The 57,671-nt window shown below is 46.8% G+C and carries 55 protein-coding genes (2 of these 55 only partly in view); 27 read left to right on the top strand and 28 right to left on the bottom strand.

All coding sequences use genetic code 11. From position 1 onward, the window contains the following. The 5 genes from GWO68_RS09965 to GWO68_RS09985 all read right to left on the bottom strand — a co-directional run. Positions 1-175, bottom strand: partial view of a nitroreductase family protein gene (locus tag GWO68_RS09965; RefSeq protein ID WP_162346294.1) — the 5' portion only. It extends 458 nt beyond the left edge of the window; 175 of the gene's 633 nt are visible here — the first part of the coding sequence; its start codon is at positions 173-175; its stop codon lies beyond the left edge, outside the window. Positions 176-398: 223 nt separating this feature from the next. Continuing rightward, entirely contained in the window at positions 399-2,153 is a 1,755-nt protein-coding gene (locus GWO68_RS09970; protein WP_162346295.1) for a M14 family metallopeptidase, read from the bottom strand. Positions 2,154-2,224: 71 nt separating this feature from the next. Then, positions 2,225-2,389 carry a hypothetical protein gene (locus GWO68_RS09975; protein ID WP_162346296.1) on the bottom strand — a complete coding sequence of 55 codons (165 nt, stop codon included), beginning with the start codon at positions 2,387-2,389 and terminating at the stop codon, positions 2,225-2,227. Between the two features lie 445 nt (positions 2,390-2,834). Next, the gene (locus tag GWO68_RS09980; RefSeq protein ID WP_162346297.1) at positions 2,835-3,275 is read right to left on the bottom strand and encodes a DoxX family protein; all 441 of its coding nucleotides are present in this window, start codon (positions 3,273-3,275) and stop codon (positions 2,835-2,837) included. A gap of 39 nt (positions 3,276-3,314) precedes the next feature. Next, the gene (locus tag GWO68_RS09985) at positions 3,315-3,935 is read right to left on the bottom strand and encodes a mechanosensitive ion channel protein MscS (RefSeq protein WP_162346298.1); all 621 of its coding nucleotides are present in this window, start codon (positions 3,933-3,935) and stop codon (positions 3,315-3,317) included. A 122-nt stretch (positions 3,936-4,057) separates the two neighbouring features. Between GWO68_RS09985 and surE the strand changes: the two genes are divergently transcribed. Continuing rightward, on the top strand, positions 4,058-4,831 hold the full coding sequence (surE, locus tag GWO68_RS09990; RefSeq protein ID WP_162346299.1) for a 5'/3'-nucleotidase SurE: 774 nt from the start codon (positions 4,058-4,060) through the stop codon (positions 4,829-4,831). Between the two features lie 82 nt (positions 4,832-4,913). Here the strand turns inward: surE and GWO68_RS09995 are convergent, their stop codons facing one another. The 5 genes from GWO68_RS09995 to GWO68_RS10015 form a co-directional block, all read right to left on the bottom strand. Further along, positions 4,914-5,621: an energy transducer TonB gene (locus tag GWO68_RS09995; protein ID WP_162346300.1), complete on the bottom strand. Its 708-nt coding sequence runs from the start codon at positions 5,619-5,621 to the stop codon at positions 4,914-4,916. 164 nt (positions 5,622-5,785) lie between these two features. Then, positions 5,786-7,147 (bottom strand): RagB/SusD family nutrient uptake outer membrane protein, encoded by a 1,362-nt coding sequence (locus GWO68_RS10000; protein WP_162346301.1) that lies wholly within the window; start codon positions 7,145-7,147, stop codon positions 5,786-5,788. A 23-nt stretch (positions 7,148-7,170) separates the two neighbouring features. Continuing rightward, complete coding sequence (locus tag GWO68_RS10005) at positions 7,171-10,242, bottom strand: SusC/RagA family TonB-linked outer membrane protein (protein ID WP_162346302.1); 3,072 nt, start codon at positions 10,240-10,242, stop codon at positions 7,171-7,173. Positions 10,243-10,368: 126 nt separating this feature from the next. After that, complete coding sequence (locus GWO68_RS10010; RefSeq protein WP_235942011.1) at positions 10,369-10,965, bottom strand: histidine phosphatase family protein; 597 nt, start codon at positions 10,963-10,965, stop codon at positions 10,369-10,371. A gap of 38 nt (positions 10,966-11,003) precedes the next feature. After that, a complete protein-coding gene (locus GWO68_RS10015; RefSeq protein WP_162346303.1) occupies positions 11,004-11,603 on the bottom strand; it encodes a GNAT family N-acetyltransferase in 600 nt (199 codons plus the stop codon). A gap of 438 nt (positions 11,604-12,041) precedes the next feature. On the opposite strand from GWO68_RS10015, the gene GWO68_RS10020 reads away from it, so the two are divergent. The 8 genes from GWO68_RS10020 (at position 12,042) to GWO68_RS10055 (ending at position 20,449) form a co-directional block, all read left to right on the top strand. Further along, entirely contained in the window at positions 12,042-13,145 is a 1,104-nt protein-coding gene (locus GWO68_RS10020; RefSeq protein WP_235942012.1) for a glycosyltransferase family 4 protein, read from the top strand. An 82-nt stretch (positions 13,146-13,227) separates the two neighbouring features. Then, a complete protein-coding gene (locus tag GWO68_RS10025) occupies positions 13,228-13,791 on the top strand; it encodes an NUDIX hydrolase (RefSeq protein ID WP_162346304.1) in 564 nt (187 codons plus the stop codon). Positions 13,792-14,713: 922 nt separating this feature from the next. Beyond that, positions 14,714-15,304 carry a nitroreductase family protein gene (locus tag GWO68_RS10030; protein ID WP_162346305.1) on the top strand — a complete coding sequence of 197 codons (591 nt, stop codon included), beginning with the start codon at positions 14,714-14,716 and terminating at the stop codon, positions 15,302-15,304. 13 nt (positions 15,305-15,317) lie between these two features. After that, complete coding sequence (locus GWO68_RS10035; protein ID WP_162346306.1) at positions 15,318-16,031, top strand: pirin family protein; 714 nt, start codon at positions 15,318-15,320, stop codon at positions 16,029-16,031. Positions 16,032-16,199: 168 nt separating this feature from the next. Beyond that, positions 16,200-16,994: a tellurite resistance TerB family protein gene (locus GWO68_RS10040; protein WP_162346307.1), complete on the top strand. Its 795-nt coding sequence runs from the start codon at positions 16,200-16,202 to the stop codon at positions 16,992-16,994. A 646-nt stretch (positions 16,995-17,640) separates the two neighbouring features. Beyond that, a complete protein-coding gene (locus GWO68_RS10045) occupies positions 17,641-18,432 on the top strand; it encodes a nucleotidyltransferase (RefSeq protein WP_162346308.1) in 792 nt (263 codons plus the stop codon). Between the two features lie 4 nt (positions 18,433-18,436). Further along, entirely contained in the window at positions 18,437-19,177 is a 741-nt protein-coding gene (locus GWO68_RS10050) for a metallophosphoesterase family protein (RefSeq protein WP_162346309.1), read from the top strand. Positions 19,178-19,270: 93 nt separating this feature from the next. Continuing rightward, positions 19,271-20,449 carry a serine hydrolase domain-containing protein gene (locus GWO68_RS10055; RefSeq protein ID WP_162346310.1) on the top strand — a complete coding sequence of 393 codons (1,179 nt, stop codon included), beginning with the start codon at positions 19,271-19,273 and terminating at the stop codon, positions 20,447-20,449. Positions 20,450-20,538: 89 nt separating this feature from the next. On the opposite strand, the gene GWO68_RS10060 is transcribed toward GWO68_RS10055, so the two are convergent. From GWO68_RS10060 to GWO68_RS10075, 4 genes are all read right to left on the bottom strand, one after another. Beyond that, positions 20,539-21,069, bottom strand: coding sequence for an REP-associated tyrosine transposase (locus GWO68_RS10060; RefSeq protein WP_162346311.1), 531 nt, complete (start codon positions 21,067-21,069; stop codon positions 20,539-20,541). Between the two features lie 170 nt (positions 21,070-21,239). Beyond that, positions 21,240-24,539: an amidohydrolase family protein gene (locus GWO68_RS10065; protein ID WP_235942013.1), complete on the bottom strand. Its 3,300-nt coding sequence runs from the start codon at positions 24,537-24,539 to the stop codon at positions 21,240-21,242. Between the two features lie 104 nt (positions 24,540-24,643). Beyond that, complete coding sequence (locus tag GWO68_RS10070) at positions 24,644-26,089, bottom strand: hypothetical protein (RefSeq protein WP_162346312.1); 1,446 nt, start codon at positions 26,087-26,089, stop codon at positions 24,644-24,646. A 246-nt stretch (positions 26,090-26,335) separates the two neighbouring features. Continuing rightward, entirely contained in the window at positions 26,336-27,640 is a 1,305-nt protein-coding gene (locus GWO68_RS10075) for a M20/M25/M40 family metallo-hydrolase (protein ID WP_162346313.1), read from the bottom strand. Between the two features lie 93 nt (positions 27,641-27,733). Between GWO68_RS10075 and GWO68_RS10080 the strand changes: the two genes are divergently transcribed. Beyond that, entirely contained in the window at positions 27,734-28,789 is a 1,056-nt protein-coding gene (locus GWO68_RS10080; protein WP_162346314.1) for an AI-2E family transporter, read from the top strand. Here the strand turns inward: GWO68_RS10080 and GWO68_RS10085 are convergent. From GWO68_RS10085 to GWO68_RS10095, 3 genes are read right to left on the bottom strand one after another with little or no spacing between them, the layout of a single operon-like run. After that, on the bottom strand, positions 28,786-29,346 hold the full coding sequence (locus GWO68_RS10085) for a GNAT family N-acetyltransferase (RefSeq protein WP_162346315.1): 561 nt from the start codon (positions 29,344-29,346) through the stop codon (positions 28,786-28,788). The genes GWO68_RS10080 and GWO68_RS10085 overlap by 4 nt on opposite strands. A gap of 30 nt (positions 29,347-29,376) precedes the next feature. Further along, entirely contained in the window at positions 29,377-29,577 is a 201-nt protein-coding gene (locus tag GWO68_RS10090) for a helix-turn-helix transcriptional regulator (RefSeq protein WP_162346316.1), read from the bottom strand. Further along, positions 29,574-30,047 carry a hypothetical protein gene (locus GWO68_RS10095; protein ID WP_235942014.1) on the bottom strand — a complete coding sequence of 158 codons (474 nt, stop codon included), beginning with the start codon at positions 30,045-30,047 and terminating at the stop codon, positions 29,574-29,576. Before GWO68_RS10095 ends, GWO68_RS10090 begins: the two co-directional genes overlap by 4 nt. A gap of 83 nt (positions 30,048-30,130) precedes the next feature. On the opposite strand from GWO68_RS10095, the gene GWO68_RS17935 reads away from it, so the two are divergent. Both GWO68_RS17935 and GWO68_RS10100 read left to right on the top strand, forming a co-directional pair. Beyond that, on the top strand, positions 30,131-30,265 hold the full coding sequence (locus tag GWO68_RS17935; RefSeq protein ID WP_262887484.1) for a hypothetical protein: 135 nt from the start codon (positions 30,131-30,133) through the stop codon (positions 30,263-30,265). Continuing rightward, the gene (locus GWO68_RS10100; protein WP_162346317.1) at positions 30,266-31,231 is read left to right on the top strand and encodes a YpdA family putative bacillithiol disulfide reductase; all 966 of its coding nucleotides are present in this window, start codon (positions 30,266-30,268) and stop codon (positions 31,229-31,231) included. Between the two features lie 166 nt (positions 31,232-31,397). Here GWO68_RS10100 and GWO68_RS10105 read toward each other — a convergent pair whose 3' ends face one another. From GWO68_RS10105 to GWO68_RS10120, 4 genes are all read right to left on the bottom strand, one after another. After that, complete coding sequence (locus GWO68_RS10105) at positions 31,398-32,078, bottom strand: pseudouridine synthase (RefSeq protein WP_162346318.1); 681 nt, start codon at positions 32,076-32,078, stop codon at positions 31,398-31,400. Between the two features lie 7 nt (positions 32,079-32,085). Further along, positions 32,086-32,694, bottom strand: coding sequence for a GNAT family N-acetyltransferase (locus GWO68_RS10110; protein ID WP_162346319.1), 609 nt, complete (start codon positions 32,692-32,694; stop codon positions 32,086-32,088). A gap of 167 nt (positions 32,695-32,861) precedes the next feature. After that, complete coding sequence (locus GWO68_RS10115; RefSeq protein WP_162346320.1) at positions 32,862-33,506, bottom strand: hypothetical protein; 645 nt, start codon at positions 33,504-33,506, stop codon at positions 32,862-32,864. 32 nt (positions 33,507-33,538) lie between these two features. After that, on the bottom strand, positions 33,539-34,333 hold the full coding sequence (locus GWO68_RS10120) for a M48 family metallopeptidase (protein ID WP_162346321.1): 795 nt from the start codon (positions 34,331-34,333) through the stop codon (positions 33,539-33,541). A gap of 369 nt (positions 34,334-34,702) precedes the next feature. Between GWO68_RS10120 and GWO68_RS10125 the strand changes: the two genes are divergently transcribed. From GWO68_RS10125 to GWO68_RS10165, 9 genes are all read left to right on the top strand, one after another. Continuing rightward, positions 34,703-35,314 carry a fumarylacetoacetate hydrolase family protein gene (locus tag GWO68_RS10125; RefSeq protein WP_162346322.1) on the top strand — a complete coding sequence of 204 codons (612 nt, stop codon included), beginning with the start codon at positions 34,703-34,705 and terminating at the stop codon, positions 35,312-35,314. Next, the gene (locus GWO68_RS17940) at positions 35,301-37,205 is read left to right on the top strand and encodes a M23 family metallopeptidase (RefSeq protein ID WP_317164512.1); all 1,905 of its coding nucleotides are present in this window, start codon (positions 35,301-35,303) and stop codon (positions 37,203-37,205) included. Before GWO68_RS10125 ends, GWO68_RS17940 begins: the two co-directional genes overlap by 14 nt. 93 nt (positions 37,206-37,298) lie before the next feature. Further along, positions 37,299-37,748 carry a thioredoxin-dependent thiol peroxidase gene (bcp, locus tag GWO68_RS10135; RefSeq protein ID WP_162346324.1) on the top strand — a complete coding sequence of 150 codons (450 nt, stop codon included), beginning with the start codon at positions 37,299-37,301 and terminating at the stop codon, positions 37,746-37,748. 135 nt (positions 37,749-37,883) lie between these two features. Then, positions 37,884-38,741, top strand: a complete 858-nt coding sequence (locus GWO68_RS10140) for a transketolase (protein ID WP_162346325.1) — start codon at positions 37,884-37,886, stop codon at positions 38,739-38,741. Positions 38,742-38,786: 45 nt separating this feature from the next. Then, positions 38,787-40,181: a vWA domain-containing protein gene (locus GWO68_RS10145; RefSeq protein ID WP_162346326.1), complete on the top strand. Its 1,395-nt coding sequence runs from the start codon at positions 38,787-38,789 to the stop codon at positions 40,179-40,181. A 63-nt stretch (positions 40,182-40,244) separates the two neighbouring features. Continuing rightward, complete coding sequence (locus GWO68_RS10150; protein WP_162346327.1) at positions 40,245-41,204, top strand: transketolase family protein; 960 nt, start codon at positions 40,245-40,247, stop codon at positions 41,202-41,204. 88 nt (positions 41,205-41,292) lie between these two features. After that, positions 41,293-41,832, top strand: a complete 540-nt coding sequence (locus tag GWO68_RS10155; protein ID WP_162346328.1) for an RNA polymerase sigma factor — start codon at positions 41,293-41,295, stop codon at positions 41,830-41,832. A 34-nt stretch (positions 41,833-41,866) separates the two neighbouring features. Then, a complete protein-coding gene (locus GWO68_RS10160; protein WP_162346329.1) occupies positions 41,867-42,307 on the top strand; it encodes a hypothetical protein in 441 nt (146 codons plus the stop codon). 12 nt (positions 42,308-42,319) lie between these two features. Beyond that, on the top strand, positions 42,320-42,772 hold the full coding sequence (locus GWO68_RS10165; protein ID WP_162346330.1) for a hypothetical protein: 453 nt from the start codon (positions 42,320-42,322) through the stop codon (positions 42,770-42,772). An 862-nt stretch (positions 42,773-43,634) separates the two neighbouring features. Here the strand turns inward: GWO68_RS10165 and GWO68_RS10170 are convergent. Next, complete coding sequence (locus tag GWO68_RS10170; RefSeq protein WP_162346331.1) at positions 43,635-44,447, bottom strand: 3'-5' exonuclease; 813 nt, start codon at positions 44,445-44,447, stop codon at positions 43,635-43,637. Positions 44,448-44,451: 4 nt separating this feature from the next. After that, positions 44,452-45,837: a UDP-N-acetylmuramate--L-alanine ligase gene (locus tag GWO68_RS10175; RefSeq protein WP_162346332.1), complete on the bottom strand. Its 1,386-nt coding sequence runs from the start codon at positions 45,835-45,837 to the stop codon at positions 44,452-44,454. Between the two features lie 159 nt (positions 45,838-45,996). On the opposite strand from GWO68_RS10175, the gene dnaB reads away from it, so the two are divergent. Next, on the top strand, positions 45,997-47,574 hold the full coding sequence (dnaB, locus tag GWO68_RS10180) for a replicative DNA helicase (RefSeq protein ID WP_162346333.1): 1,578 nt from the start codon (positions 45,997-45,999) through the stop codon (positions 47,572-47,574). 894 nt (positions 47,575-48,468) lie between these two features. Here the strand turns inward: dnaB and GWO68_RS10185 are convergent. Beyond that, a complete protein-coding gene (locus GWO68_RS10185) occupies positions 48,469-49,053 on the bottom strand; it encodes a nitroreductase family protein (protein WP_162346334.1) in 585 nt (194 codons plus the stop codon). Between the two features lie 218 nt (positions 49,054-49,271). Here GWO68_RS10185 and GWO68_RS10190 point away from each other — a divergent pair, with 218 nt between their 5' ends. Then, positions 49,272-50,525, top strand: coding sequence for a PAS domain-containing protein (locus tag GWO68_RS10190; protein ID WP_162346335.1), 1,254 nt, complete (start codon positions 49,272-49,274; stop codon positions 50,523-50,525). A gap of 40 nt (positions 50,526-50,565) precedes the next feature. Further along, complete coding sequence (locus tag GWO68_RS10195) at positions 50,566-50,919, top strand: histidine kinase (protein WP_162346336.1); 354 nt, start codon at positions 50,566-50,568, stop codon at positions 50,917-50,919. 81 nt (positions 50,920-51,000) lie between these two features. Here GWO68_RS10195 and GWO68_RS10200 read toward each other — a convergent pair whose 3' ends face one another. The 3 genes from GWO68_RS10200 to hppD form a co-directional block, all read right to left on the bottom strand. Continuing rightward, positions 51,001-51,414, bottom strand: coding sequence for a hypothetical protein (locus GWO68_RS10200; protein WP_162346337.1), 414 nt, complete (start codon positions 51,412-51,414; stop codon positions 51,001-51,003). A gap of 67 nt (positions 51,415-51,481) precedes the next feature. After that, complete coding sequence (locus tag GWO68_RS10205) at positions 51,482-53,215, bottom strand: phospho-sugar mutase (RefSeq protein ID WP_162346368.1); 1,734 nt, start codon at positions 53,213-53,215, stop codon at positions 51,482-51,484. A gap of 440 nt (positions 53,216-53,655) precedes the next feature. After that, on the bottom strand, positions 53,656-54,750 hold the full coding sequence (gene hppD / locus GWO68_RS10210; RefSeq protein ID WP_162346369.1) for a 4-hydroxyphenylpyruvate dioxygenase: 1,095 nt from the start codon (positions 54,748-54,750) through the stop codon (positions 53,656-53,658). Between the two features lie 178 nt (positions 54,751-54,928). On the opposite strand from hppD, the gene GWO68_RS10215 reads away from it, so the two are divergent. The 3 genes from GWO68_RS10215 (at position 54,929) to GWO68_RS10225 (ending at position 56,928) form a co-directional block, all read left to right on the top strand. After that, a complete protein-coding gene (locus GWO68_RS10215) occupies positions 54,929-55,327 on the top strand; it encodes a hypothetical protein (protein WP_162346338.1) in 399 nt (132 codons plus the stop codon). 625 nt (positions 55,328-55,952) lie between these two features. After that, complete coding sequence (locus GWO68_RS10220) at positions 55,953-56,099, top strand: hypothetical protein (protein ID WP_162346339.1); 147 nt, start codon at positions 55,953-55,955, stop codon at positions 56,097-56,099. A 457-nt stretch (positions 56,100-56,556) separates the two neighbouring features. Continuing rightward, positions 56,557-56,928, top strand: a complete 372-nt coding sequence (locus GWO68_RS10225; RefSeq protein ID WP_162346340.1) for a hypothetical protein — start codon at positions 56,557-56,559, stop codon at positions 56,926-56,928. A 369-nt stretch (positions 56,929-57,297) separates the two neighbouring features. Here GWO68_RS10225 and trpS read toward each other — a convergent pair whose 3' ends face one another. Beyond that, on the bottom strand, positions 57,298-57,671 hold the final stretch of the coding sequence (trpS, locus tag GWO68_RS10230) for a tryptophan--tRNA ligase (protein WP_162346341.1). 601 nt of this gene lie beyond the right edge of the window; the window shows 374 of its 975 coding nt (coding positions 602-975); its start codon lies beyond the right edge, outside the window; its stop codon occupies positions 57,298-57,300.

Here is a 57,671-nt window from a genome sequence, read left to right on the forward strand (position 1 = left end):
TCTGTGTGCGTAGTTCCTTGTCTTCTACAACCAGCACGGTGTATGGCTGTAAGCCCATAGAGGAGGCAGATAAGCGGGTTGCTTCCAGGATGTAGTCTATCTTCTCCTGCGGTACCTGCTCTCCGGTCATGCGCTTGGTGGCATAACGCCAGTTCAAATGATTAATAAGTGTCATTTATATGTAAGTAAATTTAATGTATGTACATGCAATATAGGTAAGAACGCTGAGATTCCATGTTTTGGTTCCTAAAAAAAGAATTTTAACTATAACCGGAGTGGGAGGGAGAAGTTTATAAAAGGATATTAAAACCTGTGTAAATACTTCTGATTCAGCAGGCTAGTATAAAACAAAAACAGCTGCCCACCGGCAGCTGTTTTTTATAGTTGGTTGCTATAGTTTATAGCGGAAGTTTTACGTTTTGCATCAGGCGGCCTATCGGGTACATGTTGTGCGTAAACTCGTAATGCGGCGTGTTGCGGTACACAAAATCGAGCTGTGCGCGGGCATTCTTAGCGAACTCCAGGTCAGCTTTTCGGCGGTCTTCCAGTTTTTCGCGCAGCTCCGGGTCCTTCTTCAGGTACTCGGCAGCCAGGTCTTCAAACACATAACTCGAGAAGTACTCTTTCTGCATCAGCATAGAGTCGAAGAAATTCCAGGCAAAGTAAGAATCTACGGCCTGTGGTTCCAGGGTCTCCACTAAAAAGCGGTTGGCTTCCTGGTTCAGGTACACCACGTAATCACCCTTCAGGAACTGGCGCTGCATGGTTCGTTTCTCCACTTTTACATCGGTGTGCAGGTAGTGGCCTTCGTACGCGCGCGGACTGGTTTTGTAGTCGGCAATGTAGTACGTGTCAACGGTTATAGTTGTGTCGCGGGTAAGCTGCTGCATGTCTACCTTGTTGGTTTTCAGGCGGTCAATTACTTCGTGCCAGGCAAAAGGTATAATATACGCTACCGGTTTCTCAACTATAGTTGTCGGGGTAAAGGTGTTGTAGTAGTTTATATTCTTGCTGTAAGGCGCTTTGCGGTCGTAGTACAGGCGTTCCAGGCCGCTCACGTCGCTTGGTTTATACTTAGCCGCATAGCCCAGGAACGGAATCTTGTCAACTTTTGTGGTGTCGAGCTGCCAGTTTAGCGGATATTGCTGTTGCTGCAGGGTTTCCTGTTTGGCTTTGGCGCGCAGTTTCCCGATCTCATCTGCATCGCGGTGCACCGTTTCGATCATGTTCTCCATCAGCTTGTAGGTTGCTTTTACGCGCTGGTCAAAGGGCTTCAGCATGTGGGTTTCCGGCACAAAACCAATGGTGTTATACAAAGCTGTATACCCGGTAGCATAGCGTGGCGACTCCATAAACCCGATAATTCCTTCGTCGGGCGTATCGCCTGCGTGGTTCATGTACGGCACCATCGGAAACTTGTCCTGCTTCATCTGGGTGTAAAGCGTTGGCACCATTTTCTTGTTCAGGTACTCAGCCAGCGTCGGGTTCAGTTTGTTGTGCTGCGTAGCGATCAGCGTCATCACGTGCTGGTAGTCGGCGCCGTTGGAAGTGTGGTTATCCATAAACACATCCGGGTCCCAGTCGCGGAAAATGAGGTGGAACAGTTTGGCGTTGCGCGAATCGGTTTTAATGTAGTCGCGGTTAAGGTCCAGGTTGCGGGCATTGCCCCGGAAACCATATTCTTCCGGACCGTTCTGGTTGGTGCGGGTATGGCTGTTGCGGTTAAGGGCGCCGCCAATGTTATAAACCGGAATAATGGCCAGCACCACGTTATCCAGCTGCTTGCGCTTGCTTTTATCCTGCAGGTAGTCGCGTGCCAGCATCATGGTGGCGTCAATTCCTTCCGGCTCGCCTGGGTGTATGCCATTCTGGATTAGCAGTACGCGCTTGTTTTTCTGTTTGATAGAGGCCGGGTCAAAATCCTTGTCTGTAGAAACGATGACCAAGTGCAGCAAACGGCCGGAGTCGGTGTAGCCGTAAGGCACCATCTTTACTTCGTCGTATGCTTTATCGAAGGTTTTGTACCAGTCGATGGCCTGGTCGTAAGTGGCGGTTACGTTGCCGTTTCCTTTTTCATAGGGCGTCTTCAGGTCCGGTTTTTTATCGGGTGCGCCTGTAGTGAGCAGGGCAGCTAAAAGAAGTGTGGTGAGCATAGGTTGTGTGTAGTTAGCAAGTATTGATGCGGTAATTTAAGCTTTTTCAGAGTAGAAATCCATGGAAGTAACTATAGTTTGATCGCATCTGAAGTATGGTCTTTGATTAGTTGACAACAAAGGACATGCAAACCACGAACAGGCAGGCGCAGGCTGTCCCACGAAACTATAGCCACGCTCAATTTCGAAGCGAGTAAGAACAAACTATAGTTGCAGGTAAATAGTGGAAAGATCACAGTCTTTGGGTTGAGCGCCTTTGACTTGTTGCGTTGGCGTAGCCAATCCGAGGAACGAGGATAGCAAGAAGGCAGCAGCGCGATGCCCAAAGACGAGCCCTCGCGGGCTTGGAGCGAGCCAAGTGAACTATAAAACTATAGTTAAATAAAGCTCACAGGAATAAAAGTAGTTTGAAAGAAAGGCTTGGCTCGGAAAGGGAATACTCTAACTATTGGACACTTAAGATTCCTCGGCTAACGCTCGGAATGACGCTCGGGAAGGTATACTTAAACTATACTATCCAAATTTCTCACAACTACGCTGGCTCTTTTCGACTCTCGTCTCAAGAATGCTCAGGATGACAAATGGGAAACTATAGCAAAGACGAGCGTAGGGCCTTCAGACGTTACAGGTCAGTAAATTCGTGATCTAGAGAAGCAGCAATAAAGAGCTGGAAAAGATGAATTAGTAAATTCTGCGGTCTTTTTTAGACGGGAAAATAACTTTATCTAAACTATACTTGCCCGGGCCTATAAACATCAGCGACAGGAATAAAATGGCTGCTTCCAGGGCATGCGAATATCCGGCGAAACCATCGCCGGCTGTCATGTGGCGCATGCTGGCAACCAGCATGGTAATTACCAAAAGGCCACAGGAGATCCGGAAAAAGAAGCCCAGCATTATGAGGGCACCGCCAACTACTTCGGCAAAGCCGGCCATAAAACCCCAGAAAACCGGTGCAAAATCGATACCCAGCAGTTGCATAGTTGTACCAATCTGTTCCCATTTTTCAGGACCGCCCGTTAGTTTGGGCCAGCCATGTAGCACGAACATAAGACCTATGCCAAAGCGCAGTATCAGCAATCCTAAGTCTTTATACTTATATCGGGAGCGGAAAATAGCCATGCAGCAATAATACAAATTTGCCGCAAATATTACAAACGGCTAATATATAAGTATGGCCTTTACCCGCGTATCAGCCGGAACGGTAGTAGGTGTTAGCCTCCCGCGCTGTGCGGCGGGCACTTGTTCGGCGTTCAATACAAACGTAATCCCGCCTTCTTTGGCCACAGCAACCAAACCGCCATCGGCCAGGGTTACGGTGTTTATTGGGTGTGCTTGCTGCGCCTGGGCATAGGTAGCGCCCACATGTATGCCTTTCGGAGTTTTGTACTCTTCTGATGTAACCTTAAGCCGCCATACCTTACAGTCAGTATCGCATTGCTGCTCTACTAAAAAGCCTTTTGCCTGTTGTTCAGGGCGAATGATGTAGGCCGTTGATTGCATGCCTTCCTGTTGCAGCGTAGTGTCGGTAATAGAAAATCCGGACGGAATGTTTTGGCGCATTTGCTTAATATCCTGGCCAATCGTTACAAAACCGACACGATCAGGGCCTATTTGCAATTGCTCGGGTGAGGGTGCTGTTGGTTGAGCAGGGGTTTCAGTTACAGCTTCTTCTATCACGGATGCGGCCGTTTCACCCTCTTTCTGCTTTTCGTTCTGCGAGAGGCAGGCGGCCATGCCCACCCCCAGCAGTATTGCGTAAAATATATTTTTGAGTAACATCGTCTTGCTTTATAGTTGTATTAAAATATTCTTAAACCTTGATGGGCTGCATCAGGTTGTTGTATATTAGCACGAAAAAGAAATTCGTTTATTTTATTATACCTCAACTAAAAATTATTAAAATGGCTAAACCTCTCATCCTCATATCGAACGACGACGGCATAACAGCCCCGGGCATACGCACCTTAGTAGAAGTAGCCATGCAAATAGGGGAGGTGGTAGTGGTAGCACCAGACGGGCCACAATCGGGTATGGGCCACGCCATAACTATAGGCAACACCCTGCGCCTCGACAAGTCTATCGCTTTCGACGACCTGGGCATTGAAGCCTACGAGTGCTCGGGCACGCCGGCCGACTGCGTAAAACTGGCCAAGCACCATGTACTGAAAGAACGCAAGCCCGACCTAGTTGTAAGTGGCATAAACCATGGTTCCAATTCAAGTATAAGCGTACTGTATTCGGGTACTATGTCGGCGGCTATTGAGGCAGCTATTGAAGGTTTGCCCGCCATTGGTTTCTCGCTTTGCGACTATGGCCACGAAGCTGATTTTTCGCATACCCGGCCTTTTGTAGAGGAGATCATCCGGCAGGCGCTGAAACACCAGATACCAGAACATACCGCCCTGAATGTAAACTTCCCGAAGAAGAGTGAAGAAACTATAAAAGGAATTAAAGTTTGCCGCCAGGCACACGCCAAATGGCAGGAAGAGTTTGATGAGCGCCTGGACCCACGTAACCGCCGCTATTTCTGGATGACGGGCAGCTTTGTGAACTATGATAAAGGGGAGGATACGGATGAGTGGGCAATCGTAAATAACTATGTATCGGTGGTTCCCTGCCAGTTTGATATGACCGCCTACCACGCCATCTCGATGCTGAATGAATGGGATTTTTAAGGTTTGCAGTTGTTTAGAACAGAAACGCCCCGGCCAACTATAGCCGGGGCGTTTCTGTTATGCAGTATAAACTATAGTTAGGTTAGAACACGACAGGCATGGTGTATTGTACTTTTACTTTTTTACCATCCTTTTCCGTTGGCATCCATTTGCCCTCCGTCAGTTTTGCCAACTTTAGCGCTTCTTCATCAAGTATAGGCTCAAGGTGGTTTTTAAGTTTGTAATCAGAAAGGGAGCCATCCTCGTTTATAATGAAAGAGACGTAAACCGTACCGTGTTTTTTAGCGCCGCGTGGGTACTTAACTTTCTGGTACATAAATTTCTCAAACGCTTTACGGCCTCCTATAAACTCCGGCATTGCATCTTTAGGTGTAGCTGACCCCGAACCACTGTTATTAAACTTAACCGGCAATGTATAGCGAACAGGAACTGGTTTGCCATTATTGATACCCGGCGTCCATTGTCCGCTCATATTTCTTACCGACTGCACACAAACCGAATCCAGTTTTGGATCAAGGCCTTTCAGCACTTTTACCTGGTTTACACTTCCGTTGGTATCAACTACAAAACTAACCACTACCATGCCTTGTACCTGCGTATTGGTGTAGGGTATACTACCTGAAAGGTACTTTAGCATCGCCTCCTGGCCACCATTGTAGCTTGGCATCTTTTCTACATATTCATAAATGGTTTTCTGAGGTGTAGCTGCTGCATTGTTCTGGCAAAATGCTTTACCAGGGATGTATAAAAGCAGGCTGAGAGAGAACAGAAGGGTGTAAGTTTGTCTCATAAATAAAACTATAGGTTGGTGTACTGCAATATAAAACTATAATAGGTAATACTAAACATTAATAATCTGCCGTTATACTACATAGATAAGAAAACAAAAAGGCTCCTACACCCAGGAGCCTTTTTTAATTTAAAACACAACTATAGTTGCACTAACTATAGGTATCAATAACCAGGATTTTGATCTAGTTCCGGGTTTACTTCTATCTGCTGCAGTGGTATTGGCCAAAGGTTACGGAAATCCTCGCCGTCAGCTTCGCAGAAACCCAGTCGTTCGCAGGTTAGGTTGTAGCGTTTCAGGTCCATAAAGCGCATGCCTTCGCCTACAAACTCAAAACGGCGCTGTTCCAGTATCTCTTGCAAAGCCTGTGCATTGGTCAGTACTACTACAGGAGTTAAACCAGCGCGTCTTCTGATCATGTTTATATCACTTATCACCTGCGGATCGGCGGGAGCTAGTGCAGCTCCCTGACGGGCACGTGCTTCTGCTCGGATCAGGTACATTTCAGCTAAGCGTATGATAGGTACGTTGTCGGCATTTTCAGATACATCTTCGTACTTCAGCAGGCGGTTGCGGTTGCCCTCAAAACGGGTAGTTTGCTCAAAACGTAAATCGCCCTCGGCTGCTGAGGCGGCAAACTCATCGAAAAATGCCTGACGCAGGTAAAACTTCTGACCACCTGTACGTGGGTCTGATGCACTGCCCAACCCGTTGGCATCGTAAGGAGTAAAGTTCAGTTCAAAGATCGATTCGGCATTGCCTTCCCTCACCCACAGGTCGCTAAAGTTCTCAAGCAGTTCAAATTGACCGCTTTCTATAACAGTATTGGCACTTGCTTCGGCGGCGGCATTGTTGCCTTGCTGCAGGTATACACGTGCCAGCAAGGCTGTGGCAGCCAGCGACGAAGCACGGTACGGGGCATTACTGATCGCATTTCCAAGGTTTTCTTCTGCAAAAAGCAGGTCTGCAATTACGGCATTATATACCTCCGCCTCTGATGACCTTGCTACGTTTTGTATTTCGGGGATGGTGGTGGTAGGAGATGTAATTACCGGAACTCCGCCAAAAACCCGCAACAAATCGAAGTGTGCCAGTGCCCTGATAAAGCGCATTTCGGCAATGTAACGGTTCCGGGTTTCCTCTTCAATGTTATCCAGTTGCTCGGCCCCTCTTATAACAATGTTCGCCCGGTTTATAGTGGTGTAAATACCCGCCCAGGTACTGGCAAGCTGCAGGTTCGATGCCTTTATGTCGCGGGTCGATACTTCAACGTCTGTAGTAAAGGTACCGCGGTGCTGCATATTATCGGCATATACATCCTGGTACAGGAGGTAGCGGAGGCCATAGTAATCAAAATCCTGCAGGGCACTATAGGTACCCAAGGCAGCTCTGTTCAGGCTTACCTCATCAGTAATGGCCTCTTCAATGTCAACCCCGGTGGTCGGGTCAATGTCAAGTGTGTCTTCGCAGCCCGAGAACATGCTCAGGCCAAGAAATAGCATTAATAAGTATGAATATCTTTTCATGGTGATGCTAAGTTAAGTTCTGGTTAAAGCCCGAGGTTAATACCAAATGTAATCGTGCGTGCCTGCGGGAACGTGTAAAAGTCAACTCCCAGGGTTGTATTGGATGTTCCGGCAAAGTTCACTTCAGGGTCAAAGCCAGGATAATCGGTAAAAGTGAACAGGTTCTGTGCCTGTACATACACCCGCAGGCTTCTTACACTAAAGCGTTGCGTTAATTCACTTGCCAGATTATAGCCTAGCATTACGTTTTTAAAGCGCAGGTAAGAACCATCGTAAATAAACCTGGAGGAGTTGCTCCGGTTGTTATCATTCGGGTCATCTACAGTGGCTCTTGGCACGTCTGTTACATCTCCTTCCTGTCTCCAGCGGTTCAGAACTAAATCCAGCATGTTATCATCCAGGAAATCGTTGCCCAGGTGCTGCTGGTACTGGTGGGCTGGGTTAGCAATCTCGTTGCCTTTCGAGAACTGCAGGAATATGTTCAGGTCGAAGCCTTTGTAACGGAACACGTTTGTGAAACCCCCTACAAAATCAGGCTGGGCATCGCCTATTATGGTCAGGTCTTCGTCTGTAATAATGCCGTCGTTGTTAATGTCGCGGAAGTTTACGTCACCGGGCTGGGCGCCCTGCGCTTGCCTGGAGTCCGGAATATCGCCGATAGAACTATACACCCCATCCGTGATAAAACCATAAAAGGTACCGATCGGCTCCCCTTCGCGCAGCACCAGCGAGTTACCCCCAAAACCATAGAAAATATCCTGTCCCTGGTATAGTTCTGTTACTTTGTTCCGGTTAAAAGAGATGTTGAAATCAGATGTCCAGTTAAAGTCGCCGCCGGAGCCATCAAAGTTTATAGTGCTGAGTGCCAGTTCAAAGCCTTTGTTCTCCACAGAACCGATGTTAGAGGCATAGCTCGCGAAACCGGTTTGTGTTGGTATAGGCCGGTTAAACAGCAGGTCGGTTGTTTTTTTGATATAATAATCGAGAGCAAGGTTAACGCGGTTACTCAAAAAGCCGACATCTGCACCAATGTTTAACTGTTGCGTTTCTTCCCACTTCAGGTCCGGGTTCGGAATCTGGGATAAAGCTATACCTGGCCTGTCTATGTAACTGGCGCCTGCCACTACAAGTCCCCGGAAAGCATCGTTTCCGATTTCCTGGTTACCGGTAATACCATAAGATGCCCTCAGTTTTAGTTCGCTCAGCGCATTTATATCAGACATAAAGCTTTCTTCTATCAGCCTCCAGCCTACCGATATAGATGGGAAGTAGCCATACCGGTTATTTTCTGAAAAACGCGATGAACCATCGGCACGGAAGTTAATACCTAATAAATATCTGTCTTTAAAAGAGTAATTGGCCCTACCAAAGAAGGAAACCAGGCCATTGTCGACCAATGTGTTAGAGCCCGCATTTACCCGAACAGCACTGCCTACGAAACGGAAACGCTCATCCGGGAAACCAAGACCTGTTACAAAAGAAGCCTTTATTCTGTTCTGCTCATTAGAAGCCCCGATTACTGTGGAAATATTATGATCTTCGCTTAAAAGCTTATTGAAAGATAGCGTTGTTTCCAGTAGACGTTTAGTAACTGTAGTGGTAGCATTGGTGGCAGATCCCTCTGTAGGTATAGCAAAAGACCCTGGGTAGTTGGTTGCAGTATAGCGTCTTTCATCAATGTTCAGCACATCCATACCGCCTTTTACCTGCCATTGCAAGCCGGGCACAAATTCATAATTAGCAAACAGGTTACCTATGCCCCGCATGTTCTGTGTTTCGTCGTCGTTCTCGGTACCTTCCGCTATCGGGTTTGTGTAAAAGTAGTTGGGCCGGGTATACTCGCCGTTCTCATAATACACCGGGAAAATAGGGGAAGCTGCCAGCGCGTTGGCAAATGGTCCGTAAAGTGTGTTATCACTAACAATACGGTTGTTGTCGGAGCGACTTAGCTGTATACTTGTGCCTAACGATAGTTTGTCGTTCACGTCGTGGTCCAGGTTAAGGCGGGTAGAGTAGCGCTGGTAACGGCTACCGATAACAATGCCTTCCTGGTCGAAGTAAGAGCCGGACAGGTAATAGCGTGTTTTAGGGTCACCGCCATTCAGGGATATCTCATAATTCTGGATAGGAGCCGAGCGGGTTACTTCGTCTATCCAGTCGGTTTTGGTTGGGGTAAAGTCTACGCCGCCATAGTACCAGTCCAGCCAGTCCTCAAAAGTAGAGCCGGGTTCCAGGTAACCATCGTTCACATAGGCTTCCAGCATAATCTCGCTATACTCATCAGCATTCAGGAAATTTGGCTCTTTCCACATTCGCTGGAAACCGGTATAGGCATTCAGGTTTATCTGAGTTTTGCGGGAAGAACCGCGTTTGGTCGTGATCAAAACCACACCATTTGCTGCCCTCGAACCATAAATAGCCGCCGCAGAAGCATCTTTCAGAATGTCAATAGATTCAATGTCGTTCGGGTTAAGGTCGGCGATGGCGTTAACAGACTGGCCACCGTAACCCAGCTGAGAATAGTCGCCGGTTGTGAGTGGCACACCATCTACTACATACAAAGGCTGGTTACTTGCCGAAATAGAAGAAGAACCCCGTACCCGCACGCTGATACCGCCGCCCGGCGTACCTGAGTTCTGGGAGATCTGCACACCAGCTGCGCGGCCCTGCAAGGCCTGGTCTACACCAACCACAGGCAGGTTTTCCAGTTCTTCGGAGGTTACTTTGGCAGTAGCGCCGGTTACTTCGCGGCGTTCCTGGGTACCATAACCTACTACCACCACCTCGCCTAATTGCTGCTCATCGGAGCGGAGCTGTACATTTATAGTTGAGCGGCCATTAACCGGAACTTCCTGGGTAACCATCCCAACAAACCGGAACTGCAGCACGGCATTAGCAGGCACTGATAAACTATAGTTACCAGCGTTGTCTGTTGTGGCGCCGTTGGTGGTACCCCGTTCTAGTACGGTTACGCCGGGCAGCGCCGTGCCATCAGATGCGGAAGTAACCTTGCCGGTCACGACAACAGCCTGTGCCCAGGCGTGGCCCGCAACCACGCAGACGCAGATAATCATTACTAGTATAAGTTTTTTCATGGGTAATTAAGTTTAGGTTGCTCATAGGTAATTGTCTTTCAGGGCGATGTAAATTGGTAGGTATGGGCATAGTAATACTGCTATACGTACAGTACAGGATTATATTAACATTATGACTGGATTTTTTTAAGAGCTACTTTCGTCTGGGTTATATTCAAATGCATTTACACTGATAAAGCCGCTGCCTTCTTTAATGGTTTGCTGCCAGCCAAGCCGTTTGAGCTCTCTCCGGATAAAAAAATTAAGCAGGCCATGCGCTACCAGCACAGCAATTGTTTCGCGGTTTGCTTCCTCGGCCAGTTGTTTGGCGGCAGTGCGGGCACGCTGGCGGGCTTGTTTAAATGTTTCGATGCCACGGCTGTTAAGCCCCAGAAACCAGAGTAGGCGGGCACCAAGTAACCATAGTTTTATAGGCAACTGCAGAAAGGGGAGAGAGAATATTTTGCGTTCAAATTCACGGAAGTTAGCATCGATAACCAGCTGTACGTTTTCTCCAAAAATAGCTTTGGCCGTAAGCTGCGACCGGACCAGTGTGCTGCAGTGTACTTTGGTTATTTGCTTGTAAGGGATAGCTTCGTGGGTAAGTATAAATGCTTCTATGTTGGCCGCATCGTAATCAGAAATGTACTGGCGGGCGCCGGCAGCGCTGAACATACCTTTGCCTGCCACCTGCGGCTTTGCATGCCTGATGAGAAAAATGCGGTTCGGGATTCGGTGTTCCAAAGTATAGCCGGTTGTTGCTGCCCAACTATACGGTATAACTATAGTTGTGTGCCGCTTGTCAGTTCTTTAAACACTGAATTTTTGATATGTTCCCACTCCGGGCGCAGGATGCTATAGTATATAGTGTCGCGGCGGCGGCCGTCGTGCATTAAGGTATGGCTGCGCAAGGTGCCTTCTTCGGTAGCACCTATTTTGCGCATGGCCTGGCGGGAGCGTAGGTTCAGTACATCTGTTTTCAGCTCTACGCGTTCAAAACCCAGTACCTCAAAAACATATTGCAGCAACAGAAACTTGCACTGGCGGTTCAGGCCGGTCCCTCTGAAATCGTTAGCCACCCAGGTCCAGCCAATTTCCAGTCGTTTGTCAACTATAGCTATGTTGCCCAAAGCCGTGCTGCCGGCCAGCCTGCCGGTGGCTTTATCTACTATTACAAAGGTGTAGCGTTGTTGTTTTTGCCTGTCGGTAAGGGCTGCCTGCATCCAGTTATCGAGGTCTTGCTGCGAGGCAATTTTTGTAACAGTCCAGCGCCATGTATCTGCATCAAAAGCTATAGTTTGTAATGCTGCCAGGTCTTGCTCGCGGAGCGGGCGTAACAGTACATGGCCGTTTTGCAGGTGCAGGTCTTGTTCAAAGTTCATGGTGGCGGCGTTTAAAAACAGCGATAGCTTGCAAGCTATAACAAGGCAGTTACTTACACAAGCAGCCCGGCCATAACTATAGCAGCGGCAGGTAGCAGCCACCCGAAATAAAATTTTATAAAAATGGCGCAAACTCCAACAGAAACAGAACGATACCCGTAAGAGTGTTCACGGAAATTAATCGCGCATGCTGGCAGGTACGTCATCCGCATCACCTGCTTTGGCACAAGTTTCCGGAGAAGCCTTACTTAATAATAAACAAACAGCCTTCAGAAGCTTATACGCCACCTGCACAAGGGGCTGCACTTGCTTTTATGGGCTCCGGATAAAACGAAAAACACTGTTGTTAATGATTTAGTCATGCTGCTGTCTAAGGCAGTTAAGCTTTACTACTATCTCGTTAACAGCGACAGGAAACTATAATCAGGAAACACATTTATGGAAACACAGCAACTCTCTAAAATTCTGATGACAGCTGATACGCTTGGTGGCGTGTGGGTATTTTCGCTGGAACTGTCGCGGGCACTGGCACCGGCCGGCATCTCGGTAGCGCTTGCAACCACTGGCGCACCGCTAACTGAGGAACAACGCGCCGATGCAGCCGCTATACCCAACCTGACGGTGTACGAAAGCAACTATAGACCTGAATGGACTGACAGCGCCGGAGAAGATACAGATAAAGCAGGTGAGTGGCTGTTACAGCTCCGCGACGAAATACAGCCTGACCTGATACACCTGAATGGCATGGTGCATGCCAGCCTGCCGTGGGCAAAACCAGTTGTGGTAGTGATACATTCGTGCATTGTGTCGTGGTGGCGTGCCGTAAACCAGGCCGAGGCCCCAAAGGAGTGGAACAGGTACAGAGAGCTGGTAACTAAAGGGTTGAGATCGAGTGATGTAGTAGTGGCAACCACGCAGGCGCTTATGCATGAAGCCGCAGACATATACGGGCCATTTAAGCAAAGCAGTGTGGTGTACAACGGCCGTGCGCAAAAGCATTTTAAATTTGGCAAAAAAGAGCCGTTCGTTTTTAGCATGGGCAGCATCTGGGACGAAGGCAAAAATATCTCGACACTGGCCCATATTGCCGCCGACCTGCCGTGGCCGGTTTACATTGCCGGCGATAATACCCATCCGGAAACAGGCCAGACGATAGAGCTGGAGAATGTGCATTTCCTGGGTAAGCTTACCAACAACGAAATTGCCGACTGGCTTTCAAGGGCTTCGATTTTTGCATTGCCAGCACGTTACGAGCCGTTCGGGCTGTCTATTTTAGAGGCTGCCATGTCGGGGTGTGCGCTGGTAGTTGGCAAAACCGAAAGCTTGGCCGAAGTATGGGGCAATGCTGCCAAATATACCAACCCAAACAGTGCCGACGATGTGCGCGATACTATACTTGGGTTGATAGAAGATGAGTTTTGCCGCAATATCATGGCCTGCCGTGCCGTAAAACGCTCGCATGGCTACACCGCAGAGCAAATGGCCCAGGATTATTCTTTCCTTTACAGCCAGCTTATACGTAACGAAGTACCGGTTTATTAATTCCCTCTGCTTACCAGGATAGCCGGATTTTAGTTAATTTGCCCGCCAAACTGCTACAATCCGGTTATCCGTAAAATACCTTATGCCTGCAACTCCTAACAACTCGCAACCCTGGAAAGTATTAAACTCAGAAATGGTGGTGGACGAAAAGTGGTATAAACTGCGCCGCGACGAAGTAGAACTGCCCAACGGCTTAGTGCTGGATGATTATTATGTAAGTGTGCGCCCCGATGTGGTACTTACTTTTCCGGTAACTGCAGATAACCAGGTGATTTTTGTGCGCCAGTATAAGCACGCCGCAGGAAATGTGTTTATTGAATTGCCGGGAGGCGTGATAGACGACCATGAAACTAACGCACTGGAAGCTGCCCGCCGCGAAATGCTGGAAGAAACCGGCTATACCTCTGATGACATGGAACTGGTGCTGGAAGTAATTGATAACCCCACCAAAGACACCAATAAAATCTATTTTTACCTGGCCCGTAACGCCCGCCACATCGCCACCCAAGACCTAGACGAATCTGAAAGTATAGAAGTGCTGCACGTGCCGCTACATGAAGTGGAAAGTATGGTGATGCGCGGAGAGATAAATGTGTCGGGTTCGGTTGCCCTGTGCTTGTTAGCGCTTAAAAAGCTTGGTTTATAATTTCTCCATTGTCATCCCGAGCGTTAGCCGAGGAAACTTATATGTTCTATAGTTTCCTCTTTCTGTCATTTCGAACAAAGTGAGAAATCTTATTTCTATAGTTCAAGACTATACATGATTTAACTAAGCTATCCTTTTATACTTCCTGTAATCCTGGGAGCTTTACTAGCCTATAGTTTCATCTCAAGCTTTGGTGCCCTCACGGCCGGGAGGCCCCGTCTTCGGGCATCGCGCTGCTGCCTTCTTGCTATCCTCGCTGCGCTCGGATTGGCTCACGCCACCGCAACAAGTCAAAGGCGCTCAACCCAAAGACTGATATCTTTCTACTATTGACCTATAGCTATAGTTTGAAACTACTCGCTTCGACATTGATCGTGGCTATAGTTCCGTAGGGACAGGTCGCGACCTGTCCGCTCAATACCGTAAACTATAGAACTATAAATCCAACTATAACAAAGGCGGAAAGTCCCCCTTTGAAGGGGGCAGGGGGATGTTATTGCAAAATAGGATCCTTTCAGGTTGACAGAAATTATAGGAGGTAAAAAGCTCCCTTCCTCAGACAAGTCACAGTTCCGGGAGAGGGGCTGGGGTGGTTGGATAAAACGAACTATAGAATCATAGCCAGCGTCCTTACCGTACCTGTCCCTGTCGGGCCAGTTGCATCTGGAGATACAACATCATAGTTAGTCACGAGTCTGGAGACTCGCGCCAGCGTATGAATAGCTAAAGAACTCCCTCCCCTGTTTTTAGGAGAGGGCTGGGAAGAGGTGAAAACCTGTCATTCTGATACCAGCCATCACAACAAAGCATACTCCTACCCAACATCAAATAACAGGAACTTCTGAAACAATTCTTATGTTATGTTTGTACATTAAATGTATGTACATTAAATTTGTGACGTAATAGAATTTGATAAGCTGATATGAGCAATTTAGCAGTAGAAAATAAAATAGAAGTAAACGAACTGATAAAGTCGCGCTGGAGTCCGCGTGCATTTGATAGCCAACCAGTAGAGGAGGAGAAACTGGAAGCAATTCTGGAAGCTGCTCGTTGGGCTCCATCCGCCATGAACGAGCAGCCGTGGCGCTTTATTTACGCTACCAAAGATAATCCTGAAGCTTACGAAAAACTGCTGAGCTGCCTGGTAGAAGCAAACCAGGTTTGGGCTAAAAATGCACCCGTACTTTTGCTTTCAGTTGCTAAAACACACTATAGCAGCTTCGATCAGAAAAACGGGCACGCCTGGCACGATGTAGGCATCGCAACAGCCAACATGGCATTGCAGGCTACAGAGCTTGGTCTTTACATGCATATGATGGGTGGTTTCATTGCCGATGCGGCCCGCGAGATGCTTAACATCCCGGATGGGTTTGAGGCTGTAACCATGATTGCTTTAGGCTATAAGGGCGAACCCGAAACACTATCTGCTCCCCTGAAAGAGCGCGAAGAAGCACCGCGCAACCGAAAACCATTACAGGAATTAGTATTTAACGGTACCTGGCAATCTTTATAACTATAACTTAACTATGAGCATGAAAATAATTCATAAAGCAGAAACAAGGGGCCACGCTAACCACGGCTGGCTCGACTCGCACCATACTTTCAGTTTTGCAAGCTACTATAACCCTGAGCGCATGGGCTTCGGGCTGTTGCGTGTACTAAACGATGATATAGTTGCGCCTGGTATGGGGTTTGGCGCACACCCCCACGATAACATGGAGATCGTTTCTATTCCGTTATCAGGCGAATTGGCGCACCAGGACAGTACCGGCAATAAAAAAGTGATCCAGACCAATGACGTGCAGATCATGTCGGCTGGTAGCGGTTTAACGCACTCGGAGTTCAATAACTCTAAAACAGACCAGGTAAACTTCCTGCAGATCTGGGTATTCCCGAAAGAGCAAAACATAAAACCGCGCTACGAGCAGAAAACCTTTAACCCCGCTGACCGCCAGAACAAGCTGCAAACAGTGGTATCGCCGGAGCAAGGAGCCGAGAGTATCTGGATAAACCAGGATGCATGGTTTACGCTGGGCAGTTTAAAAACAGGCTTTACAGAGGACTATAAACTGCACAAGTCCGGCAACGGCGTGTATGCTTTTGTGCTGGAAGGTGACTTAGAGATTGATGGCGAAAAGTTGAACAAACGCGACGGTATGGGCATATCAGATTTCGAAACTATAACTATAAAAGCTACTTCGGATGCAGAGCTCCTGCTGATGGAAGTACCTATGAACTAATAACTCCTTTGGCTACATGTAAATCCCCGGCTATAGTTTATGGCCGGGGATTTTTTATGCTTAAGCCCGCGCTAACTATAACCCTGTCTGTAAATGTGGCAAACTATAGTTTACATTAACCAACCTCTGTAGCAGCCGTTATTACATACCTACACTAATACAAAAGCTATGGAACAGGAACAAACCACCTTATTAAAAGATTATTCACAAGAAGAAAAAGGGGCTTATTTTGGGGCATTGGCCACAATGGCATCGTCTGATGGGAAGGCAAGCGAAGAAGAACTGCAGTTTTTAAAGTTGATGGGCGAAGCCGCTGAACTACCCGAAAACCTGCAGCAGGAAGTAGCTCAGATCGCCAAAAACCCATCACAGATCAGTTTGCAGCAGTGCCTGGATGTGCTGAAGAAAAGCCAGCTGAAATTCTCTTTTGTAACCGATATCATCAGTTTCGCCAAAGCCGACGGGCAGTATACTTCCGATGAGCAGCAGCGCATTCAGGATGTGGCCGACTACCTGGGTGTCGACCAGAAACAGTACAGTATATTAGAGCAGTTCGTGGAAAAAGCCGACGAGGCCAAACAGCAGGGCGAAGACCCAACCTCTCAATCATTTATGAGCAAAAGCGGCTTCGGCGATATGTTTAAAAATGTTGGCATTTCGCCAGGTATGGTAACTGGTATGCTGGGCATACTGGCACCAATTGTACTGTCTGGATTGATGCGACGGCGAGGTGGCACCATGGGCGGCATGGGTGGTGGCCTTTTAGGAGGTTTGCTTGGCGGCGCCATGGGCGGCGGTATGATGGGTGGCGGAATGCGAAGTGGTGGTGGCCTTGGTTCTATTATTTCTATACTTGGCGGCCTTAACGGACGACGCGGATATGGCGGTATGGGTTCTGGCGGGCTGGGATCTATACTTGGCGGTGTGTTAGGTGGTGGTAAGCGGAGAAACTCAGGCTGGTAGGTCAGACTTTTTGAGCGATAAAAAACAGGATAAAGGAGATAAGGTTATACTTTATCTCCTTTTTAATTGTCTGAACCAGGATTTTCGGGCGTTGTTTGGATTGGCAGGATCTTTAGACCTTAAATCGCGCGTAGCTCTTACGTGTAATTTACCTCACTGCAGCACTCTCCTTTAAAGCAAATCCTACTCCCACCTTCTGGGCACCAAAGTAAACTATAAAACAATAGGCAAGTACAGCTCCCAGGATTGGAAGCAACTATAGAAGTATAGCTTGGTTAAAGCAGATATGTACTTCAACTATAGGAATCATAAAATCTCTTGACTGCGGTTAGGATGACAAAATAGTATTAAGACACTAGCAGTAGCTGCGCATGCTGCAAGGTAATACTACCCAGATTCCTCATTGTTTTCGAAATGACATCCTACATAGCTAGCCATCCAGAAGCTATTCAGGGACATACTATTTACCTCCAAGGTAAAAGAACTTTTTTGTACTACTTTCAGCTGAAAATCAACCACCTCCCTGCAATTAAGCAACAACTATTCTTGCATAAATAAGTAAATAAGCTACTCACTTGTTGTGCATCCTGCCTATGGCAAGACCTGAATAGTACAATAAGACTCTAATTTTTTGGATCAAACTTATATGAAGAAAATAAAAGAAGAGAAAGTTGTGGTGAATGGCAACAAAGTATCTACTAAAACTGCTACCAACAACCAGGAAATTGCCAACGACTTTTATAAGCAAACCCTTACCCTGCTGAAAGATAGCCCAACGCCGTATTTGCTGGGTGGCGGCTATGCCATGTATGAGTACACCGGCATTGTGCGCGACATGAAAGACCTGGACATTTTCTGTAAGCCAAGCGAGTACCAGTACCACCTGAAATACCTGAACGACAAAGGCTACCAGACCGAAATTACGGATGCGCGCTGGCTGGCCAAAGTGTTTCAGAACGGTTATTACATCGATATCATTTTTGACACTGTGAACAACATCTGTACTGTGGACGACTCGTGGTACGAGCACGCTGTGAAAGGTAAAGTTTTCGGAATCCCGGTAAAGTTTCTGGCCCCTGAGGAGTTAATCTGGTGTAAGATATATGTGCAGAACCGCGAACGTTATGATGGTGCCGATGTAAATCACCTGTTCCTGAAGTATGGTCATAAACTGGACTGGAAGCGCCTTTTCAGGAGAATGGATCAGCACTGGCAACTGCTTTTCAGCCAGATCATCAACTTCCAGTTTGTGTACCCCGCCGACCGCGACATCATTCCGCGCTGGTTATTTGATGAACTGATGCAGCGCGCCCAGCACCAGTATGAATTACCCGCTTCGGTAGAGAAAGTGTGCCGCGGCCCGATCATCGACCAGACCCAATACAAAACCGATATAACGGAGTGGGAGTATAAAGTGGTTACCATAAAAACCATTTAGGCTGATGGATAAAAAAAAGAAAAAAACCCGTGTAGCGGCTATAGGTGACATACATGTGCGCGAAACGGATAAAGGTAAATGGGTAGAGTTTTTTAAAGGAGCGTCGGCAGATGCGGATGTGCTATTGCTTTGCGGCGACCTGACCGACCACGGCCGTGCCAGCGAAGCCGAAATACTGGCTGAAGAACTGCGTGCCTGCTCTATACCTGTAGTTGCCGTGCTAGGTAACCATGACTATGACCAGAATGAGCAGGAAGAGATAAGAAAATTGCTGGCCCAGACCGGTGTAAATATGCTGGATGGCGATATGATTGTGCTGGAAGGCGTGGGCTTTGCCGGTGTAAAAGGGTTTGGCGGTGGTTTTAATCGTGCTATGCTGGCCATGTTTGGCGAACCCATGATGAAGCAGTTTGTGCAGGAAGCCGTAGACGAATCGCTGAAGCTGGACGGAGCCCTCTCGCGCCTGGAAACAGAACACCCGGAGGTAGAGAAAATCGCAGTTTTACACTATGCTCCCATTGCAGCAACTATAGAAGGCGAACCGGAAGCAATTTATCCTTTCCTGGGATCGTCGAGGTTGGCTGAGCCGCTGGAACGACGACAGGTATTGGCTGCTTTCCATGGACATGCACACGTCGGTACCCTGGAAGGCGCCACAGCTAAAGGCGTAAAAGTTTTTAACGTAGCCAAACCGTTGCTGCAGAAACTCGAAAAGCCTATTCCGTACTTTGTGCTGGAAGTTTAAACTATAAACTGGAGCGGCCACTTGCAAAACAGGTGGCCGCTTTTGCTTTCATCCTACTTGTCCTTATTTTTAGCAGACTTTATCTTAACACCCATGAAATTCAGAAACCAACTCTACCTGCTTTTTATACTTGCGCTCTTCGCGTGCACCGGTCAGCAGAACCAAAGCACTACAAACATAAGTGAATCTGCGACATCAAAAGTATACTATCCGGGCAAAGGCGATAACTGGCAGGTAAAAAAGCCTGATGAGCTTGGGATGGATGCAGTCCTTTTGCAGCAGGCTATTGAGTGGGCAAAAACCCAGGAAACGACCCAGATTGAAAAAGACTTCTCAACCCAGAAAGATATCTTCGGTGAGCCGCTGGGGCCGTTACCAGCTACACGTGCCAACACCAACGGCATCATTATTAAAGACGGTTACATTGTAGCAGAGTGGGGCGATACCAAAGCGGCCGACCCAACCTATAGTGTAGCTAAGAGCTTCCTGTCAACTATACTTGGTTTAACTATAGACCACGGCATGATTAAAAGTATAAATGACCCGGTAGCAAAGTATGTGAAGGATGGCGGCTATAGTTCGGAGCCTAACAGCAAAGTAACCTGGGAGCACCACGCGCGCCAGACCAGTGAGTGGGAAGGAGAAATGTGGGGCAAAAAGTATGACTTTGTAGGCAAAGAAGCCTTTGGCCGTGGAGAGCGCAAACCACGCGAACTACAGGAGCCCGGCAGTTTTTATGAATACAACGATGTGCGCATTAACCGTTTTGCCCTGTCCTTGCTGCGCCTGTGGGAAAAGCCTTTGCCGGAAGTACTGGAAGATGAAATAATGGACCCGATTGATGCTTCTGAAACCTGGAAGTGGGTGCCTTACCGTAATTCTATAGTTGAGATAAACGGCAAACAAATGCCATCGGTAAGCGGCGGCACGCGCTGGGGTGGCGGCCTCTGGATAAGTGCCCGCGACGAAGCCCGCTTCGGTTATTTGTTCCTGCGCAACGGCCGCTGGAAGGACAAACAGCTACTCTCAGAAAAATGGGTAAAAGAAGCAACCACTTCCCGTGGCCCTGTTGGCCCGGATTACGGTTACCTGTGGTGGCTGAACACTGAAGGCAAAGCCTGGCCTGATGCCCCAACCACTAGCTACGCAGCCTTAGGCGCCGGCCAGAACACTGTTTGGATAGACCCTGAGCACGACATAGTTATAGTTTGGCGCTGGCACAACGGCAACCCGAATGAGTTGATCAAGCGAGTGCTGGCTGCAGTGAAATAATTGCTGGTTTTAGGAACATGGCGCGAGCGTCCACGCTCGTGACGTACTATAGCAGGGGCCTCTGGCCCCTTTTTATTTTATCCTACGGCTTATACTTCAGCTAACTTAACTAAACTATCCGGATTCGCGCTGCTAAAAGTATAATAAGCCGCATCTGTTACCAAACCTGCTACAACAGGATTCTGTTCAATATAATCTATCTTTTGCTGGAATATTTTAGCATCAGTTAAGTCTATCGGATGATTATGATGCTGCCAAAATTGGTAGTCTTTGTTGTGCCTTATACTTTGTTTAAAGAACCTGAATAAGTATAACAACCATTCTTTCCTGCTTTCAGTTGGGTTATTCTCAATCATATTTAAGATACGCTTAGCAGAATAGCTTTTAAAATCTCGAAGAACATCGCTCAATTTAAGTTTATCTACCGAACAAATCATATGCAAGTGACTGGGCATAATGCAGTAACTATAAATGTGAAATCCTTTGTGTGCACTGCAATAATTCAGATTGTCTACTAACTCATCAGCATATTCTCTTCTGGTAAATACATCAATCCAGCCCACTACGCTTAGGGTTACAAAGAATGTACCTCCAGGATATGTTTTATACTTTTCAGACATGCTGCTAAGTACGCAGAAGAGTATTATCGGGTACAAAAAGCAAAAGGGGCCAGAGGCCCCTACTATAGTTCGTCACGAGCGAAGACGCTCGCGCCATGATTGCTACCTATAAATCAAAACAGGCTGCTCCAACCGGAGCAGCCTGTTTGCTATAGTATAAAACTTACTTCTTAGTGGCGGCAGGTGCAATGCTCACCAGCTATACCTTCGAAGCGGGTGTCGGTGCCTTCGTGCCAGTCGAATGCGGTGGCGGTACGGCTGTTTTCCCACCAGAACTTGCCTGGCTGCTTGTTATAGTTACCGGTTTCAGCCATAGTTGCGGCATCGTACAGGCGACCATTTACCATGGTGTACTTCACATGCTCTGAGTTCTGGATGTTTTCCAATGGGTTTTTGTCCAGTACAATCAGGTCAGCCAGTTTGCCAGCTTCCAGGGAGCCGATATCTTTGCCCATACCCAGGTACTCAGCACCGTTTAAGGTGGCGGCGCGAAGTGCTTCGTGGTTGGTCATACCGCCTTGCTGCAGCATCCATAGTTCCCAGTGTGCGCCTAAACCTTGTAATTGTCCGTGGGCACCCAGGTTCACTTTTACACCGGCATCAGTTAATGTCTTCGCTGATTCTGAAGTCAGGATGTGGCCATTCTTATACTCGTCGTCTGGCACTAAGGTAACTCGACGTGAGCGACCATCTACTACAGAACGTGGCGTGAATTTCAACAAACGCTCTTTCTCCCAGGCATTGGTTTTCTGGTACCAGTAATATTCACCGGAGCTACCGGCATAGTTCACGATTAAGGTAGGTGTGTAACCTGTTTGCGAAGCTTTCCATACTTCCACTACATCTTTGTAAAGTGGGGCAACCGGTATGTTGTGCTCAATACCCGTGTGGCCATCCAGGATCATGCTCATGTTATGGAAGAACGTAGAACCTCCTTCTGGTACCACGGTCATGTCCAGTTCGCGGGCAGCCTGTATAATTTGCTGGCGTTGCTCACGGCGTGGCTGGTTATAGCTCTTTACCGAGAAACCACCAATCGCTTTCAGGCGGCGCAAGTGCGAACGGGCATCATCCAAGCTATTAACTACAGCTTTAAAGTTACCATCGGCACCGTAAAGGATTGTACCTGTAGAGTAGATACGCGGACCAACCATCGCACCAGCTTTTACGGCTTCCGATTGGCTGAATACCATTTCGGTAGTAGAAGATGGGTCGTGCGTGGTAGTTACACCGTAAGCCAGGTTCGTATAGTATGACCATTGCTTCTGCGGGCTCATACCGTTACGGAACGTGCCTAAGTGCGCGTGTACGTCCACTAAACCAGGCATAATCGTTTTGCCGGCTGCATCAATCACTTTGGCATCTTTAGGTATGGCAACACCTTTACCGACAGCCACAATGCGGTTGCCATCCACAACTATAGTTCCGCCCTCAATCACTTCGTCACCTTTCATGGTAATGATGCGCGCGTTCGTGAAAGCTACTTTACCTTCCGGTGTATCAGTTTTCAGCTCCAGGCCGATCTTCATACCTGTTGTGTCAATAGCAGGTAACTTTTCAGGAGCACCTTCTACAAACGAGAAGCGGTTTTTGATGTCGTTAGAGAAGTATTCATCGCCAAGTACCCAGTTCACTTTTTTGCTGTCGCCAGACCAGTGTATGCTTGTACCGGCATCTCTAGTAAAGCGGGCAACCGGAACTGCTTTGGTTTCAGCGCTCAGGTCTAAACCAGAACCGTTAGTTGAGAATGGAGCCACATAGCCGTTGAACAACTCTACAAATGCGATCCACTTGTTGTCCGGGCTTGGGTAGAACTGGTCGGTATACTTGGAAGTATAGTGTGTCTGCTCTTCTTTGCCTTGCAAGTTTACGCTCTTAAAGGCAGCTTTATCACCGGCATTTGCTGTAAAGAAAATACGGTCAGAAGCAGCGTTGAACAGTGGCGAAGAACCGTTTTTCTGTACGAAAGTAGGGTTTTTGCCTTCAGCAGTCATGTAATAAATACCGCGCTCGTTGCCATGCGCATAACCCATATGGTTGTTACCGCCTTCTTTGTTGTAAACTATAAATTTACCGTTCGGTGAGAACGACGCGTTGGTGTAGAAACCCTTCTCAGATGTAAGCTTAGTTGGTTTGGCATTCTTCTTACGGATGTCCAGCTTCATCAAGGCACTATAGTTATCGTCGTTCCAGGTAGAGTAAACGATATACTTTCCGTCTGGTGAGAACGATGGATAGAACTCAAAATCTGCGTCTTTTGTGATGCGCTCCGGCTTGCCGTTTGGCAACTCTTTTTTGTAGATATGACCAGCCGCGTTAAATACCAGGATCTTACCATCCGGAGATGTTACGGCGTGGCGGATAGCTTTAGCTGTAAACTCTTTTGGAGAAACACCGCCATTCTTGCTGAAATCGTGGCGAACAGCATCTGAAACATAATGCGTAGCGGTGGCTTCGAAAGGAATATTGGTTACTTTCTGGTTCGCAACATCTATTTTATTGATCTTACCATTTGCCCAGTAAACGATGCTCTTGTTATCCGGAGTCCAGGCAAACGAAGGATATACGCCGAAGATAGCCCAGGCCTCCTGCTGGTCTTTGCTCAGGTTATCGGTTAACGGCCATTGCTCGCCGGTTTTCAAATCCTGCACAAACAGCACAGACTTGGTACGCACACGACGCACAAACGCAATGTGCTTACCATCTCTGGAGATAGTCGGGCGAACAGAACCTCCGTTACCGGTAACTATATTCTCGATCTCTCCTGTGTTACGGTCAACTCTGCGGATAACATAAATCTGGCCGTTCGGGTCTTTGTTATACTCAAACGTAGAGCCACCGCTCATGTCTTCAGAGTAATACACATACTTGCCATCTGGTGATACGAATGGCTCACCTGCATCCTGCTGGTCGTTTTTACGCTTGGTGAGCTGTATACCTGCACCGCCTGTGCGGTGGTACATCCACATTTCGCCGGCACCCAACGAACGGGTGTTGGTAAAGTGCTTGCGCGCGATCAGGTACTGGCCATCCGGGGTCCAGACTGCGTTATTTAACAATCTGAAAGTTTCTTTAGTGATCTGCTCTGCACCAGAACCATCGCGCTTCATGATCCAAATGTTGTCGCCGCCGCCTGCATCCGATGTAAAGGAAATGAACTTGCCATCCGGGCTGAAACGTGGCTGCACTTCATAAGCTCGACCGCTACGCAGTAGTTTTGCCTTGCCACCCGAAATTGGCATACTATAGATGTCGCCAAGCATGTCAAACACGATCTCTTTGCCATCCGGACTTACGTCCAGGCTCATCCAGGTACCTTCGTCGGTGGTTACGGTTACTTCTTTTTCGGTGCCGTGGGCTGCGTCCACTTTCCATTTTTTGTCATCTTTTTTGTCCTGTGCCAGGGCAGTGCTGCAAGGTAAAGCAAGCGCGGCCGCCAGGAACATACTCAGATAAGTACGTTTATTCATGGTAGGGTGAAATTGATTGATTAGTTGTTTACCAAAGATAGCGAATTAGCTTAGAAAAGGGAATGGAAGTACAGGAATGGTTTTAGACAACTATAGTTATTACTTCAGAATGTAAGCCTGCCGAATTTGTAGTAGCCTTTGCCCGACCCGAGAACTATAAACTCTGTTTTACTTACCTGGTAAGCCGCCCGCGGAACAAGGTAAAAATCCTGATGGCGGCCGGTCTGGGAATGATGCAGCGGCCTCACTTTTTGCTTTCCGGACAGATCTATAGTTACCACCACCGGTGTTTTAAGCACAGCACGCGGGCTTGCCATACTAATCTGATCCTGCTCGTTATAGTTGTATTCAAAATCGAGGTAGAGGAGCTTAACCGAGTCCTGGATAGTAGTGGCCAGGTAAGAGCCCAGCCGAACCTGGTTTGCCTGCCCCCATTGGTGTTTGTTTGCGCTGGTGGTATAAATAGCCCGCCCGTTAGAGGCAAAAGCAATGGCCAGTATATCGTCTGTGTGGTGGCTGCCTGTTTTAGGATCCCCGACCAGGTTGTATACTTCGCCGAGCAGCACCACTCTGTTGCCGGCCATAGGCAGTAATTGTTTTAGTTGCAGGTGGCGCAGGCGCTGGCTATGGTCTGAGTCGGGTTTGTAAAATTTATAGTTGTGCAGAAAAAGGCTATCGAGGGGGGAGTAGTGGAGCTGGTATCGGCGGAACTGGCCCTTGGGAAAGCGATAGTAAAAAATACCGGTTGGCTCGGGTAACAAACTGGCCACAAAAGGCGCCGGTGAGGTAATGCCCGCCACCACCACATCGCCATTAATGGCTGCCATTTTTGCCTGTAAAGGGCGCTGGGCAGTGCTGCCAATTGGCTGGTCGCTGCTTCTGCCATTTCTTCCTTCAAACCGATACAGGTAAAAGGCGGCCTCCGGGGAGTTTGTTGCAGGTAGTTTGGTAAGGATAAAAGCTGTGCCGGTTTCTGAAAGATGCATGTCTTCAATTTCGCCTTTTACAGGTATGGTTTGGGTCCAGCGGGGCTTAAAAGAGCCTATGTACGAGGCTACGGAAGTTTGCTGAGGATCTTCCTGCTGTTGCAGCACCAGTAACAAACGCCCTTCTTTGGCTTGTGCATAAACTTTTGCATCCGGAACGGTACTTGCCAGCAGGTGTATGGCTGGTATATAGTTTCCGTTTACATCCAGTTGTTGCACATAAATGTCTTTTTTATACTTCACTTTTACCGACGAAATGAGGTATACCTGCTGGTTTAGCAGTACAAGTTCTTCAAATTCGGCCTGGCTGCCGTCTGGCCCCTGGGGTACAATGGCTACTGCCCAGGTCCGTTGTCGGTTTTGGTCGTACCGCTCCAGGGTAAGCTGTTTGTTCTCGGAATACAGGGTGTAAAAGGAATTGTGAGAACCTGTGCCTATTATCTGTAGCTGATTCAGGTTACGGGCATTTTGGGGTATTTCGGGGCCCCAGGCTATAGTTGGTTCCTGTGCCCGGGCGGGCAGCGTGCAGAGGAGTAGCACCAGTACGCGTAAAAGTTTTACCATCTTGCCAACAAAAAATCCTTCTCCCGCTTTATTTGTACGATAGCCAACTATAAAAAGACAGCGCCTGGGGTTAAAAGGTATGAAACAGGGCTATCTGAAGCAGGTTTTAAGATAAACTGGAAGGTTACGGGCAAAAAAAGAGACGCAATATCCTGCGTCTCTCCAAATGATAAAATGCATCAATCTTATCTCAAACTATAGTTGGGGCAAAAACATGTATCCGTGAAACTGCTTCTAAACTGGTCTTTACTGTACCTGCGCCTTATCTACTCTGGTTGGTGTGGCTTTACCGAAAACCACATCATAAGTGCCTAGCGCTATCCCTTTGATCATGCTGGTAAGATGGGGCATGTTTAGCATTTCAAATTCGTCGTTTACAGTATGGTACGTTTCGTCTTTGTCTATTTCTACGGATGAAATGGTATGCGCCGGAACGCCCAGGCGGGCTAAGGTAGCATTATCGGAACGGTAAAAAAGGTTTTGCTTCGGATATGGGTCTGGGTGGATACTATAGCCAGTGCCCTGCAGGCGTTTCTGCATCAGTTCGCCAAGGTTAGATTTCTCGAAACCCGTAAGATAAGCGCTGTTCGGTCCGAATTTAGAAGGCTTGCCTACCATTTCGATGTTGAACATAGCTACGATCTGGTCCGGGTTAAGCTGCTCCGAAAAATACCTGGAACCGTAACCGCCTATTTCTTCAGCAGCAAAGGCTACAAAAATGATCGATCGTTCTGGTTTGCGTTGTTTCTGGTAAAAATCTGCCAGCAGCATCATAGCCGTTGTACCCGAGGCATCATCATCAGCACCATTAGCTATAGTGTCTCCATCTATCGGTTTATGGGTACCAATGTGGTCGTAATGTCCTGAGAAAACGACAAATTCGTCTTTGCGTTTGCCTTCGATCATGCCTGCCAGGTTGGTAAGTTGCAGGGCTTCTATCTTGTTCTCGATGGTGATGTCATAGTCTGTTGGACCGGCCTGGTCGGTAAGTATAAATACTTTACTGGCGCCTTTGCCGGTTTCCTGCACTATACCGCCACGGCTCATGTAACGCTGGTAATTGGCAAAAGTGGCTGCGTGTTTCGGGTGTACCAGCACAATGGCATCTTCCTCCATGCGGTACACATGCATCATCGCGTCGCGGGCATTCTCGCTTTCGGTTATAGGTATAATTCTGCGCTCGTTGGTGTTGGCTTTCCAGTCTAAGGTTTTATAGTTGGTGCTGGCAAACACGTTTTCAGGAGCTATCTTTTCGCCGTTCAGGGCTACCTGTAATTGGTTTGGCGTAACGCGGTATACTGTAAAGGTCTGCTTATAGCTGTTGGTGCCAGGCAGGTATTTCAGTTTTGATTTTTTGAACTCGCCGGCGATAAAATCAGCTGCTTTGTCGGCGCCGGGCGTAAAAGAGGCGCGGCCCATCATGTCGTCGGAGCTCAGGGTTTTTACAATGCGGGTTGCTTTTTCCTGGGTTATGGGTTTCAGGTTCTGGGCTATAGTGCTACCCGCAGCACACAAAAGTATGGCAGGCAACAATATCAGATTTTTTTTCATAGAAGCGGTTGGTTATTGTTTGGTTAATAAAGGTTGTTAATTTGCTTACGTTTTGGCCTCACCGGCATTACAGAAATCTAATATACAGCTATTATGGATACAAGCACTAAGGTAAACTGGCTAAAATTGCTGCAGTACACCGTATTGCTGGGCATTGTGCTGTATGTAGGGCGCTCATTGTTTGTGCCGCTGAGTTTTGCGCTGCTCATCAGTTTTGTGCTGTACCCGATCTGCCGCTGGCTGGAGCTTAAAAAAATGCCGCGCTGGGCTGCCATAACGGTTTGCCTGCTGGTGTTGCTGTTACTTTTGGGCGGGCTGGGCTGGCTGCTGGTTAACCAACTGATGCGCCTGGTAGAAGAATGGCCTAACCTGCAACAAAAACTGGCTACTGCTCTACAGGATTTAAGCCTGCACCTGGAGCAAAATCTGGGCATAAAAGTGGCGCGGCAAACCAACTGGCTCGAAAGTATGGGAAATAACATAGCGGCCAATTTGCTGGGCATGGTGCAGAATGTACTGTATACTTCGGTGGTATCGGTGGTGCTGTTGGTGCTTATCCCGTTATATGTAGCGCTTATATTGTACAACCGCGAGCAGCTGGCCCGGGCACTTTATTCGCTATTCTCAAGGTCAGAGCATCATAAGATCAAAACTATCCTGCACGAAACCATTACTACCTACTATAATTTTATAAAAGGCATGGCTATCGTTTATGCTATAGTTGGCACCCTAAACACGATCGGGTTGCTTTTGCTGGGGGTGCCGCATGCGCTGTTTTTCGGGGTGGTGGCTTCAATCCTCACATTTATACCTTATGTGGGCATTACCATAGGGGCTATTCTGCCAATGGCTGTCGCCTGGATAACCTACGACTCGCTGTGGTACCCGGCCGGGGTGGTAATCGTGTTTGCCGTTGTGCAGTATTTAGAGGCTAACCTTATTTTTCCGTGGGCAGTGAGTTACCGGTTGCAGGTTAATATGCTGTTTACATTGCTGGCTATAGTTGCGGGCGGTATACTTTGGGGAGCTTCCGGCATGATTCTGTTCATCCCGTTCCTGGCTATACTTAAGCTTATTGCCGACAAACACGAAAACATGCGGCCCGTTTCACTGCTTTTAAGCGCCAGCAGTTCTGATGTTAAAATTTAAAGCTGTTGCGCTTGCCATTCTTTTTTAAGCAAACTATACACTTCCAGGTCGTGGTAACTGCCGTTCAGTAGTTCGCCTTCGCGTTCAGTGCCCTCCAGCGTAAAGCCCAGTTTTATAGGTATGTTGCGGCTTTTATAGTTTTCTGGGGCCACTTTTAGCTGCACGCGGTTCATGTTCATTCCATCAAAAGCATACTGCAGCAACCGCTTACAGCACCGTTGCATAATACCTTTACCTTGCTGGTGTTGGCTTAGCCAGTAACCTATTTCCACTTTCCGGTTAAAATATTCTACCCCTTTAAACCCTATTAACCCGGCAACAGCTTCGTCTACTATTATAACATAAGCCTTATCGGAAGTGCTGTTAGTAATTGTTTGCAGGTATAAAGCAGTATCAGAGGCCTGGCGGGTTAGGTCAACAAAAGGCAGCCACTCGCGCAGGTAAGGGCGCTGGCTGTTTATAATGTTGAACAAGGCCTGTGCGTCGGCTACGGTAGCAGGACGCAGATACAGATCAGGGGCTATCCTTAACACCTGGGTAGGGCTGGTAGCAAACATAGTTGGTCTGGTTTTTATAGGTTTTTGTCGTTAGTCGGCCTCTTCCAGGGTAAAAATATCTTCCACTTTCTGCCCGAACACGCGGGCAATTTTAAGGGCCAGCACTGTAGAGGGTACGTATTTGCTTAGCTCCATGGCGTTTATAGTTTGCCGGCTTACCCCAATTTTTTTAGCCAGTTCTTCCTGCGTTAGGTCATGAATGGCGCGCTGCACTTTTAACGTATTTTTCATGATGCGTAGGCGGCACTTTTACTGCGGTAAAGTATAAAATTAAACCGGATCAGGAAGATGAGCAATAACGTTAGGATGTTTAAGAGCAACACCTGGTAAAACGCCAACCCGTAAATAAACAAGACAGAAAATAACAGGAAGCCATAGTTAATGTACGTGGCCCAAAGCAACGACTCCAGCCTGATCTGGGCAATGTATTCGTCCTCGTCTTTCTCTCTGGAAAAAGCTGCCAGCAAACCACCAACTATAGCAACAATGGCCACCAGTTCGTCTGCTATGTTATTACGGGTAAGGGTAAATGCTTTGTCAGGTTCAAAAATCCCGTCGTCGTATAGGGCAAAAACTGTCGCATCCAGGGTAAACAAATCCTGGTCAGAGACTATCATCACAATACCAAGCAATAAGGCTGGCACTAGCAGTAACCATCCGATAAGCTTATACCGGTTCGGGAAAAGATAACGTGTTTTCATGAGTTTATAGTTTTTAGTAAAGTATACTTTACAAAAGTAAGGTTTGTTTTACAAAAGTCAAGATATTTTTACTTTTTGATTGGATGTCTTTACAATATTATGGCAGAACTACCAAACAGCAGGGTGGAAACTATAATACGGCAGGTGAATTTTGGTTGCCCCTGAACCGAAACTATAAACCTTACCTGCGTATAGTTGTTGAAAGAAAAAATCTGTAGTTGGAAACATTGGATATACTGATCATCGGGGGCGGACCCATTGGCCTGGCCTGCGGACTGGAAGCCAAAAAAGCGGGATTTAGTTACCTTATAGTTGAGAAAGGCTGTGTGGTAAACTCACTCTTTAATTACCCGCTCAACATGACCTTTTTTTCTACCGCCGACCGGCTGGAGATTGGCGGTTATCCGTTTCCGAGCATCCACCCTAAACCAAACCGTGCCGAAGCGCTGGAATATTACCGCAAAGTAGCTGACACCGGACACCTGAACCTGCATTTGTTTGAGGAAGTGCTGGCCGTTTCGCCTCAACTTGATGAACTATACCTGGTAAGCACAAGCAAAGCCAACTACAAAGCCAAGCACATTATAGTTGCCACCGGCTTTTACGACATCCCCAATCTGCTGAATATTAAAGGAGAGGAGCTACCCAAAGTACGCCATTATTACTACGACCCGCATTACTATTTTAAACAGAAAGTGCTGGTAATCGGGGCTAACAATTCTGCTGCCGATGTGGCCTTGGAAACCTACCGCAAAGGTGCCGAAGTAACTATAGTGGTGCGCGACCCGGAACTTGGCAGCATAAAATACTGGACCAAACCCGACCTGGAAAACCGCATTGCCGAAGGTGCCGTGAAAGCGTATTTCAGTTCGCGGTTGTTAGAGATCCGGGAAGAGGAAGTGGATATCGAAACGCCGGACGGCGTGGTAACTATAGCCAACGATTTTGTAATGGCCATGACCGGCTACCAGCCAAACTTTACATTCCTGAAAAAACTGGGGATAGAACTAAGTCATGATGCCCTGAAACACCCAACCCACAACCCCGAAACCATGGAAACCAACATGCCCCGCATGTACCTGGCCGGCGTCGTGTGTGGCGGCATGGATACCCGCGTCTGGTTTATCGAAAACTCAAGAATACATGCCGAAAAGATAGTAAACCACATTACCGGTAAACTATAGTTAGTTAGCTCCTTCAAACACCAATACCAGCAACTTAAGCTATAGCTGTCATCTCGACGAAAGGAGAGATCTATTTAGGACACCTCGAAATGCATCTTTAATAGATTTCTCACAGAGTTCGAAATGACAATATTCTTGGTTTTGAAAACTTACAACCTGTTAATTCCTAAAAATCATCTTTTGATTTAGAAGGCCTCGGTCGGCTGGAGTTCTGGCGACTATCGTAATGGCGGCCACCTTTGCTTTTTGCTTTTGCTGGAGTTTTGGAAATGCTACCGGCTGTCAGGCTTTTTAACTTACTTATTTCATCAGCGGTTAGTTCGCGGTACTCGCCGGGTTGCAGGTCGCCTATAGTTAACGGACCTATACTGGGGCGGATAAGGCGCAAAGTTGGGTAGCCCACAGCAGCTGTCATGCGGCGCACCTGCCGGTTCATGCCCTGCGATATTTTTACTTCCACCCACGTAGCAGGTATCTCTTTCCGGAACCGGATAGGAGTGGAGCGCTCCCAGACATTCGGTTCAGGTTCTAAGATCCGGGCTTTGGCCGGAGCGGTTCTAATCCCTTTTATAATTATGCCTTGTCGCAATTCTTCTAACGCTTCTTCGGTTGGCAATCCATCTACCTGCACCCAGTAGGTTTTCTCTATCTTAAATTTGGGGTCAGATAAGCGGTGTTGTAAGGTCTTGTCATCAGTAAGCAACACCATTCCTTCGCTGTCATAATCCAGGCGACCCACCGGGTAAATGTTCGGGATTTTTACGTAATCTTTCAGTGTGGCCCGGCCGGTTTCGTCGGTAAACTGGGTAAGTACCTCGTAAGGTTTGTTTAGGATAATGTATTTCAATGGGTAACTATACGTTATGGATTGCCTGATCTTTTACAACCCAGGAGCTTTTCAGCTGCTCATACTCCGGCTGCAACAATGATAAAAACAGCGAGTCTTCGTTAATGCCATCTACTACATAATGCCCGCGGGCGTTGCCCTCTTCGGTAAAGCCAAAGCGTTTCAGCAACTTTGCCGATGGCACGTTATAGGCTGCAATATAGGCCTCAATACGATGCAGGTTCATTTGCTCAAAACCATAAGCAAGTATAGCGCCCAGGGCTTCAGTCATGTAGCCTTTGTTCTTGTCTTCGTCAGCGTAAAGCTCGTAGCCAATTTCGGCGCGGCGATGCGTTGGCACCCAGGTATGGTAGCCACATTTCCCTAAAACCCTGCCGCTTTGCTTATCCAGTATATGAAAACTCAGGAAAGTTGAAAAGTACGTGGTCATGCCCTGGTTATACTTCTCGCACTCTATTTCCACATCTTTACTGGTACTCAGGCCCAGGTATTCGGCAATGCGGGAACTGTTGCAGGTAGTAAACAGGTGTTTGTAAACTTCTGGGCTCAGCTCGCGCAGGTATAGCCGTTCTGTTTCCAGAAATATCTGAGAAGGAATTAATGCCTGTTTTTTCATAGTGTATCCGGGTAGGGTAGGAGTTATACAAATATACTGTTATTTGTTGCTACATGGCTATAGTTTGTAAAAGTGTGCTTGTTATGTTAAGTAATAATTAAATGTGAACTATAGAAGTATGTTCTGAAAACAAAACAGGGCTACCAAAACTGGCAGCCCTGCTATAGTTAGTTCGAAACACCGAGTCGATGCAGGTTTCGCGATTCGCCCTCACGCATATTCCGGAGACGTGTATTTTTCAGCAGCTGGTTGGTCGTACTCGATTTCTGTTCACACATGTTACCGGGCGCGCGGCTTTCGCATTCACAACCTGTTATCTGGCTACCCGAAAAGGTAAAATAACAGAAACTACAGCCGGCCGTTGCACCGCAAATAAACTTATCACTCTGGCTGCTTAGGTATAAGCTGTTATCCGAAGTCACATCCAGTTGCAGGGCCATGGCGCGGTAAGATCCGTTGCGTATGCCCATGCCTACCAGGTAGTAACCTGCTTTGTCCTGCTTCGTTTCCTGCACCTTTCGTATCATCACTTTGTCCACCACAGTACCGTCGCCAAACTCCTTAATAAAAGGCTGCATCAGGTCTTGCGTGGGTACAATGTAATCTATACTGTCAAAAACCACCTGCGCCAGTAATTGCCCGTCGTATGCTGCAGAGTCTGCTGCTACTTCATCCGGATCTTCACTTTCTTCCGGGAAGGCCTCGCGGCGGGTACAGGCTCCTGTTGTAAGGAGCACGATAGCAAATAAGACTACCAGCAGGGCGCTGCTCGGCATAACCAGCCAACGGCGCATAAGGGTGATTTTAGACATAGAGGGTTAGGTTGTGGATACGTTTATAAGCGTTATTTTCTGTAATATTTCTTTGCTTCAGGTATAAAGCTTTTCAGGTTGTTCAGACGCGTACCGGCACTTGGGTGAGTTGATAAAAACTCTGGAGGTGCCTGTCCGCCTGCTTTGGCTTCCATTCGTTCCCAGAACGGTATAGCAGCTTCCGGGTTATAACCAGCCATAGCCATAAATATCAAGCCTAATCTGTCAGCTTCTGTTTCTTGGGTTCGGCCATACTTTAGCATACCCAGCTGCGAGCCCACCCCATAAACAGCCATCACTAAATTCTGAGCTGTACCCGGTTGTGCACCTGCCAGCGCCGATAGGGTTTGGCCGCCAAACTGCTGTGCCAATGCCTGGCTCATGCGTTCGTTACCGTGTTTGGCAATAGCGTGCGCAATCTCATGCCCCATTACGACAGCAAGCCCTGTTTCGTTTTGTGCAACTGGTAAAATTCCGGTATAAACTACGGTTTTTCCGCCAGCCATAGCCCAGGCGTTCACTTGTTTGTCTTCTATCAGGTTAAATTCCCACTGAAAACCCTCCAGCTCAGCAGATAAGTTATTCTGAGCCATATACTGCTCCACGGCTCTTTGTATTTTCTGGCCGGCACGTTTTACCATGGCTGTAGACTGTGCATCTCTGGATAGTTTGTGCTCTTTTAAGAACTGATCATACGCATCGTAGCTCAGCGACTGCATTTGCGCATCAGATACGAGGTTTAATTGACGGCGGCCCGTGATCGGCACCGTAGTACAGGCAGCCATCATATATACAGCTGCTGTAAAGGCTATAATTTTCTTGTACATAATCTTTAAATTTTAATGGCTATCAAACGCAAGTTCAAATTTTGAACCAAAAATAGGAATAGCCCGTGTAACCAACGTTAATTAAATTCAGAAATTGCTATATAGTTGCGGGGTAAGCTGTTATGTTCTCATTATCAGGTACTCCCGCCAAAAGACAATTACCTGCACATTTATACGTTTCGGATACAGGCAATAGTTGTGCAATGCTGAAATGTAAAACCTGTACGCAGGTAAGCCTTTAAGCGATAGTTAGTACCTATAAGCAACTATAGCTGCTGCGTTCACAATAAATTCATCACTTTTTTCTGTACAATTCGTTAGAAACGTTATTTTTGGAATACAGAACCCTTTACATCTATTCCGCACCACATGAAAATCTTAGCCATCGGGCGTAATTACGCCGACCATATAGCTGAACTGAAGAACGAAGTACCCGACGAACCTGTCATCTTTTTTAAACCCGACACAGCCATACTTCGCAACAACGAGCCTTTTTATTACCCGGAGTATAGCAACGACATCCATCATGAAGTGGAGCTTATACTTCGTATTTGCCGCGAAGGAAAGAACATCGAGAAAAAGTTTGCGCATAAATACTACGATGCCATTGGGTTGGGTATAGATTTTACCGCCCGCGACCTGCAAAGCAAAGCCAAAGCAAAAGGCCTGCCCTGGACGCTGGCTAAAGGCTTTAACGGATCGGCCCCGGTTTCCGAGTTTATCCCTTTAAACCAGTTCCCAGACCTGAAGAACATCAACTTTAAACTGGATGTGAACGGCGAGACAAAGCAGAAAGGAAACTCACAGCTGATGATGAACGACTTCGACGACATCATTGCTTACATTTCCCGTTTTATTACGCTTAAAACAGGCGACATTATATTTACAGGTACCCCGGAAGGCGTAGGCCCGGTTAAAATTGGCGACAGATTAGAAGGCTATGTTGAAGACAGAAAACTGCTTGATTTTGAAGTTAAATAAAATATTTCCGCTTTTTATACTTGCCGTACTTAGCACCCTGGACCTGGCAGCCCAGTATAACCCGCCTTACACCCCTACGCCCGGTTATTTCCTGTTCCCGATTAAGCCCGGCGAGCGAAATTACCTTTCGGGGAGTATGGGCGAGATACGTTCCAACCACTTCCATGGCGGTTTGGATATTAAAACCGACCAGCGCGAAGGCCTGAATGTGTATGCGGCTGCCGATGGGTATATTTCCAGGGTAAAGCAATCTACGTATGGGTATGGCAACATTATTTACATTACACACCCAAACGGGCTGACGACTACTTATGCGCATTTGCAAAAGTTTGGCGACCCATTGGGCACGCATATCCTGCAAAAACAATACGAGAAGCAGACCTTTGAGCTGGAGTTATTCTTTGATAAGGACCAGTTTCCGGTAAAACGTGGCGATATTATTGGCTTATCCGGTAACACAGGCGGCTCGGGTGGCCCGCATTTGCACTTTGAAATTCGTGATGCCCAGGACAGGCTGTATAACCCGCTGAAGTATAAGTTTGCTGAGATTATTGATACCACACCACCGGATATCTTCAGCCTGGGCATATTGCCGCTTAACATTCATGCGCGCATCAATAATGTATTCGATAGGGCCGAGTACAGGACTAAAAAAGTAGGTACCAACTATAGCATAGCCGATACGGTTTTTGCCAATGGCCTGATCGGGTTAGAGATACAGACAACTGACCGCTATGATGGAACAACAAACCAAAATGGCACCCAGGAAGTAACGCTGTATGTCAACGACAAACCGATCTATAACCACGAGATTGAGCAGGTGCCGTTTGAGTTGTCGCGGCAGGTATCGCAGCACATTAACTATTATATGTATAAGCGCAATGGCCGTACCTTCCAGAAAGCATTTGTAGACTATGGCAACGACCTGCCGCTTTACAAAGCCAATGGAAAACAAGGCCGCTTTAATGTGCATCCGGACTCTACATACCAGGTAAAGCTGGTTGCCAAGGATACTTATAATAATGCCACCACGCTCAGCTTTATAGTGAAAGGCCAGAAACCGGTGTTTACCCAAACACTTGCCAAAGCAGTAAAAAAGCCGGATATGAACTATGAGATCATCGGCAACATACTGAAAGTAAGCGCAACCGATACCAGCAGCACCCCGCGCAATGTAGAGTTGTTTGTAAGTGGCAAGCTCTTCGACCTGGTGCCAAGCTATATGGCTAATTCTGCATCGGTAGCTTTGTATGATCTGCGTGCCGGTATGCCCGACTCGATAGGTTTTTGTAATGTAGGTAAGAGCTTTACCTATGAAAAAATGATTCCGCCGGGTGTGGATGTCAACTATAAAAACGACTACCTGAGCATTGATTTTGGCAAAGAATCGCTTTACGACACACTATACTTAAACACAAGCAAAAATAGCGACGTGGTAACCATCGGTGATTTTTATACCCCGCTGCACAAAGCCATAAACGTAACTATAAAAGTAGACACCACAGGTATAGATCTGTCTAAAGCAGCAGTATACTTCCTGGGTTTAGGCAACGGACGCGGTTTTACAGGTGGAAAATGGAATGGAAACGCCATTACGTTCAGCACTAAAAACATGGGTAAGTTTAAAGTAATGCAGGATACTAAAGCCCCAACTATAAAACTGCTCGGTAAAAGTCCTGCCCAGATCCGGTTCAAGATCGGCGATGATCTGTCAGGGATACAGTCGTTTAATGCATGGGTAAACGGCCAGTGGATACTGATGAAATATGAGCACAAAGAGGCGCTGATTTACTCTGAAAAACTCGATAAAAGTGTACCTTTGTCAGGTGAAGTGATTCTGAAGGTAAAAGACATTGCCGGAAACGAAGCCATTTACACTACCAAAATCTGACAAAGGACCGTTTGATAAAGGACAAAAGACTATTTCAGGAAAAATGAGAGGTCCTTTGGCTTTTGTCACAAAGTCTAAATATCAAAATTAACTATGACACTGAACATCGGCGATAAGGCCCCGGAGTTTGAAGGCAAAGACCAGAACGGAAATACGGTTAAGCTGAGCGACTACCGCGGCAAGAAAGTGATCTTATACTTTTACCCGAAAGACGATACCAGTGGCTGTACTGCCCAGGCCTGCAACCTCCGCGACAACTATAGCGACCTGCAAAAAGAAGGCTACGAAGTAATTGGCGTAAGTATAGACAGCGAAAAATCGCATCAGAAGTTTATCAGTAAGTATGAGCTGCCCTTTACACTGATAGCCGACACTGAGAAACAGATAGTAGAGCAGTACGGCGTGTGGCAGGAAAAATCGATGTACGGCCGGAAGTATATGGGCACGATGCGCTATACTTTCGTGATCGACGAAAACGGGGTGATACAGGATATCATCACCAAAGTAAAGACCGCCGACCACACCGGGCAGATTCTGAAGTAAACCTAACGGGCGCAGCTACTCCAAAAGTGGCTGCGCTTTTTTGTATCTTTGAACAGCATAACCTGCCCTGAACTATAGTTTATAGTTAGAGCGGAAAGCAACAATAAAACAATTTATCAATCAACCATTAATACCGTGAATCCACACAACAAAAGCATTGAAGAGCTGAAGGACATTGCAGCACAGGTACGTCGCGACATCGTGCGCATGGTGCATGCTGTAAACTCCGGCCACCCGGGCGGTTCGCTTGGCTGTACCGATTATTTCGTGTCGCTATACTTTAAAGTGATGAACTACAGCCCGAAGTTTAACATGGATGGCCAGGGCGAAGACCTGTTCTTTTTATCTAACGGGCACATTTCCCCGGTTTGGTACAGCACGCTGGCACGTGCTGGTTTCTTTGATGTAAAAGAGCTGGCAACATTCCGCAAACTGAACTCCAGGTTACAGGGCCACCCGGCTACAGAAGAAGGTCTGGAAGGTATACGCGTGGCGTCAGGTTCACTAGGCCAGGGTTTATCGGTAGCTACTGGTGCTGCACAGGTTAAAAAACTGAACAAGGATAACAGCCTGGTGTATGTGCTGATGGGTGATGGTGAAGTGGAAGAAGGCCAGGTTTGGGAAGCTGCCATGTATGCCGCGCACCACAAAGTAGATAACCTGATCGCAACTATAGATCTAAACGGTCAGCAGATTGATGGCTCTACGGAAGAAGTAATGGGCCTTGGTGATTTGCGTAAGAAATTTGAAGCGTTTGGCTGGCACGTGCTGGAGGCTAATGGAAATCAATTCGAGACTTTATTGCCTGCCCTGGACGAAGCAAAAGCTGCTACTGGCAAAGGTAAGCCGGTTATGTTACTGATGCATACGGAAATGGGCTATGGTGTTGACTTTATGATGGGGTCGCACAAATGGCATGGCGTAGCACCAAACGACGAGCAGCTGGAAATTGCCCTGCAGCAGCTGATGGTAAAACACGCATCGGATTACTAAGCTATAGTTTTCAGGTATACATTCAGTTCTATACTTCGTGCGGTTATGGCATTCTGGTTTAAAAGGGTAGGGGTAGTAATGTTATTGCTGATTTTGGCAATAGCTGGCCCCGCCGTTGCCCAGGATAAAAAGCCGAAGCCTAAAACACGCATCCTGTTTCTGCTGGATGCCTCTGGTAGTATGATGGCCAAATGGGAGAACAGCGACCGCATGAGCGTAGCTAAAAACCTGCTGGCTGAACTGGTAGATTCACTGGACCGCTTCGAGAATGTAGAAGTAGCTTTACGGGCCTACGGGCACCAGCACGGCCGCGAACGCAACGACTGCAAGGATACCAAGCTGGAAGTACCGTTTGCGGAAAATAATGCTGCAAATGTTAAAACAAAGCTGGATCAGATCATCCCACGTGGCAACACACCGATAACGTACTCGCTGGAGCAAACCGCAAAGGATTTTCCGGATGACCCGCGGGCACGTAACGTGGTGATTCTGATAACGGATGGTATCGAGTCTTGTAACGGCGACCCATGTGCGGTATCGCTTGCCTTGCAGAGGAAGCGTATCTTTTTACGTCCTTTTGTAATTGGGATTGGCATTGATGCGGAGTACGAGAAACAGCTCAACTGTATTGGCCAGTATTTTAATGCTGCCGATGTAAAAACGTTTGAGAACGTGCTCACCGAGATCGTAACCCAAACCCTGAGCGAAACAACGGTTAGCGTAGAACTGCAGGATGAAAATGGACGCCCGATAGAAACCAACGTGAACATGACTTTCCTGAACTCCCTGACAGGGTTGCCTGAGTATAACTTTGTGCATTACCTGAACGATAAAGGCAAGCCCGACATGCTGGAAATTGATGCGCTAATGCCTTACGACCTGGTAGTGAACACCACTCCGGTTGTGGTTGATCGCAACATAACTATAAAACCGGGCAGGCATAACGTCATCAAAGTAAAAGCGCCGCAGGGTATTTTATACTTGCGCCAGGATGGGCCATCGCCGTACGGCCAGCTACAAACTATAGTCAGGGCACAAGGTGAAATGCGAACCCTGAACGTGCAAACCTTTGGCGAGAAGCATAAATACCTGGTGGGTACCTACGACCTGGAAGTGCTAAGCATGCCGCGCGTTTATCTTAAGGATGTAGAACTGAAACAAGGACAGACCAAAACCATAACTATACCTGTACCCGGCCAGCTGGCTATTACATCGCAGATGCAGGGCTATGGCAGTATCTATATGTTGGATGATAACGGTGAACAACGCTGGCTCTGCAACATACCTGAAAATAATAGCAAAGTAACAGTACCCTTGCAACCCGGAAAATATAAACTGGTGTATCGCATGAAAACGGCGCAGTCGAGTAAGTTTACCGATGTGCAGAATTTTGAGATACGGTCCGGGGCAACTACAAACGTAAAGATTTTTAACAGATAATAAGCAGGTTAAACTATAAAGTATAGCCAACAACTTCTGACCTTTAAGAGATAACAGTATACAATGAAAGATTTTCCATACACAGAGAAAAAAGACACACGTTCTGGCTTTGGAGCTGGTTTGCTGGAACTTGGCCGCACCAACCCAAATGTAGTTGGCCTGTGCGCCGACCTTACCGGTTCGCTTAAAATGGATGCCTTCCAGAAAGAGTTTCCGGAGCGTTTCTTCCAGGTAGGTATAGCCGAAGCCAACATGATCGGCCTTGCTGCCGGTATGACCATTGGCGGTAAAATTCCGTTTACAGGTACGTTTGCTAACTTCTCTACAGGTCGCGTGTACGATCAGATCCGTCAGTCTGTAGCTTACTCTGGCAAAAACGTGAAAATATGCGCTTCGCATGCTGGCTTGACATTGGGTGAAGACGGTGCCACGCACCAGATTCTGGAAGACCTGGGTATGATGCGCATGCTGCCACACATGACCGTAATCAACCCTTGCGACTATAACCAGACCAAAGCAGCAACTATAGCTATTGCGGATCACGAAGGCCCGGTTTACCTGCGTTTCGGCCGTCCAGTTATTCCTAACTTTACCCCAGCAGACCAGAAATTCGAAATAGGAAAAGCCCTGATGCTGAACGAAGGTACCGATGTAAGTATATTCGCGACAGGCCACCTGGTTTGGAAGGCTATACTTGCTGGTCACATTCTGGCAGAAAAAGGTATCAACGCGGAGATCATCAACATCCATACTATAAAACCAATCGACGCAGAAGCTATACTTAAATCAGCTGCTAAAACGGGTTGCGTGGTAACTGCCGAAGAGCACAACCGCTTTGGTGGTCTAGGTGATGCCGTAGCACAAGTGCTTATCTCTAACTCACCTGTTCCTCAGGAGTATGTGGCTGTAAATGATACCTTCGGTGAGTCGGGTACACCAGACCAACTGATGGAAAAGTATGGCCTGACGGAGAATGACATTGTAGCTGCCGTAGAGCGCGCTATCAGCAGAAAAAATAAATAGGTTAGCGATAATCTGACTATATTTAACAGGCTGTACTTTAAAAGTGCAGCCTGTTCTGTTTTAAAAAGAATCACCGCCACACTGTACAGTGGAAGACAAAGAAATATTAGAGAAGTTCGCTAACCCTGACAGCCGAAACCTGGCTTTTAACCAACTTGTGCGCAAGTACCAGCAGAAAATATACTGGCACATCCGCAAGATGGTAATCGACCATGAAGACGCCGACGACCTTACCCAGGAAGTGTTCCTGAAAGTATGGAAGAACCTGGAAAATTTCAGGCAGGATGCGCAGCTTTATACCTGGCTCTACCGTATTGCCACCAACGAGTGCCTTACCTTCCTGTCAAGCAAAAAACGCAAGTTCTTTTTACCTATAAATGATGTTGCCGCCGAGTTGGCCGAAAAAATAGATTCATCTGCCGATATCTCCGGCGACGAGATACAACTCAAACTACAGAAAGCCTTACTGAAACTGCCTGACAAGCAACGACTGGTATTTAACATGAAGTATTACGACGAACTGAAGTATGAAGAAATATCAGAGATTCTGGGTACGTCGGTAGGCGCGTTAAAGGCATCGTATCACCTGGCCGTAAAAAAAATTGAAGAATTTCTGAAGCAGGATTAAACTATTGGAGGTTAACGCTATCTAACCCTTAGAAATGAACAACAAGCATAAAAATATTACCCTTAACGACCTGCCAAAGCACAATGTGTACCAGGTACCCGAAGATTACTTCGACAGGCTGCCGATGCGCATTATGGAACGGACCGCCACTGAGCCACAACAGCAATGGTTGCCGGTAAAACTATGGCAGCAGTTGCAGATAGCTATAGCGCCTTTTGTATTGCTGTTACTTTTTGTGGGCGTGTTTTATGTAAGTTTAAAATCACAACCAGAGCAACAGGCAATTAACCTGGCCGCTGTAAATGATTCTGAAATTGTAGATTACCTGAGTGCCTACGCTACTCTGGAAAGCGCTGACCTTGCCGAACTTAATGCGATACAACAGCAGGAGCTACCTTCTGAGTTTTTGAATGTAAGCTCTAAAGCTGCTGAAGAAGAACTTGAATATTATCACCTACGAGATACTGATTACTAATTCACCCATACCATGAAGCGTTTTATTTTCTTACTGTTTTTCTGTGCGCTGACTTTTGCGGCAAACTCCGCTTTTGCCCAGGATAACCTGTCATCGCAGGAGCGCCGCGAGCGTGTAGAGTCTGCTAAGATTGCTTACCTGACCGATAAAATGGACCTGACCACAGAGCAGTCTCAGAAATTCTGGCCGATTTATAACGAATATGAAACGAAGCGCCGTGAGCTCTTAAAATCGTACCGAAGTGGTTACAGACAGGATGTTGATGAACTTTCTGAACAGGAAGCCAAAGCCCGCATTGAAGGTATGTTTAACACCCGCGAAAGAGAATTAGCGTTGGAGCAGGAATACGCAGCAAAATACGTTCGTGTAATTTCTAATAAGCAGTTGATCAAACTATACCGTGCCGAACGCGATTTTACTAAAATGTTACTTAAGCGCCTGGATAATAACCGCGCATCCAGATAAAGATTTTTTGGCTAAGTTGAATGGCATTGGGCGTCGCTTACGAGCGATGCCTTTTGTTTTTATAATAGTATCTTAAATCTCTTATGTCATTTCGAGCGCAGTCGAGAAATCTTATTTGTCTTATAGTTGAGATTTCTACTTCCTCAAACCAAGCTACCCTTACATACTTCCTGTAATCCTAGGAGCTTTATCCACCTACAGTTTCATTTTATACTTTGGTGCCCTCACGGCGGGGGTAGGGGCCCTCTTTAAGGGAGACCCCGTCCCGAATCAAGTCCGGGATCTGGGATCTTTGGGCATCGCGCGGTGTACATTTCTTTTTCTCGTTCCTCGAAATGCCTCACGGCACCAGAAATCTACAAGGCGCTCAGCTCAAAGATTGTGATCTTTCTGCTATTGACCGCTAAACTATAGTTTGAACCGGAAAGCTTCGACTTTGATCATAGCTATACTTCCGTAGGGACAGGTCGCGACCTGTCCCTGGATAGGCTGTGACTATAAAGCTATCCTTTCAATTATACTAATAGCAGAAAAACTCCCTCTCCTGTTTTTAGGAGAGGGCTGGGGTGAGGTGAAATGGCAACTATGAAACTACAAACCTAACTATAGCTATAGCAAAAATTCCCCTCTTGAGGGGGAAGGGGTGTGTTATAGCAAAGGCTTAACGCATCTTCTCACAAGATCCTTCCAGGATGACATATAAAGTGGTAAGCAAAGCTCCCCTCCTTAGACAAGTCACAGATCCCGGACTTGTTCCGGGAGAGGGCAAGGGTGGTTGGATAACACGAACTATAAAACAAAAAGCTCTCCCATCAACCAAATGACAGAAGAGCTTTTGTAGCTTTTTAAAACTATATAAACCTTACGAAACGCTGCTTTGCATACTTCTCAACCTAATGCGGGTCAAAATCTTCTTCGTATACAACGGGAAGTCACCTTTCATCATCCAGTCGTAGTAGGTTGGTTCTTTTTGCAGCACTTCTTCAACTATAGCGTTCTTGTGTTTGCCAAAGTTAAATACCTCCTGGCCGGCATTATTATAAGTTATCCTTCCGGCAAGGTCAGCGGTCTTCTGAAACGTAAACTTGTGCAGCTGTGCTATGTCGTTCTGTACAGGATACTCTTCAATGCCTTCTGTTATCTCAATTGGAGTATTCTGGTAACGGTCCAGCTGGGCCATTAAAATATGGTAGGTTGCAACCGTATCGGCTTCGGCACTGTGGGCGTTTTCCAGGGTTTTGTCGCAGTAGTATTTGTAAGCGGCAGATAAGGTGCGTTGCTCCATCATATGGAATATGCGGCAAGCATCTACTACATGGCGGTTGTCCAGGTCGAAGTCTATGCTGGCACGCAGAAATTCCTCGGCCAGCAACGGAATATCGAACCTGATCAGGTTATAGCCACCCAAGTCGCAACCCTTCATGAACTGGTCAAGGTTTTTGGCAACTTGTGCAAACGTAGGACAGTCCTTCACGTCCTCATCGTAGATCTTGTGTATCAGACTCGACTCCAGTGGTATCGGAATGGTCGGGTTGATCTTGCGGGTTTTCAGGATCTCTTCGCCGTCAGGCATTACTTTCAGCACACTTATTTCAACAATGCGGTCTTTGCTGATGTCGGTGCCTGTGGTTTCAAGGTCGAAAAATACGATAGGGCGTTTCAGGTTCAGTTTCATAAAGTTATGCTTTCAGAACCGCCTGAGTCAGCGCCTCCATGTTGATGTTGTTATAGTTGCCAGAGCTCATTAAAAGCAGGTTCGCATTCTGCCAGCTATAGTTTAGCAGGTGCTGCTGTAGTGCTTCGGAGTCGGTAAATACTTTCAGGTTAGGGTTTTTGAAAGCTGCTTTCAGCTCATCCTCCGAGAGCATCTCCATACGCTTGTGCTCTATCGTTTTCGGGTTAAAGTAAACGATGGCTTCATCAGCTTTATCAAGTGCACCGGCATACTGCGGTATAAAATTCTTGTTCAGGCTGCTGAAAGTGTGCAGTTCTAATGCAGCTACCAGTTGGCGTTGCGGATACTGGGCTTTTACGGCTTCGGTAGTTGCTTTTACTTTTGATGGCGCATGAGCAAAATCACGGAAAATAACAGTCGTATCCGTTTCGCCCATTTTCTCCAGTCGCTTGGCGGCACCTTTAAACGTTTTCAGCGCTGCGTAAAAATCGTGCGCTTTCACGCCTATCTTCTTACACACTTCCTTAGCCGCGTTAATATTGCGCAGGTTATGCTCCCCGAACAGCTGAATTTCTATATCGCCGTCCTTCTTCGTGTGCAGTATAGTTTTACCATTCTTTATAGTATGGTCGTGCACGCCATAACCCACATAGTTTATATCAGCAGGGTTACGAGGTACGGCTACCAGTTGTACCTGTTCATCGTCCTGGTTATAGATAAGCGTTCCGGCTTTTGGCGTCATTTCAGCAAAAATGCGGAACTGGTCGCGGTACATCTCCGGATCCGGGAACACGTTGATATGGTCCCAGCTGATGCCGCTGATCACAGCAATGTGGTGATGATACAGGTGGAACTTCGGAACGCGTTTGATCGGGTCAGAAAGGTATTCGTCGCCTTCTATAATGATGATCGGGGCATCTTCGGTCAGTTTTACCATGCGGTTAAAACCCTCGATCTGAGCGCCAACAGCGTAATCAAACTTGCGGCCTATCGTTTTAAGCACATGCATGATGATAGACGTGATAGACGTTTTGCCGTGGCTGCCACCAATTACTATGCGCTGTTTGTCTTTGCTCTGCTCGTAAATAAACTCCGGGAAAGAGTAGATAGGCAAACCCAGTTCCTGTGCTTTTAATAGTTCAGGATTATCAGGGCGAGCATGCATACCCAGAATAACGGCATCTATAGTTTGGTCCAGTTTCTCGGGAAACCAGCCTTCCTGGGCAGGCAGTAAGCCAGCTGCAGACAGCCTGCTTTTAGCAGGTTCAAAAATCTCGTCGTCTGATCCTGTAACATTTAACCCCTTGTCGTGCAGAGCCAGCGCCAGGTTGTGCATGATGCTTCCGCCAGTAGCAATCAGGTGGATGCGTTGTAATTCCTTCTTCTCCATATATTCCGGGCAATTAATATTGCAAACAGACAAAGTTAGAAGACCTACGCTAAATAAAAATAGCTATACACTAATATGTTGATACTTTGTGGATATCTTGTGGATTATTAACAGGGTTATGAAGATTGCTTCTGTCTGTTAAATCTTAAATTTGTGGTTATGGAGGAAATGCAAACGAACGTACGCCCGGCGGGACAACGCAACGGATGGCAGAAAAAGACACCTGCTATTTCGGAGCTTGGCAAAAAGCCACCTCAGGCGCTGGATCTGGAAGAGGCCGTGTTAGGCGCTCTGATGTTGGAAAAAGATGCGCTGACAACTGTAATTGATATTCTGCGCCCGCAGAGCTTTTACAAAGAAGCCCATCAACGAATTTTTAAAGCAATACTGGCCCTGTTCGATAAGTCGGAGCCGATAGATATTTTAACGGTTACGCACGAACTGCGCGAGCTCGGTGAACTGGAACTGGCAGGCGGCGCTTATTACGTTACGCAGCTTACTACCCGTGTTAACTCAGCGGCCAACATCGAGTACCATGCTCGTATCATCACCGAAAACTCCATCAAGCGCGACCTGATCTCTATTTCATCGGAAGTACTGTCGAGCGCTTTTGAAGATACGACCGACGTTTTTGAGCTACTGGATAAAACCGAAGCCAAACTATACGAAGTATCTGAATCCAACATCCGCAAAAATTTCGACGACATGCGCTCGTTGATGCACGCGGCAATTAAAGAACTCGAAGAAAAACGCAAGCAGGAAGATGGCTTAACAGGCGTACCAACCGGCCTTACTGCCCTGGACCGTGTAACATCAGGCTGGCAGAAATCTGACTTAATTATCCTGGCGGCTCGTCCGGCGATGGGTAAAACGGCTTTCGTACTTTCGTGCATGCGTAATGCGGCTGTCGATTTCAAAAAAGGTGTTGCCATTTTCTCGCTGGAGATGTCGTCGCTGCAGCTCGTTAACCGTCTTATTTCTTCTGAAGCCGAGCTTGATTCTGAAAAGATAAAGAAGGGTAGCCTGGAAGAATACGAGTGGGCGCAGCTGAACCATAAAATTGCTAAACTTACTGAAGCACCGATCTTTATAGACGATACGCCGGGGCTTTCCATTCGTGAGCTACGTACCAAATGCCGCCGTCTGAAAGCCCAGTTCGATATTCAGATGATCATTATCGACTACCTGCAGCTGATGAGTGGAAACGCCGAAGGCAAAGGTGGTGGTAACCGTGAACAGGAAATCGCATCGATATCGCGGGCATTAAAGATGCTGGCCAAGGAACTTAACGTTCCGGTTATTGCGTTGTCGCAGCTCAGTCGTGCCGTGGAAACACGTGGTGGCGATAAGCGTCCACAACTTTCCGACCTTCGTGAATCAGGTTCGATTGAGCAGGATGCTGACATGGTTTGCTTCCTGTACCGCCCGGAATATTACGGTATTACAGAAGACGAAATGGGTAACCCGACTGCCGGTGTGGGTGAGGTTATTATAGCCAAGCACCGAAACGGATCGCTCGAAAACGTGCAGCTGAAGTTTATTGGTAAATACACAAAGTTTACTAACTTAGACTCAGATTTTGGTGGTGATGGTTTTAATACCTTTAATGCATTGCCAAACAGTACATTTGATGCTGAAACACCAGGATCGATTCGTTTAGGCAGCCGCATGAATGATGGCGGTAAGAGTGGGGGAGGTTTCCCGGCTTCAGGCTTCGACGAAGAGCCGCCGTTTTAAGGAGACAATATTACAGCCGATGTTAGCGTTTAAGCAGCATTGGTTAAAGTATAAAAGTATAGCCAAAGGTAGATTAGCCGCTGTGCCAAAAGCCAGCGGCTTTTCTTTTTTAAGACGCTTTCTGTTTGTAGTCAGAACAATGCTAAGAAAACTTATGTGTTCTATAGTTTCTCTTTGTCATTTTCTTGTTTTGACTGAAGACCTAGCAGCGTGCGCAGCTCCTGATAGCGTCTATTGCTATAGTTTCTCTTTTGTCATCCCGAGCGAAGTCGAGGAATCTTATGTGTCCTTTATCGAATTATAGTTGCTTCAACTTTAACCAAGCCTTCCTTTCAAACTTTCTGTATTCCTGGGAGCTTTAGTTACCTATCGTTTCAACTATAGCTTTGGTGCCCTCACGGCCGGGAGGCCCCGTCTTCGGGCATCGCGCTGCTTTCGCTTCCTTTGCTCCTGACGTCGCAATGCCTATCGGCACCGGAACCTCTCGAGGCGCTCAACCCAAAGACTGCGATCTTTCTACTATTGACCTTTGACTAAAGTTTGCACCGATAGGCTTCGAAATTGATCTACAATATAATTTCGTAGGGACAGGTCGCGACCTGTCCGTGCAAGGCTGTAATTATAGAACTATAGTTTGAAAATTGGTAAGGCAGAAATTCCCCTCTTGGGAGGGATAGGGGTGGGTTTGCCAACTATAGAACTATAGTTATTGTGCTTCTACCAAGCCTATCAGTGCGGGGTCAGTTGCGTCAGAATACGCAACAACATACTAAGTCACGAGTCCGGAGACTAGCTAGCAAATCAGCTTACTATAAACTTCAACTACAGCTTAACCCTATACCGGCTAATCCAATAATCTTGTAGATCTTTGTTCAGACAACCCTGGAAGCCAGGTTACATCCATTTAACCTTTTCACTTAAAGGAACATTTCTCTTACCGGTTGGTACTTCTTTGGCTGAGTAACCTAAATACAAAATGCCTAATACGATGTCTTCTTCCCGCAACCCAAGCATTTCTTTCATGGCAGGGTGGTACGCCATACCGCCGGAGCCCCAGTAACTGGCAATGCCTGATGCTGTAGCACCCAACAGCAGGTTCTGAATGGCGCAGGAGGTGGCAGCAATTTCTTCCAGCACAGGTATTTTAGGCAGGTCGCCGCGGCGCATGTAAGCAACTATAACATGCGATGCTTTATCACCCATGTGCAGCAGTTTTTCATACTTTTCTGGCTGGTACTTGTCTTGCGGGGTTTCCTGTTTATATAAGTCGGCATGGCTTTGGCAAAACCGGGTTACTTTAGTATCGGCATACACCACAAAACGCCAGGGCTCTGTGTGCCCGTGAGTGGGAGCCCAGTCAGCTAATGACAGCAGTTGCCATACCTGTTCATCCGGTATGCGGGCGCCAGACATTTGGGGCGGTTTTACAGTTCTTCTGGATCTGATAACAGCAGCTATACTTTCAAAAATATCATTCATCACGTGGGAGCGTTTATTTTACATTTTGCATCCGGATACATATTACTGAATATGAGCCTAAAAGCAAATTAGTTATTAAGTTGTTAAAAATAAGCCGGATAATTAAGACAAATATGCCGAACTTACCAGGGTTTTATGCGTTTCATGTGGTTGCAGAGCCAATTATTGTTTCTATGTTTAAAGTCCTCTGCTTCTAAAAATTAATACCTTTCTGTATTATGGATTTTGTAAAGCTGTTTGCCAAAGTACCTGAAGCCCTGGTAGTTGTAGCACCGGAACCCGGTTATAAAATTTTAGCTGCCACAGATTATTACCTGCAGATAACCATGCGCAAGCGTGAGGATATACTTGGTCTGAAGTTTCTGTTGGAGGCTTATCCTGATAAAGATGTTTCGTATGAAGATAACGTTGTCCGGAAGTCGCTGGACAAGGCACTGAACTCGAAACAGGTAGATCTGCTGGATGTGATCCGCTACGATCTTCCAAATCAGGATGGGTCGTATGAGGAACGTTACTGGGAAGCTTCGCATACACCTGTGCTTAACGAGGCTGGCGAGGTGCAGTACATCATTCAGCATACTTCTGATGTTACAGAAAGAGAGAAAGCCAAAAACGACCTGAAAACCAGTTACGAGAAGTTTCAGTTTATGGCTGAAGCTATGCCGCAACTGATATTTACAACTGACGGAACAGGCAACCTTACCTATTTTAACAAACGTTGGGAAGAATACACCGGCATTCCGCTTGATAAGCTGCTACAGGCAAACTGGCACAGCGTTATACACCCCGATGATATGCCGGCAACCATTACTAAATGGGAACAGTCGTTAAAAAACAGCGAAGCCATGCGTGTGGAATTGCGTAAACGCGATAAGGATGGTGTTTATCGTTGGCACTTATGCCGTGCCCTGCCCATGAAAGATAAAGCAGGTAACGTAACTATGTGGGTTGGCAGCTCCACGGATATACATGAGACCCGGAAACTGGTGCAGGAGCTGCTGGAAACAAACGAGCAAATGGCCATGCTCGCCGACCAGGTGCAACTTGCTTTTGAAAAAGCAGAAACCGAGCGCCAGAAATTGGAAAGGCTGATAATGCAGGCACCCGCCATGTTTTGTGTGCTTAAAGGCCCCGAGCATCGATTTGAACTTGTTAACGAAAAATACCAGATGCTCTTCCCGAAGCGCGAGCTGGTAGGAAAGAGTGTTGCTGAGGCGTTACCGGAAGTGATAGAACAAGGCTTTATAAAACTGCTGGACAATGTTTACAACACGGGAAAGGATTTTATTGCCGAGGAAGTGCCTATTAAGCTTGACATGAACGATGATGGCCAACTGGAGGAGATCTACCTTACGTTTATTTACCAGGCCATTTTCGAGGTCGATAAGATAACAGGCATTCTTGTTTTTGCTTATGAAGTAACGGATCAGGTATTTTTTAAGAAAAAGCTGCAGGAAATGAACCATGCTTAGTATACAGATGCTTAAAAGTATAATAGGCGGGAAGCGGTAAATGAATTTAGCTCAGATAGATTTTCAACAGCTCAGGATAAAGCACATTTTATATAAATCCAAAATAAGGTCAGTCTTATACGGAGGTATATACGATGAAGCTTTTTTCTCGCGCACCGGGCCCGTAAGCCAGTGGTTTACAGCGGTAGGTAGGGTGCGGTATGAGCAGGAGCCGGAGATAAAGGAACTTGCCAGTGTGCATAATGAACTGAATGCTACTGCACTACAACTGTTTGCTTTATATAACAGCGGGCAAATAGATAAAGCCCATGAAGGAATGAGGAGTATAGAATTTAAGTCTGACCAGTTTTTGCAGTTACTGGCAAAGCTCGAAGGCCGATTAAAGGATAATTAAAATCAAAAGCCCGCTCTGGAAATTCAGAGCGGGCTTTTGATTTTATAACTATAGGTCTGCGCTGCAATTAACTAGTTACAACTAATCTGGCAGGCTCAGTAACCAGGCGCTGGCAGATGCTTCATCATCAAACATTTTAATTTCGAATAAATCGCCGATGCGCTGGTGAAGTAAGTGAAAAGAGGTTTGCCCATAGATGCCTGGTGCCAACACCTGGGCCATGTAACGCAAACCAAGCTCAATTACTTTAGGTGTCCATTCTGTGGTAATCCAATCATTGGCCATATCCCACGGCCCGATAAGTTCTTTGTGGCTGTTCAGCAATTTAGAGCAGGATTGCTCACGCATTCTATCCACAAAAAAATTGCCCCCTTTCTTTACGGTGTCTATAGTTTGCCGGCCTTGCCAGAGCGCATAGGTATAGGCATTATCAGGCATGCGCTCAAACGAGCAAAACACATCTCCGTTTTCTTTTCTTAAATCAATGCGAGGCATCAAGCAAATGTTATACTATAAACCTAAAAGCAGCAGAAAAGCAATTTACGTTTCTGCTGCTAGGTACTTACTTCAATTTCAGATCAACCAGTATCTGGTCTATTTTGTTATTAAGTTTCTGTTCGGTAGCGTCAAAATCGGCTGCAGAAGCCAGTGGCTCATTTACACTGATATAGAACTTGATCTTCGGTTCGGTGCCGGATGGGCGGGCAGATATTTTGCTGCCATCTTCGGTCAGGTATTGCAACACGTTAGAGCTTTCCAGGTCCAGGGTACTTTCTTCTCCGGTTACCAGATTCTTGCAGGTACTTAATTTATAGTCGCTGATCTCTACAACTTTAGAGCCGGCTATAGTTTGCGGAGCATTAGCACGCATGTCGGCCATCATTTGCTGTATTTCCTCTGCGCCACGTTGTCCTTTTTTGGTAAACGTTACCAGGTCCTCTTTGTAGAAATTATACTTAGTATACATTTCTACCATCATCTCGAACAGGCTCTGGCCATTATCTTTAGCAACAGCTGCCATTTCCGCGATCAGGGCGCAGGCTGAGATGCCGTCTTTGTCGCGCACAAAATCACCGATCATGTAGCCGTAGCTTTCTTCGCCACCGCCAATGTAGGTTTCTCTGCCTTCCAGTTCACGGATCTTTTCAGCGATGTATTTAAAGCCGGTCAGAGTTTCGTAGTGCTTTACGCCATAGCTTTCTGCGATTTCTTTTATAAGGTCGGTAGTAACTATAGTTTTAACGATGAACTCTTTGCCGGTTAGTTTACCAGCTTTTTGCCATGCCTGTAGGAGGTAGTTAATTAAAAGCGCACCTGTCTGGTTACCGTTCAGCAGCATAAATTCGCCTTTCAGGTTACGTACGGCAATACCTACGCGGTCAGAGTCGGGGTCGGTAGCCATAACCAGGTCGGCATCTATTTCGCGGGCTTTGTTCAGGGCCAGGGTCATGGCTTCTTTTTCTTCGGGGTTAGGGTATACCACCGTCGGGAAGTTACCATTTGGCTCCGATTGCTCATCAACTATAGTTACATTACTGAAACCGAAACGCTGTAACACCTTAGGCACCAGGGTAATGCCAGTTCCGTGCAACGGCGTGTATACGATTTTCAGGTCATGCTGACGTTTAATGGCATCCTGCGAAATAGAAAGTCCAAGCACTTTCGTGATGTAAGCCTCGTCCATTTCCTCGCCCAGCAGGTGAATGTTGTTTGATTTTGACTCAAACTTCACCTCATCAATGCTGGTGATCTTGTTTACTTCGGCTATGATGTTTTTGTCGTGAGGAGCTGTTACCTGTGCGCCATCGTTCCAGTATACTTTGTAGCCGTTATACTCTTTCGGGTTATGCGATGCTGTTACGACCACGCCGCTCTGGCAACCTAAATGGCGAATAGCAAACGACAATTGCGGGGTAGGGCGAAGCGCCTGGAACAGGTATACTTCAATATCATTGGCTGAGAAAATATCGGCGGCAATGCGGGCAAACTCCGGTGAGTTATTGCGGCTGTCGTGGGCAATGGCCACTTTTATGCGCTCGCCCGGGAAATTCTGCTTCAGGTAATTGCAAAGGCCTTGTGTGGCCATGCCCAGGGTGTAGCGGTTCATGCGGTTGCTGCCTGCACCCATAATGCCACGCAGTCCACCTGTACCAAACTCCAGGTCGCGGTAAAAAGCATCGGCCAGGGCCTCATGCTCGTTGCGCTCCAGTAATCCGTTTATTTCTGTTTTGGTAGCCTGGTCGTAGTTGCCGTTAAGCCACGCGTTTATTTTCTGTTGTATAGTTGGTTCAATCATCATCTTACAGTATGTATTGTAAAGTAATTTATAGTTGGTTTTAGTGCAGCTATAGTTTGCTGCGGTAATAATTTTAAACTGATCTCGCTCGCGTCCCGCGAGTGTGAGTTACCTGTAGCGTCCCGCCAAGTTGTTAAACTATAGTTCAGAGTTTTGCATAACAATATAAACTAAAACGGCCAGAGGCCGAATATAGCGCACACTCGCGGGACGCGAGCGAGAGCTGAGTAGTTAGCGGGGTCCAGTCGGATTACAAATCGATAGTAAGACACAGGTTACAAACCCGCGCCAGCAAAAACAAATACCACGAGTATCCCCACAAAAAATCACACCAGCCGTTTCAGTGCCTTTTGCAAAACTGAAAGAACCGGTGTGATCTGATAGGTATGGTTAACGCATCATGCCCGAATATTCACGGACATCTATACTTTGTTTATAGTTTAAAGGTTACCGCGTAGTGCCTGCTCACGCTCTATGGCTTCGAACAAGGCTTTGAAGTTACCTTTACCAAACGACTTGGCTCCTTTGCGCTGTATGATCTCATAAAACACCGTTGGTCTGTCTTCTACTGGCTTAGTAAAGATCTGCAGCAGGTAACCTTCGTCGTCGCGGTCAACTAATATGTTCAGTTTACGCAGGTCAGCCATGTCTTCATCAATGTGGCCGATACGCTCGATCAGGTCTTCGTAATAAACTTCCGGTACTTTCAGGAATTCTACTCCGCGGCGGCGCAGTTCAGCTACCGTGTGCAGAATGTCGTTGGTTGCAACAGCAATGTGCTGCACACCCGGGCCACGGTAAAACTCCAGGTACTCGTCAATCTGCGATTTTTTCTTACCTTCAGCCGGTTCGTTTATCGGGAATTTGATGTAGCCGTTTCCGTTCGATACTACCTTAGACATAAGAGCCGAGTATTCCGTGCTGATGTCCTCGTCGTCGAAAGTCAGCAGCAGTTTAAAGCCCATTACATCTTCATAGAATTTCACCCAGTCGTTCATGCGGCCAAGCTCCACGTTGCCAACGCAATGGTCTACATACTTCAGGCCAACCGGCTCTACTTGTAGTTCGGAGGTACGCGCTACATAACCCGGCATAAACACACCGTTATAGTTCTTGCGCTCAACAAAGGTATGGATGGTTTCGCCATAGGTATGGATAGAAGCCATTTTAACCTCGCCAAATTCGTCGGTTATCGTTTTAGGCTCCATAGCTGGTTTGGCACCACGCGCTACCGTACTACGGAACGACTCTTCAGCATCATCAACCCAAAGGGCCAGTACCTTAACACCATCGCCGTGCTGGTGCACATGCTGGGCAATTTCAGAATCGGGGTAAATAGCGGTAGTTAGTACCAGGCGAATTTTTTCCTGCTGCACTACATACGAGGCACGGTCGCGCACGCCTGTTTCGGGGCCGGCATAGGCTACCAGCTTAAAGCCGAAAGCGGTTTGGTAAAAATGTGCTGCCTGTTTGGCGTTGCCAACATAAAACTCAATATGGTCGGTGCCGTTCAGGGGAAGTATATCTTTGGCTATGGTTTCGGAAGTTAGCGTGTTGGTAGTCATAGTCTGAAGTATAGTTTAATAAGTATTACGTAAAAATACACCTTTTATAGTTTTATCAAAAACGGCAGAACCCTGATGCAAATTATAAGCGCTAATGTTTGCAATTGCTACGGCATGTTTTCAACTTTGTAAAAAACAGAATAACGCTATGAACGCAGATACGCTGAATAAAGACCTGGTAGCCATACTTGAGAAGAAATCGGAACTGAACAAGATGGACTACAACGATGCGCGCTACGACGATATAGAAGAAGAGCTGCACGACCTGGAAGATGACTTTAACGAAACATACGGCGACTACCTGGAAGATGTGCTGGAAGATGTACACGGCAAAATAAAATCGGATGCAGATATATTGTTGCCGACCGCTTACATTGCCAGTTCGCTGGATGGTAAAGAGCTGGAAGATGGCGAAGAAAGCGAAGGTGTTTGGGTAGAGTCGGATAAGTTTCCGGGCGTAGAGATGCGTTTAGTGCTGGTAGCTAACCCGCCACGTGTACTACTTATACTATCAGACCAGGAGCGCGTACTCTGGACTGCCGAATAGAACTATAAACTATAAATTTATGCTTGCCGCACTTGCCAAGGCTTTATGCCAGGGTGGGTGCGGCAATTTTTTTATAGTTGGTTGGTGGTGGATTTTGGGTATATTGTATTTAGTATATCTATAGCTGTTGAAGAAATTTTATCTGTACTACAGCTATAGTGCAGATAACAGTCATAGTGATGTATATACTATAGTTGAGCAGCATTAATAATTATAGAAATTGAAAAGAACAGCACTATCACTTAGCCTACTATTTCTTCTAAGTTCATGCGATTGTATGCAAGATGTTTACGGAACTGTGCTTGACGCAGAGACACTTGAGCCGATTGATAGTGTATATGTGTACAAACAAAATGATGAGAATGATTTCGGCTTTACTGACCCGCATGGTCATTTTGAAGTTGAAAGTATAAGGGTGGGTTTTTCGGCTGTCCTCCGATGACTGTAGAATTGAAGAAACAAGGCTATGAAGTAGAATCGACTGAAATTGAAGTCGGCACGCACGCTAAAGTCCTCATGCGAAAAGTAAAGAAATAGAAAAACGATTGTTCAACATAATGCTTAAGTAACCCAGCTAACGCTTCGGCATCTTAAGCACGTGACCGTTATTTTAATCTGTATTCACATGCACAAACTTATTCTACTATTTCTGTTACACCTCACAGCAACCTATACTTTCGCACAGGAGACTGAGAAAACAGACCTATACCAGAAAGTAGCGGTAATAATGAAAACGGATCTTGGCTATTCTTACGACTTTGCCAAGCAATAAAAGAGAGGTAAAATAGGAGCATCAATTACAAAAGATAAAGATGGGAGAACAGTTGTTAGTGAATCCTTCCCAATCACACAAAATCCTTCTCCATTAATTATAGTTGACGGGCGAGGTTATACTATAGATGCCCTGAACTACTTAAAACTGGAAGATGTAGAAACTATAAAAGCTGAGAAGGGGACGAAAGCAACCGCAATTTATGGCTCTCATGCTGAACCTGGTGTTGTGTTTATAACTGCTAAAAAGGGAAGTAAAAAATAAATCGAGTTGTCTATCAGGAGTAAATAACTGCCTGTCGAATTATTAGGCTTAAGAAAGCATTAAGGTAGAAGCATCTGGTCGATGCCATTTATTTTAGCTTAATTAGCTGTATATTAGTTTTAGCATCTGTTGTACGGTTATAGTTTTTATACGTAAGGTGCAAAAATAGACTCCGCATTTAAAACTATACATCATGAAATTAACATCGCAGATAGCAGTGGCAGCTTTATTTTTCGGGCTAATGAGTTGCTCCGACGCTGCTAAAACGGAAACAAATACTACTACAGCTCCTGCTGCTACAGCACCGGCCACTGTTATTCCAAACCAGGCAACAACCCCAGCTACTACGGTTGGCCTTAACCCACCGCATGGCGAGCCAAACCACCGCTGCGATATTGAGGTAGGTGCACCACTAAATTCGCCTCCTAAGCCAAACTTAAGCGTGCCAGCATTTACACCATCTGCACCTGCACAGCAAAGTGTAGCACCCGGCACTAACCCGCCACACGGCCAGCCGGGCCACGATTGCGGCATACCAGTAGGCGCACCATTAACGAAGAAGTAAGAAAATAATCTTGTTTGATTTCACTCCTTGAGTAAATCATCCACCTGCCCTCTTTAAAGCGTAGGGCCGTTAAGTACTGCCGAAAACTATCCCCTTGACGGGATTATAGGGGTGTTAATTCAGGGCCGAAATGCCAATTGTTAGCTAATTTTAAATTCATCCGCTACTGCAAACACCCCTCTGCGCTCCCCTCGAGGGCAGAATTTGCTACAACTCAACAGGCCTACCCCTTTGATGGGAGCAGGGGGATGACAACATTTACTGATGGAGAGTCAATAGCATTAAGCTATTAGGTATCAACAGGCTATAAAAGCAAAAACAGGCAGCTGAAAATCTCAGCTGCCTGTTTTTTATGACTTAAACTATAGGTTAGTAACCCAGTTTCTGACGGACACGCTGCAACACAGGTGCGGCAATGGCTTTTGCTTTCTCGGCACCTTCCTGTAACTTCTTATCCAGTTCTGGCAGGTTGTTCATGTAGTAGGCAAACAGCTCACGCTCTTTGCTGTATTTGCTAAGTATAAGTTCGTAAAGCGCTTGTTTGGCATGGCCATACCCGTAACCGCCTGCTTCGTAATTCTGGCGCATAGTTTCTGTATCTTCAGGGGTTGCCAGTAATCTATATAAAGCAAAAGTAGTATCGTCGTTTGGGTTCTTTGGCTCTTCCAGTGGGGTGCTGTCGGTTACTATACTCATAATAACTTTGCGCAATGGTTTGTCAGCCTCAAATATATCGATGATGT

Source organism: Pontibacter fetidus (genome assembly GCF_010119545.1).
GTDB lineage: Bacteria > Bacteroidota > Bacteroidia > Cytophagales > Hymenobacteraceae > Pontibacter > Pontibacter fetidus.

Excerpts from the sequence above, each read along its gene's own strand:
- GWO68_RS09980 (WP_162346297.1), bottom strand. The coding sequence starts at position 3,275 with ATGGCTATTTTCCGCTCCCGATATAAGTATAAAGACTTAGGATTGCTG.
- GWO68_RS10020 (WP_235942012.1), top strand. The coding sequence starts at position 12,042 with ATGGAAACACAGCAACTCTCTAAAATTCTGATGACAGCTGATACGCTT.
- GWO68_RS10115 (WP_162346320.1), bottom strand. The coding sequence starts at position 33,506 with ATGTCTAAAATCACCCTTATGCGCCGTTGGCTGGTTATGCCGAGCAGC.
- dnaB (WP_162346333.1), top strand. The coding sequence starts at position 45,997 with ATGGAGGAAATGCAAACGAACGTACGCCCGGCGGGACAACGCAACGGA.
- GWO68_RS10120 (WP_162346321.1), bottom strand. The coding sequence starts at position 34,333 with ATGTACAAGAAAATTATAGCCTTTACAGCAGCTGTATATATGATGGCT.
- GWO68_RS09970 (WP_162346295.1), bottom strand. The coding sequence starts at position 2,153 with ATGCTCACCACACTTCTTTTAGCTGCCCTGCTCACTACAGGCGCACCC.
- GWO68_RS10065 (WP_235942013.1), bottom strand. The coding sequence starts at position 24,539 with ATGAATAAACGTACTTATCTGAGTATGTTCCTGGCGGCCGCGCTTGCT.
- GWO68_RS09985 (WP_162346298.1), bottom strand. The coding sequence starts at position 3,935 with ATGTTACTCAAAAATATATTTTACGCAATACTGCTGGGGGTGGGCATG.
- GWO68_RS10030 (WP_162346305.1), top strand. The coding sequence starts at position 14,714 with ATGAGCAATTTAGCAGTAGAAAATAAAATAGAAGTAAACGAACTGATA.
- GWO68_RS10150 (WP_162346327.1), top strand. The coding sequence starts at position 40,245 with ATGAAAGATTTTCCATACACAGAGAAAAAAGACACACGTTCTGGCTTT.
- GWO68_RS10170 (WP_162346331.1), bottom strand. The coding sequence starts at position 44,447 with ATGAAACTGAACCTGAAACGCCCTATCGTATTTTTCGACCTTGAAACC.
- GWO68_RS10075 (WP_162346313.1), bottom strand. The coding sequence starts at position 27,640 with ATGAAAAAAAATCTGATATTGTTGCCTGCCATACTTTTGTGTGCTGCG.
- GWO68_RS10095 (WP_235942014.1), bottom strand. The coding sequence starts at position 30,047 with ATGAAAACACGTTATCTTTTCCCGAACCGGTATAAGCTTATCGGATGG.
- GWO68_RS10195 (WP_162346336.1), top strand. The coding sequence starts at position 50,566 with ATGAATTTAGCTCAGATAGATTTTCAACAGCTCAGGATAAAGCACATT.
- GWO68_RS10125 (WP_162346322.1), top strand. The coding sequence starts at position 34,703 with ATGAAAATCTTAGCCATCGGGCGTAATTACGCCGACCATATAGCTGAA.
- GWO68_RS10000 (WP_162346301.1), bottom strand. The coding sequence starts at position 7,147 with ATGAAAAGATATTCATACTTATTAATGCTATTTCTTGGCCTGAGCATG.
- GWO68_RS10050 (WP_162346309.1), top strand. The coding sequence starts at position 18,437 with ATGGATAAAAAAAAGAAAAAAACCCGTGTAGCGGCTATAGGTGACATA.
- GWO68_RS10225 (WP_162346340.1), top strand. The coding sequence starts at position 56,557 with ATGAAATTAACATCGCAGATAGCAGTGGCAGCTTTATTTTTCGGGCTA.
- GWO68_RS10185 (WP_162346334.1), bottom strand. The coding sequence starts at position 49,053 with ATGAATGATATTTTTGAAAGTATAGCTGCTGTTATCAGATCCAGAAGA.
- GWO68_RS10040 (WP_162346307.1), top strand. The coding sequence starts at position 16,200 with ATGGAACAGGAACAAACCACCTTATTAAAAGATTATTCACAAGAAGAA.
- GWO68_RS10025 (WP_162346304.1), top strand. The coding sequence starts at position 13,228 with ATGCCTGCAACTCCTAACAACTCGCAACCCTGGAAAGTATTAAACTCA.
- GWO68_RS10205 (WP_162346368.1), bottom strand. The coding sequence starts at position 53,215 with ATGATTGAACCAACTATACAACAGAAAATAAACGCGTGGCTTAACGGC.
- GWO68_RS10045 (WP_162346308.1), top strand. The coding sequence starts at position 17,641 with ATGAAGAAAATAAAAGAAGAGAAAGTTGTGGTGAATGGCAACAAAGTA.
- GWO68_RS10220 (WP_162346339.1), top strand. The coding sequence starts at position 55,953 with ATGCACAAACTTATTCTACTATTTCTGTTACACCTCACAGCAACCTAT.
- GWO68_RS10160 (WP_162346329.1), top strand. The coding sequence starts at position 41,867 with ATGAACAACAAGCATAAAAATATTACCCTTAACGACCTGCCAAAGCAC.
- GWO68_RS09995 (WP_162346300.1), bottom strand. The coding sequence starts at position 5,621 with ATGAGACAAACTTACACCCTTCTGTTCTCTCTCAGCCTGCTTTTATAC.
- GWO68_RS10090 (WP_162346316.1), bottom strand. The coding sequence starts at position 29,577 with ATGAAAAATACGTTAAAAGTGCAGCGCGCCATTCATGACCTAACGCAG.
- GWO68_RS10080 (WP_162346314.1), top strand. The coding sequence starts at position 27,734 with ATGGATACAAGCACTAAGGTAAACTGGCTAAAATTGCTGCAGTACACC.
- GWO68_RS10005 (WP_162346302.1), bottom strand. The coding sequence starts at position 10,242 with ATGAAAAAACTTATACTAGTAATGATTATCTGCGTCTGCGTGGTTGCG.
- GWO68_RS10145 (WP_162346326.1), top strand. The coding sequence starts at position 38,787 with ATGGCATTCTGGTTTAAAAGGGTAGGGGTAGTAATGTTATTGCTGATT.
- GWO68_RS10070 (WP_162346312.1), bottom strand. The coding sequence starts at position 26,089 with ATGGTAAAACTTTTACGCGTACTGGTGCTACTCCTCTGCACGCTGCCC.
- GWO68_RS10055 (WP_162346310.1), top strand. The coding sequence starts at position 19,271 with ATGAAATTCAGAAACCAACTCTACCTGCTTTTTATACTTGCGCTCTTC.
- GWO68_RS10190 (WP_162346335.1), top strand. The coding sequence starts at position 49,272 with ATGGATTTTGTAAAGCTGTTTGCCAAAGTACCTGAAGCCCTGGTAGTT.
- GWO68_RS10165 (WP_162346330.1), top strand. The coding sequence starts at position 42,320 with ATGAAGCGTTTTATTTTCTTACTGTTTTTCTGTGCGCTGACTTTTGCG.
- GWO68_RS10215 (WP_162346338.1), top strand. The coding sequence starts at position 54,929 with ATGAACGCAGATACGCTGAATAAAGACCTGGTAGCCATACTTGAGAAG.
- GWO68_RS17935 (WP_262887484.1), top strand. The coding sequence starts at position 30,131 with ATGTCTTTACAATATTATGGCAGAACTACCAAACAGCAGGGTGGAAAC.
- GWO68_RS10200 (WP_162346337.1), bottom strand. The coding sequence starts at position 51,414 with ATGCCTCGCATTGATTTAAGAAAAGAAAACGGAGATGTGTTTTGCTCG.
- GWO68_RS10110 (WP_162346319.1), bottom strand. The coding sequence starts at position 32,694 with ATGAAAAAACAGGCATTAATTCCTTCTCAGATATTTCTGGAAACAGAA.
- GWO68_RS10175 (WP_162346332.1), bottom strand. The coding sequence starts at position 45,837 with ATGGAGAAGAAGGAATTACAACGCATCCACCTGATTGCTACTGGCGGA.
- GWO68_RS10060 (WP_162346311.1), bottom strand. The coding sequence starts at position 21,069 with ATGTCTGAAAAGTATAAAACATATCCTGGAGGTACATTCTTTGTAACC.
- bcp (WP_162346324.1), top strand. The coding sequence starts at position 37,299 with ATGACACTGAACATCGGCGATAAGGCCCCGGAGTTTGAAGGCAAAGAC.
- GWO68_RS10015 (WP_162346303.1), bottom strand. The coding sequence starts at position 11,603 with ATGAACTTTGAACAAGACCTGCACCTGCAAAACGGCCATGTACTGTTA.
- surE (WP_162346299.1), top strand. The coding sequence starts at position 4,058 with ATGGCTAAACCTCTCATCCTCATATCGAACGACGACGGCATAACAGCC.
- GWO68_RS10035 (WP_162346306.1), top strand. The coding sequence starts at position 15,318 with ATGAGCATGAAAATAATTCATAAAGCAGAAACAAGGGGCCACGCTAAC.
- GWO68_RS10085 (WP_162346315.1), bottom strand. The coding sequence starts at position 29,346 with ATGTTTGCTACCAGCCCTACCCAGGTGTTAAGGATAGCCCCTGATCTG.